This window comes from Nonomuraea sp. NPDC049141, from assembly GCF_040648415.1.
In the GTDB taxonomy this organism is placed as follows: domain Bacteria; phylum Actinomycetota; class Actinomycetes; order Streptosporangiales; family Streptosporangiaceae; genus Nonomuraea.
The window spans coordinates 56775-111558 of sequence record NZ_JBEZDR010000003.1 but is presented as its reverse complement, the minus strand read 5'-3'; the positions used below and the strand labels follow the sequence as shown (position 1 = coordinate 111558).

At 69.5% G+C, this 54784-nt stretch carries 58 protein-coding genes and 1 tRNA gene (2 of these 59 only partly in view); 37 read left to right on the top strand and 22 right to left on the bottom strand.

The features are described from left to right. Positions 1-3 (bottom strand) — tRNA-Asn (locus tag AB0B91_RS09170) (it extends 69 nt beyond the left edge of the window). 126 nt (positions 4-129) lie between these two features. Here AB0B91_RS09170 and AB0B91_RS09165 point away from each other — a divergent pair. Next, the gene (locus tag AB0B91_RS09165; protein ID WP_358317736.1) at positions 130-444 is read left to right on the top strand and encodes a YtxH domain-containing protein; all 315 of its coding nucleotides are present in this window, start codon (positions 130-132) and stop codon (positions 442-444) included. Between the two features lie 49 nt (positions 445-493). On the opposite strand, the gene AB0B91_RS09160 is transcribed toward AB0B91_RS09165, so the two are convergent. Genes AB0B91_RS09160 through AB0B91_RS09150 form a run of 3 tightly spaced genes read right to left on the bottom strand, consistent with a single transcriptional unit; the run spans position 494 to position 2434 of the window. After that, complete coding sequence (locus tag AB0B91_RS09160) at positions 494-967, bottom strand: hypothetical protein (protein ID WP_358317734.1); 474 nt, start codon at positions 965-967, stop codon at positions 494-496. Continuing rightward, on the bottom strand, positions 964-2238 hold the full coding sequence (locus tag AB0B91_RS09155; protein ID WP_358317732.1) for a hypothetical protein: 1275 nt from the start codon (positions 2236-2238) through the stop codon (positions 964-966). The genes AB0B91_RS09160 and AB0B91_RS09155 overlap by 4 nt, the downstream gene beginning before the upstream one ends. A 40-nt stretch (positions 2239-2278) precedes the next feature. Further along, positions 2279-2434, bottom strand: coding sequence for a hypothetical protein (locus tag AB0B91_RS09150; RefSeq protein ID WP_219527422.1), 156 nt, complete (start codon positions 2432-2434; stop codon positions 2279-2281). A 157-nt stretch (positions 2435-2591) separates the two neighbouring features. Between AB0B91_RS09150 and AB0B91_RS09145 the strand changes: the two genes are divergently transcribed. The 7 genes from AB0B91_RS09145 to AB0B91_RS09115 are packed head-to-tail and all read left to right on the top strand — an operon-like array spanning position 2592 to position 11157. Beyond that, entirely contained in the window at positions 2592-3779 is a 1188-nt protein-coding gene (locus tag AB0B91_RS09145; protein ID WP_358317730.1) for a hypothetical protein, read from the top strand. Continuing rightward, positions 3776-5908 (top strand): tetratricopeptide repeat protein, encoded by a 2133-nt coding sequence (locus tag AB0B91_RS09140; RefSeq protein ID WP_358317728.1) that lies wholly within the window; start codon positions 3776-3778, stop codon positions 5906-5908. Before AB0B91_RS09145 ends, AB0B91_RS09140 begins: the two co-directional genes overlap by 4 nt. After that, positions 5908-6969 (top strand): protein phosphatase 2C domain-containing protein, encoded by a 1062-nt coding sequence (locus AB0B91_RS09135; protein WP_358317726.1) that lies wholly within the window; start codon positions 5908-5910, stop codon positions 6967-6969. The genes AB0B91_RS09140 and AB0B91_RS09135 overlap by 1 nt, the downstream gene beginning before the upstream one ends. Next, on the top strand, positions 6962-8254 hold the full coding sequence (locus tag AB0B91_RS09130) for a VWA domain-containing protein (protein WP_358317724.1): 1293 nt from the start codon (positions 6962-6964) through the stop codon (positions 8252-8254). The genes AB0B91_RS09135 and AB0B91_RS09130 overlap by 8 nt, the downstream gene beginning before the upstream one ends. After that, the gene (locus tag AB0B91_RS09125; RefSeq protein ID WP_358317722.1) at positions 8254-8904 is read left to right on the top strand and encodes an FHA domain-containing protein; all 651 of its coding nucleotides are present in this window, start codon (positions 8254-8256) and stop codon (positions 8902-8904) included. Before AB0B91_RS09130 ends, AB0B91_RS09125 begins: the two co-directional genes overlap by 1 nt. 58 nt (positions 8905-8962) lie before the next feature. Next, on the top strand, positions 8963-10351 hold the full coding sequence (locus AB0B91_RS09120) for a hypothetical protein (protein ID WP_358317720.1): 1389 nt from the start codon (positions 8963-8965) through the stop codon (positions 10349-10351). Beyond that, a complete protein-coding gene (locus AB0B91_RS09115) occupies positions 10348-11157 on the top strand; it encodes a glutamate ABC transporter substrate-binding protein (protein ID WP_358317718.1) in 810 nt (269 codons plus the stop codon). Before AB0B91_RS09120 ends, AB0B91_RS09115 begins: the two co-directional genes overlap by 4 nt. Positions 11158-11247: 90 nt before the next feature. Here the strand turns inward: AB0B91_RS09115 and AB0B91_RS09110 are convergent, their stop codons facing one another. The 3 genes from AB0B91_RS09110 to dnaG all read right to left on the bottom strand — a co-directional run bounded on the left by AB0B91_RS09110 (position 11248) and on the right by dnaG (position 14988). Further along, positions 11248-11604, bottom strand: a complete 357-nt coding sequence (locus tag AB0B91_RS09110; protein ID WP_358317716.1) for a DUF1932 domain-containing protein — start codon at positions 11602-11604, stop codon at positions 11248-11250. Positions 11605-11625: 21 nt separating this feature from the next. Beyond that, entirely contained in the window at positions 11626-12729 is a 1104-nt protein-coding gene (gene rpoD / locus AB0B91_RS09105; RefSeq protein WP_214638280.1) for an RNA polymerase sigma factor RpoD, read from the bottom strand. Positions 12730-13146: 417 nt separating this feature from the next. Continuing rightward, positions 13147-14988, bottom strand: a complete 1842-nt coding sequence (gene dnaG / locus AB0B91_RS09100) for a DNA primase (RefSeq protein ID WP_358317714.1) — start codon at positions 14986-14988, stop codon at positions 13147-13149. 194 nt (positions 14989-15182) lie between these two features. Between dnaG and AB0B91_RS09095 the strand changes: the two genes are divergently transcribed. Further along, positions 15183-16052: a M23 family metallopeptidase gene (locus AB0B91_RS09095; protein ID WP_358317712.1), complete on the top strand. Its 870-nt coding sequence runs from the start codon at positions 15183-15185 to the stop codon at positions 16050-16052. On the opposite strand, the gene AB0B91_RS09090 is transcribed toward AB0B91_RS09095, so the two are convergent. Both AB0B91_RS09090 and AB0B91_RS09085 read right to left on the bottom strand, forming a co-directional pair. Next, entirely contained in the window at positions 16036-17196 is a 1161-nt protein-coding gene (locus AB0B91_RS09090) for an FAD-dependent oxidoreductase (RefSeq protein ID WP_358317710.1), read from the bottom strand. The genes AB0B91_RS09095 and AB0B91_RS09090 overlap by 17 nt on opposite strands. Positions 17197-17221: 25 nt before the next feature. Then, complete coding sequence (locus AB0B91_RS09085) at positions 17222-18442, bottom strand: deoxyguanosinetriphosphate triphosphohydrolase (protein ID WP_358317708.1); 1221 nt, start codon at positions 18440-18442, stop codon at positions 17222-17224. Positions 18443-18523: 81 nt separating this feature from the next. Between AB0B91_RS09085 and AB0B91_RS09080 the strand changes: the two genes are divergently transcribed. Next, positions 18524-20023, top strand: a complete 1500-nt coding sequence (locus AB0B91_RS09080; RefSeq protein ID WP_358317706.1) for a M48 family metallopeptidase — start codon at positions 18524-18526, stop codon at positions 20021-20023. 24 nt (positions 20024-20047) lie between these two features. Here the strand turns inward: AB0B91_RS09080 and ppdK are convergent, their stop codons facing one another. Next, positions 20048-22681 (bottom strand): pyruvate, phosphate dikinase, encoded by a 2634-nt coding sequence (ppdK, locus tag AB0B91_RS09075; RefSeq protein ID WP_358317704.1) that lies wholly within the window; start codon positions 22679-22681, stop codon positions 20048-20050. Positions 22682-22905: 224 nt separating this feature from the next. Here ppdK and AB0B91_RS09070 point away from each other — a divergent pair, with 224 nt between their 5' ends. Together AB0B91_RS09070 and AB0B91_RS09065 are read left to right on the top strand one after the other, a co-directional pair. Then, positions 22906-24231: a cytochrome bc complex cytochrome b subunit gene (locus AB0B91_RS09070; RefSeq protein WP_358317702.1), complete on the top strand. Its 1326-nt coding sequence runs from the start codon at positions 22906-22908 to the stop codon at positions 24229-24231. Between the two features lie 93 nt (positions 24232-24324). Then, on the top strand, positions 24325-25287 hold the full coding sequence (locus AB0B91_RS09065; protein ID WP_358317700.1) for a dienelactone hydrolase family protein: 963 nt from the start codon (positions 24325-24327) through the stop codon (positions 25285-25287). A 181-nt stretch (positions 25288-25468) separates the two neighbouring features. Here the strand turns inward: AB0B91_RS09065 and AB0B91_RS09060 are convergent, their stop codons facing one another. After that, complete coding sequence (locus AB0B91_RS09060) at positions 25469-26854, bottom strand: glycine--tRNA ligase (protein WP_358317698.1); 1386 nt, start codon at positions 26852-26854, stop codon at positions 25469-25471. A 94-nt stretch (positions 26855-26948) separates the two neighbouring features. Beyond that, positions 26949-27236 (bottom strand): antibiotic biosynthesis monooxygenase family protein, encoded by a 288-nt coding sequence (locus AB0B91_RS09055; protein WP_214638288.1) that lies wholly within the window; start codon positions 27234-27236, stop codon positions 26949-26951. Between the two features lie 98 nt (positions 27237-27334). Between AB0B91_RS09055 and AB0B91_RS09050 the strand changes: the two genes are divergently transcribed. The 5 genes from AB0B91_RS09050 to AB0B91_RS09030 are packed head-to-tail and all read left to right on the top strand — an operon-like array spanning position 27335 to position 30670. Next, positions 27335-27697, top strand: a complete 363-nt coding sequence (locus AB0B91_RS09050; protein WP_358317696.1) for a DUF6703 family protein — start codon at positions 27335-27337, stop codon at positions 27695-27697. A 48-nt stretch (positions 27698-27745) separates the two neighbouring features. Beyond that, a complete protein-coding gene (locus AB0B91_RS09045) occupies positions 27746-28636 on the top strand; it encodes a metal ABC transporter substrate-binding protein (RefSeq protein WP_358318331.1) in 891 nt (296 codons plus the stop codon). Next, positions 28633-29409 carry a metal ABC transporter ATP-binding protein gene (locus AB0B91_RS09040; protein WP_358317694.1) on the top strand — a complete coding sequence of 259 codons (777 nt, stop codon included), beginning with the start codon at positions 28633-28635 and terminating at the stop codon, positions 29407-29409. The genes AB0B91_RS09045 and AB0B91_RS09040 overlap by 4 nt, the downstream gene beginning before the upstream one ends. Beyond that, positions 29406-30281 (top strand): metal ABC transporter permease, encoded by an 876-nt coding sequence (locus tag AB0B91_RS09035; RefSeq protein ID WP_358317692.1) that lies wholly within the window; start codon positions 29406-29408, stop codon positions 30279-30281. The genes AB0B91_RS09040 and AB0B91_RS09035 overlap by 4 nt, the downstream gene beginning before the upstream one ends. After that, the gene (locus tag AB0B91_RS09030; protein ID WP_358318330.1) at positions 30281-30670 is read left to right on the top strand and encodes a transcriptional repressor; all 390 of its coding nucleotides are present in this window, start codon (positions 30281-30283) and stop codon (positions 30668-30670) included. Before AB0B91_RS09035 ends, AB0B91_RS09030 begins: the two co-directional genes overlap by 1 nt. Here AB0B91_RS09030 and AB0B91_RS09025 read toward each other — a convergent pair. Next, a complete protein-coding gene (locus AB0B91_RS09025) occupies positions 30610-31506 on the bottom strand; it encodes a DMT family transporter (RefSeq protein ID WP_358317690.1) in 897 nt (298 codons plus the stop codon). The two genes, AB0B91_RS09030 and AB0B91_RS09025, sit on opposite strands and share 61 nt — an antisense overlap. A 92-nt stretch (positions 31507-31598) precedes the next feature. Here AB0B91_RS09025 and AB0B91_RS09020 point away from each other — a divergent pair, with 92 nt between their 5' ends. Further along, the gene (locus AB0B91_RS09020; protein ID WP_358317688.1) at positions 31599-32150 is read left to right on the top strand and encodes a CGNR zinc finger domain-containing protein; all 552 of its coding nucleotides are present in this window, start codon (positions 31599-31601) and stop codon (positions 32148-32150) included. A 54-nt stretch (positions 32151-32204) separates the two neighbouring features. On the opposite strand, the gene AB0B91_RS09015 is transcribed toward AB0B91_RS09020, so the two are convergent. The 6 genes from AB0B91_RS09015 to AB0B91_RS08990 form a co-directional block, all read right to left on the bottom strand. Continuing rightward, positions 32205-32672, bottom strand: a complete 468-nt coding sequence (locus AB0B91_RS09015) for a hypothetical protein (RefSeq protein WP_358317686.1) — start codon at positions 32670-32672, stop codon at positions 32205-32207. Positions 32673-32683: 11 nt separating this feature from the next. After that, complete coding sequence (locus tag AB0B91_RS09010; protein ID WP_358317684.1) at positions 32684-34474, bottom strand: ABC transporter ATP-binding protein; 1791 nt, start codon at positions 34472-34474, stop codon at positions 32684-32686. Then, entirely contained in the window at positions 34471-35991 is a 1521-nt protein-coding gene (locus AB0B91_RS09005) for an ABC transporter ATP-binding protein (RefSeq protein ID WP_358317682.1), read from the bottom strand. Before AB0B91_RS09005 ends, AB0B91_RS09010 begins: the two co-directional genes overlap by 4 nt. Positions 35992-36169: 178 nt before the next feature. Then, positions 36170-36400 (bottom strand): hypothetical protein, encoded by a 231-nt coding sequence (locus AB0B91_RS09000; protein WP_358317680.1) that lies wholly within the window; start codon positions 36398-36400, stop codon positions 36170-36172. A gap of 238 nt (positions 36401-36638) precedes the next feature. Beyond that, positions 36639-36998 carry a nuclear transport factor 2 family protein gene (locus AB0B91_RS08995; protein ID WP_358317678.1) on the bottom strand — a complete coding sequence of 120 codons (360 nt, stop codon included), beginning with the start codon at positions 36996-36998 and terminating at the stop codon, positions 36639-36641. A 266-nt stretch (positions 36999-37264) separates the two neighbouring features. Then, positions 37265-38551, bottom strand: a complete 1287-nt coding sequence (locus tag AB0B91_RS08990; protein ID WP_358317676.1) for an MFS transporter — start codon at positions 38549-38551, stop codon at positions 37265-37267. A 57-nt stretch (positions 38552-38608) separates the two neighbouring features. Between AB0B91_RS08990 and AB0B91_RS08985 the strand changes: the two genes are divergently transcribed. Beyond that, the gene (locus AB0B91_RS08985; protein ID WP_358317674.1) at positions 38609-39631 is read left to right on the top strand and encodes a DUF5937 family protein; all 1023 of its coding nucleotides are present in this window, start codon (positions 38609-38611) and stop codon (positions 39629-39631) included. A gap of 259 nt (positions 39632-39890) precedes the next feature. Here the strand turns inward: AB0B91_RS08985 and AB0B91_RS08980 are convergent, their stop codons facing one another. After that, positions 39891-40499, bottom strand: a complete 609-nt coding sequence (locus AB0B91_RS08980) for a TetR/AcrR family transcriptional regulator (RefSeq protein ID WP_358317672.1) — start codon at positions 40497-40499, stop codon at positions 39891-39893. Positions 40500-40591: 92 nt separating this feature from the next. On the opposite strand from AB0B91_RS08980, the gene AB0B91_RS08975 reads away from it, so the two are divergent. From AB0B91_RS08975 to AB0B91_RS08915, 13 genes are all read left to right on the top strand, one after another. After that, complete coding sequence (locus AB0B91_RS08975) at positions 40592-40903, top strand: ester cyclase (RefSeq protein ID WP_358317670.1); 312 nt, start codon at positions 40592-40594, stop codon at positions 40901-40903. A gap of 46 nt (positions 40904-40949) precedes the next feature. Further along, entirely contained in the window at positions 40950-41636 is a 687-nt protein-coding gene (locus AB0B91_RS08970) for an SDR family NAD(P)-dependent oxidoreductase (protein ID WP_358317668.1), read from the top strand. A 303-nt stretch (positions 41637-41939) separates the two neighbouring features. After that, positions 41940-42317 carry a DUF2089 domain-containing protein gene (locus AB0B91_RS08965; protein ID WP_358317666.1) on the top strand — a complete coding sequence of 126 codons (378 nt, stop codon included), beginning with the start codon at positions 41940-41942 and terminating at the stop codon, positions 42315-42317. Then, positions 42314-42574, top strand: coding sequence for a hypothetical protein (locus AB0B91_RS08960; protein WP_358317664.1), 261 nt, complete (start codon positions 42314-42316; stop codon positions 42572-42574). Before AB0B91_RS08965 ends, AB0B91_RS08960 begins: the two co-directional genes overlap by 4 nt. Positions 42575-42585: 11 nt before the next feature. Further along, a complete protein-coding gene (locus AB0B91_RS08955; protein ID WP_358317662.1) occupies positions 42586-43011 on the top strand; it encodes a hypothetical protein in 426 nt (141 codons plus the stop codon). Between the two features lie 477 nt (positions 43012-43488). After that, positions 43489-44316: an alpha/beta hydrolase gene (locus AB0B91_RS08950; protein WP_358317659.1), complete on the top strand. Its 828-nt coding sequence runs from the start codon at positions 43489-43491 to the stop codon at positions 44314-44316. A 112-nt stretch (positions 44317-44428) separates the two neighbouring features. Then, positions 44429-44581: an ATP-binding cassette domain-containing protein gene (locus AB0B91_RS08945; RefSeq protein ID WP_358317657.1), complete on the top strand. Its 153-nt coding sequence runs from the start codon at positions 44429-44431 to the stop codon at positions 44579-44581. Next, complete coding sequence (locus AB0B91_RS08940) at positions 44578-44739, top strand: hypothetical protein (protein WP_358318345.1); 162 nt, start codon at positions 44578-44580, stop codon at positions 44737-44739. The genes AB0B91_RS08945 and AB0B91_RS08940 overlap by 4 nt, the downstream gene beginning before the upstream one ends. Then, the gene (locus AB0B91_RS08935; protein ID WP_358318329.1) at positions 44709-45206 is read left to right on the top strand and encodes an ABC transporter ATP-binding protein; all 498 of its coding nucleotides are present in this window, start codon (positions 44709-44711) and stop codon (positions 45204-45206) included. Before AB0B91_RS08940 ends, AB0B91_RS08935 begins: the two co-directional genes overlap by 31 nt. Further along, the gene (locus tag AB0B91_RS08930) at positions 45203-45964 is read left to right on the top strand and encodes an ABC transporter permease (RefSeq protein ID WP_358317655.1); all 762 of its coding nucleotides are present in this window, start codon (positions 45203-45205) and stop codon (positions 45962-45964) included. Before AB0B91_RS08935 ends, AB0B91_RS08930 begins: the two co-directional genes overlap by 4 nt. Before the next feature lie 24 nt (positions 45965-45988). Beyond that, positions 45989-47197 (top strand): cytochrome P450, encoded by a 1209-nt coding sequence (locus AB0B91_RS08925; protein ID WP_358317653.1) that lies wholly within the window; start codon positions 45989-45991, stop codon positions 47195-47197. Between the two features lie 10 nt (positions 47198-47207). Next, a complete protein-coding gene (locus AB0B91_RS08920) occupies positions 47208-47534 on the top strand; it encodes a hypothetical protein (RefSeq protein ID WP_358317651.1) in 327 nt (108 codons plus the stop codon). 173 nt (positions 47535-47707) lie between these two features. Beyond that, positions 47708-48304 carry a DUF1707 domain-containing protein gene (locus AB0B91_RS08915; protein WP_358317649.1) on the top strand — a complete coding sequence of 199 codons (597 nt, stop codon included), beginning with the start codon at positions 47708-47710 and terminating at the stop codon, positions 48302-48304. A gap of 151 nt (positions 48305-48455) precedes the next feature. Here AB0B91_RS08915 and AB0B91_RS08910 read toward each other — a convergent pair whose 3' ends face one another. Further along, the gene (locus AB0B91_RS08910) at positions 48456-48773 is read right to left on the bottom strand and encodes a hypothetical protein (protein ID WP_358317647.1); all 318 of its coding nucleotides are present in this window, start codon (positions 48771-48773) and stop codon (positions 48456-48458) included. A gap of 266 nt (positions 48774-49039) precedes the next feature. Between AB0B91_RS08910 and AB0B91_RS08905 the strand changes: the two genes are divergently transcribed. From AB0B91_RS08905 to AB0B91_RS08885, 5 genes are all read left to right on the top strand, one after another. Then, a complete protein-coding gene (locus AB0B91_RS08905) occupies positions 49040-49600 on the top strand; it encodes a sigma-70 family RNA polymerase sigma factor (RefSeq protein WP_358317645.1) in 561 nt (186 codons plus the stop codon). Further along, positions 49593-49886: a hypothetical protein gene (locus AB0B91_RS08900; RefSeq protein WP_358317643.1), complete on the top strand. Its 294-nt coding sequence runs from the start codon at positions 49593-49595 to the stop codon at positions 49884-49886. The genes AB0B91_RS08905 and AB0B91_RS08900 overlap by 8 nt, the downstream gene beginning before the upstream one ends. Positions 49887-50061: 175 nt before the next feature. Next, on the top strand, positions 50062-50652 hold the full coding sequence (locus AB0B91_RS08895; RefSeq protein WP_358317641.1) for a hypothetical protein: 591 nt from the start codon (positions 50062-50064) through the stop codon (positions 50650-50652). Between the two features lie 81 nt (positions 50653-50733). Then, entirely contained in the window at positions 50734-52053 is a 1320-nt protein-coding gene (locus tag AB0B91_RS08890) for a Dyp-type peroxidase (protein WP_358317639.1), read from the top strand. Positions 52054-52063: 10 nt separating this feature from the next. Next, the gene (locus AB0B91_RS08885; RefSeq protein WP_358317637.1) at positions 52064-53185 is read left to right on the top strand and encodes a catalase family protein; all 1122 of its coding nucleotides are present in this window, start codon (positions 52064-52066) and stop codon (positions 53183-53185) included. 6 nt (positions 53186-53191) lie between these two features. Here the strand turns inward: AB0B91_RS08885 and AB0B91_RS08880 are convergent, their stop codons facing one another. Beyond that, positions 53192-54784, bottom strand: partial view of a poly(A) polymerase gene (locus tag AB0B91_RS08880; RefSeq protein WP_358317635.1) — the 3' portion only. It continues 1278 nt past the right edge of the window; 1593 of the gene's 2871 nt are visible here — the last part of the coding sequence; its start codon lies off the right edge, out of view; the stop codon is at positions 53192-53194.

Below are 54784 nucleotides of genomic sequence, written 5' to 3'. Positions count from 1 at the left end.
GGATCGAACGTTTCGCGCTGGTCGGCGGTCCTGCGGTCCGCTCCCCTTGGGCGCAGGAATAGATTAGCGCACTCCAGGAGTGCGTGTCGCATCGTCAGCGGGGTAGTCCGGAGACAGCGGAGGTGCAATATGCGTTATCGAATGACGTTCGCCATTGGGCTCGCTGTCGGCTACGTCCTGGGCAGCCGGGCTGGTCGCGAACGCTATGAGCAGATCAAGCGGGCGGCCCAGCGTGTTGCCGACAGTCCCAGGTTCCAGGAGACCGCGGGGGTGGTCGGCGCGCAGGTGTCCAAGGCGGCCGGAGTGGCCAGGTCGAAGGTGGGTGACACGCTCCAGCATCGGATCCCGTTCCTCAACAAGCACGACCACGCCGACACCGGCACCGGCTGGCCCGGAGAACAGGTCAACGAGAAGAAGACCAACGAAACCGGCATCCCTTACTGAGACCGGCCACCCCGGGCATGGGACCCATGCCCGGGGAACGGGGAACAGCTCACACGCCCATGCTGCGCCGTACGCCCTCAAGGGCCTGTTCGGCCTGGGCCCGTACACCCGGGTCGTCCGGATCGAGACCTTCGTCGAAGACGAGGGTCCACCCCAGCACCTCGCCGCCGGGCCGGCGCCTGGCCACCAGCCGTACCCCGCCACGCCCGGGCAGGTCCACGTGCTTGTTCACCACGATGGTGGCGTTGACCCGCTCACGCACCGTCTCGGGCAGCAGCCGCGGCTCCGGCAGCAGCACGCGGTGCCTCTCGCCGGACATGGTGAGGACGTTCAGCCCCTCCTCGTCCCAGGCGGCCCGGTCGATCGTCTCGTACGGTACGCGGACCCCGCCGGGCAGGTGCAGCGCCAGGTTCGTGGCCACCACGTGCCCGTCGCCGGTGGCGGCGAAGGTCAGCACCCGCTCCCCCGGCTCGGTGACCAGGGCCTTGCGGACGTCGGCGGGCAGGCGGCGAAGGAAGCTCATTCCTTCACGCTATCGGCGAGCAGGTCCAGGGTCAGCGCCGCACTCCAGGAGAAGTCCCTGCACCCCCGGCCGCTGCCGTCGAACGGGTCGAAGCACTCGCGGAACCCGGCCTGCCTGACCAGGCGGAGCGTGCCGTTGGTGAGCTGCTGGCCGAGCGAGTCGAGCGCGTGCACGCCGGCGGCGCGGCGCAGCAGCCAGTTGGTGTTCACCCAGGACGGGCCGCGCCAGTAGCGGGTGCGGTCGAACTGGGTCGCGCGGATCTCGCAGCTGGGCACCGGGTAGCCGGTGGCGCCCATGAACCTGGCCGATTCGAGCACGTCGATGGCCGCCTGGACGCGGTCGCTGGGCAGGCCGGGGTCGAGCAGCGGGCCGAAGCCGCCGACCGTACAGACGCGGATGAGCCGGTCGGCCCGCAGGTCTCGGGCGTAGAAGCAGCCGTCCCAGAGGCGGTCGAGGAGCGCCCGCCTGATGCGTTCGGCCTGCTCGGCGTGGGGCACCGGGTCGGCGCGGGCCAGCGGCGCCAGGTCGGCCAAGGCCAGGCAGGAGGCGAGCCAGATCCCGTTGAACATCGGGTCCTCGATGGCGAACGGGTGCTCGTCGCGCAGGTATTCGGACCGGTAGCCGGCGTTGCGGTAACGCAGGGCCAGCCAGACGTAGCGGTCATGGTCGCTGTCGGGGTGGCGCTCGTCGAGTTCGACGTTGCGGTAGCCGTACCTGATCTCGGGCAGCGCGGCGAGCGCCTGGTCCCAGGCCGGGCTGTCGTCCATGCCCGATTCCCAGGGGTGCACGATCGCGGCCAGCCCCGAGCCGCCGAGGTCGCGCTCGGTGGCCAGGTAGGCGTGCTGGGCGGCCAGCGCCGGAAACGCCCGCCTGACGAAGTCGGCGTCGCCTGTGTGCCGGTAGAGCCACGACAGGGCCAGCGCCTGCAGCGGTGGCGAGGTGAGGCCCGAGGTGAGCACGCGCGGCGCGGCGTCGTGGTCCTGCGAGCGCCAGACCGAAGGGCCCGGGAAGTACGCCTCGGGAGTGTGGAAGACGATGTGCGGCACCATCCCGGTCGCCCACTGCCCGGCCAGCAGGCTGAGCAGCTCGGCTCTTGCCCGGTCAGGCCGGTGCCTGGCCAGGCCGATCACCACGAACGCCGAGTCCCAGCTCCACTGGTGCGGGTAGAGACCTGGAGCGGGCACGGTGGAGGTTCCCGTCCAGTTCGCCTCGAGCACGGACATCGCCTCGCGCCCGAGCGCGGCATCGTCAACCGCCGGCCGCGCCTCCATCAACCCACTATGCGCCGCCGAGCCGCAGGAAGCCAGGTTGTTACGTCCGAACCCACTTGGACACGAGCATGATCCCGAAGGCCACGGCACCGATGATGAGGCCCCACTTGAGCAGCGTGAAGGCGAAGCCCACGAGGGGGCCGATGAGGATGAACACGGCGATGATCGCCAGGATTGCGAGAAGTATGCGTCCCATGCCTAAGACGCTACGAGATCCTTTAAGCGAATTGCAGGTGAGACAGGGTTGAATCAGGGACAAGTCAGGGTCTCCCCTACCTTCGGAACCAACCGGTCGGTTTCACCGTTTAGCCGGTAGACAACGGGGCGCGGGGGCCCGTATCACGGGGAGCGTGATGAGTCTCGGACCACCCATGAGCAGGGAGGGCGCGGAGTACGCGCTGCGCGCTCGTTCCGACGAGCGCGACCGCATCTCCGGCGACCTGCTCGATCTTGAAGCGCACACCACCTATCAGTTACTCAAGGGCGCCTCCTTACGCGGCCCGACCCAGACCCGCTGGGCCGCCGCGCAGAGCGCGCTCGCCGCGTTGTGGGCGCTTTACGACACCTACCGGGGCGTATTACGCACAGCCGAGCAGGTCAAGGGCCCCCGCGGCCGCCTCGGCGCGGAGCAGCTCACCACCTTGACCGAGCTGCTGTCCGGCCGCTCGGTGGTCCTGAAGGCGGCCGCCAAGCCGGTCGAGGAACGCTCCCTGCTCCCCCAGGCGGACGAGCGGCTCACCCTGGACGAGACCGTCGCCCGGATGGACGCCGCCTTCCAGCTCGCCACGGACGTGCTGACCGAGATCGACACGATCTGGTCCGCGGCGCTGCCCCGCCTCGACGCCGCCGACGCCGAGCTACGCGTGGTGAATGACCTGCAGCGGCAGCTCGGCGAGACCCTCGATTTGACCCAGGCGGAGACCGAGCTGAAGCGGATGCGCGCCGCCGCACTGGAAGACCCCCTCGGCTCGGCCCCACCCGACCACGAGCTGGCCCGCGTCACCGGCGCCCTGGCGAGCGCCCGCGCGGACCTGGAGCGGGCCCTGCGGGTCAGCCAGGAGTACGGCAGGCGGCGCGAGGAGCTGGTGGCCGCGCTGGACCGAGTGCGGGCGGCCGAGAGCGACGCCAGGGTGGCCCACGGCACGGTCGTCGCCAAGATCGCCCTGCCGCCGCAGGCGCAGCCGCGCAGCAAGGTGGAGGCGCTGGCCGGGGAACTCGACGCGCTCGACGCCTCGACCGGCACCTGGCTCGACAGGTCCGGCCGGCTGACGGCGCTGGAGCAGAGCACCGAGCAGGCCGCCCAGCAGGCACAGGCCACGGCGAAGGCGCTGTTCGGCCTGATCGGCCGGCGGAACGAACTGCGCGGGCTGCTCGGCGCGTGCCAGGCGATGGCGGTGCGCAAGGGCCTGGCGGAGGACCCGGCCGCCACCGAGCTGTACGAGCGGGCGCGGCTGCTGCTGTGGAGCGCTCCCTGCGATCTGACGAAGGCGGCACAAGCCGTCGACCTGTACCAGCGTGCGATCCACGGAGGTGGCCGATGACCGGATGCGCCCAGCCAGGCTGTACGGGCACGATCGAAGATGGCTACTGCGACCTGTGCGGGCACGCGGCGACAGCCGCCGCGCCCGTGTCCGCCCCCTCATCATCGGCCTCCTCACCATCCCCGGACACCCGGCCGGTGAGCCGGCCGATGACCGGCCCGCTGAGCAGTGGCCGGTCGCGGGCCGGCGTGCTGGGCGAGCTGACCGACCTGCCGTCGGTGCCCTACCGGGATCCGGCCAGCGCGATCATGGCCAATCCCGAGGTGCCGGAGGAGAAGCGGTTCTGCGCCAACCCGGCGTGCGGTGAGCCGGTCGGCCGCTCCAGGCAGGGACGCGCCGGGCTGCCCGACGGGTTCTGCCCGCACTGCCGCACCCAGTTCTCCTTCACCCCCAAGCTGGGCCAGGACGACCTGGTGGCGGGCCAGTACCGGGTGCTGGGCTGCCTGGCGCACGGTGGCCTCGGCTGGATCTACCTGGCCGCCGACGAGAACCTCGACGGCCGCTGGGTGGTGCTCAAGGGCCTGCTGAACACCGCCGACGCCGAGGCGCTGGCGGCGGCGGAGGCCGAGCGGAAGTTCCTCACCACCGTCGACCACCCGAACATCGTCAAGATCATCAACTTCCAGCGCTCCGCCGGCCTCGGCTACATCGTCATGGAGTACGTCGGCGGCCAGTCGCTGCACGAACTGCGCCGCCAGGGTCCGTTACCGCTGCGCGAGACGCTGATGTACGGGCGGGAGATCCTGCGCGCGTTCGGCTACCTGCACGAGCAGGGCCTGGTCTACTGCGACCTCAAGCCGGCCAACGTGATCAGGGTCGGCAAGCGGCTCAAGCTCATCGACCTGGGCGCGGTCCAGCGCGTGGGCTCGCCGCCGGGCACGTCCTGGGCCACGGTCGGCTACCACGCGCCCGAGCTCGACACCCGGCCCTCGTCCGTCGCCTCCGACCTGTACACGGTGGCCAGGACGCTGGCGGTGCTGACCATCCCGTCGTTCAGCCCGGCCAAGGGCGGCGCGGAGAACCCGTTGCCGACGGACTGCGGCAACGAGTCGTTCGCGCGGCTGCTGCGGCGGGCGACCGCGCCGGATCCCGCCGCCAGGTTCCAGAGCGCGGAGGAGATGGAGGAACAGCTCGTCGGCGTGCTGCGCGAGATCAGCGCGGTGACGGAGGGCGTGCCGTACCCCGCGCAGTCGTCGATGTTCGGGCCCGAGCGGCTCGCGGCGGGAGCGGCGCTGGCCGCCGACCGCGGGCGGGTGTTCGACGGGCTCGACCCGCTGGAGGCGGCGGCCGCGCTGCCGGTGCCGCTGGCCGACCCCGCCGACCCGGCGGCGGGCGCGCTGGCCGGCCTGGTCGGCCGCGATCCCGACGTGCTGGTCAGCCAGGTCGAGGGGATGGCACGGACGCCCGAGACGCTGCTGACCAAGGCCAGGCTCCTCGCCGAGCAGGGCTCGGACCAGGCGCTCCAGGCGCTGGACGAGGCCGAGCGGGCGCTGCCCGGCGACTGGCGGGTGACCTGGTACCGGGCCGTTCACCTGCTGGCCGCGCGGCAGCCCGGCCGGGCGGCGCAGATCTTCGACGAGTGCTTCTCGCTGCTGCCCGGCGAGTGCGCGCCCAAGCTGGGGCTGGCGTTCGCGCTGGAGTGCGTGAACGACAACCCGGTCCGCTGGTACGAGAGCGTGTGGCGTACCGACCACTCCTACGTGAGCGCCGCGTTCGGGCTGGCCAGGGCGGGCCGGATCGGGGTGCTCGACGAGGTGCCCGTCACCTCCAGCCACCGGGTGGCCGCGCAGCTCGCGGTCGTGGCCTCGGTGGCCAGAGCGCCCGGCGCCGACCCGGGCAAGCCGAACGAGTTGTCGGCCGCGGCCGACCGCCTCGACGACCTCGCCCACCTCGACCCGCGCCGCCGCGAGCTGCTCATCGCCGAACTGCTGGAGAGCGCGCTGTCCTGGCTCGACACCGGTAAGCCGCCCGGCGGGCTGAAACTGGCGGGTGCCGAGTTCACCGAACCCGGCGTCCGCAAACGGCTGGAAGACATCTTCCGCCGCCTGGCCGTGGCCGCGAGCTCCCGCCAGGAGCGCCAGGCCCTCGTCGACCAGGCCAACGCCGTCCGGCCCCGGACGTGGGTGTGATGGACCACATCGCCGCCCCGCGGGCGGACGTGCGGTGCCCGGTCTGCGAGGCTCCCGTGCTCACCGGCGACGCCTTCTGCGAGGCGTGCGGCCATCCGCTCGGCGCGCCTTCCTGTACCTCGTGCGGCGCGCCGGCCGTGGACGCGGACGGCTACTGCGAACGGTGCGGCCTGCGCCAGCCCACCGGGCGGGACCACACCGAGCTCACGCTGGACAACGGCACGGCGGGCGTGACCGACAAGGGCCTGCGCCGCAGCCGGAACGAGGACGCGATGGCGCTGCTGTCCACGGACACGCGGACCGTGGTCGTGGTCAGCGACGGCGTGGGCAGCTCGCCCCGCGCGGACGAGGCGTCGGCGGCCGCCGTGGAGACCGCGTCCGCCGCCCTGGCCAGGGGTGTGTCCGCCGAGGAGGCGTTCGACCTGGCCGGGCGGGCCGTGGGCAAGCTGGCCACCTCGGTGGACGATGCTCCTGCCTGCACCTACGTCTCGGCGGTCGTCGAGGGCGGCCGGATCACGCTCGGCTGGGCGGGCGACTCCCGCGCGTACTGGCTGTCCCCCGGCGTCCGACCGGCCGCGAACGATCCGTCCGTCGGCACCCAGCCGGTCAACGCCGACCCGACGGCCGGCATCCGGCCGGCCGACGCCGATTCGACCACCGCCACACCACCGGGCGACGCCGATTCGACCGCCGCCACTCGTCCGGTCGGGGCATCTCCGCCCGCCGGGACCCGACCCGCCCAGACCGGTCCGCCGCCAGGCGTCCAGCTGACCGGCATCCAGTTGACCGAGGACGACGCCGCGCCCACGGGCGAGATCACCGCCTGGCTCGGCGCCGACTACGGCGACGTCCGCCCGCACGTCCGCGTGCTGGAGCCGGAGCACCCGGGCCTGCTGCTCGTGTGCAGCGACGGCCTGTGGCGCTACCTCGACGGCTACACCTTCCCTTCTACCGGCAGCCCCCTGGACATGGCCCGCGTGATGCTGCGACACGCGCTCGACTCCGGCGGGCAAGACAACGTGACCATCGTCCTGATCCCTCTAGGAGACGCACATGGGTGACCAGCCCACCTTCACCCTCCACATCGACCAGAACAAGTACCTCCCGATCGACGGGCGCGAGGTGCACGCCATCCTCACGATCAACTCCACCGGCTCGGTGACCACCACCACGGCCGCCCCGGCCGAGGCCGCGGAAGTGATCATCATCGACACGTCCGGGTCGATGAGCGGCGGCAAGATCCGGGAGGCCCGGCAGGCGGCCGCGACGGCCGTGCAGACGCTGCGCGACGGCGTCCACTTCGCGGTGATCGCCGGCACCGACCGGGCCAGGGGCGTCTACCCGCGCGGCCCCGAGCTGGTCCGGGCCAACGCGGCCACCCGGGCCGAGGCGCAGCGGGCCATCGGCCAGCTGTCCGCCGGCGGCGGCACCTCGATCGGCCAGTGGCTGCAACTGGCCGCCCAGATGCTGTCGGCCCATCCGAACGCGATCAGGCACGCCATCCTGATGACCGACGGCCAGAACAACGAGCGCGCCGACGTGTTCGCCGCCGCGCTGGCCCGCTGCGAGGGCGCGTTCGTCTGCGACAGCCTCGGCGTCGGCGACGACTGGGTGCCCGCCGAGCTGCGCAAGGTCGCCGAGGCGCTGCTGGGTACGTTCGACTTCGTCAGGAACCAGGGCGACCTGGCCGACTTCTTCCGCAAGCTCACCCAGACCTCGATGAGCAAGACTGTGGCCGAACTGGTGATGCGGGTGTGGGTGCCGCAGACGGCGACGCTCAAGTGGGTCAAGCAGGTCTCGCCCACGCTGCTCGACCTGACCGGCAAGCGCACCGACGTGAACCCGCTGACCGGCGACTACCCGACCGGCTCGTGGGGCACCGAGGACCGCGAGTACCACCTGTGCGTCGAGGTGCCGCCCGGCCAGATCGGCAGCGAGATCCGCGCGGGCTGGGTGAAGCTGCTCCGCCCCGACACCCAGGAGGTCTTCGCCAGCGGCAACGTGCTCGCCCAGTGGACCGACGACCTCGCCCAGTCCACCCGGATCAACGGCAAGGTCGCCCACTACACCGGCCAGGCCGAGCTGCACGAGCTGATCCAGGACGGCCTGAGCGCCCGCGCGGCCGGCGACGTCGACAAGGCGACGGCCCGGCTGGCCAAGGCCAAACAGCTCGCCGTCGATTCGGGACGCGAGGACACGGCCAGGCTGCTCGACAAGGTCGTCGAGGTGGATCCGGCCTCCGGCACGGCCCGGCTGCGCAGGAACGTCGACAAGGCCGACGCCATCGAGCTCGACACGGGCTCGGTACGTACCAGCAGGCTGCGCAAGGACGGGGAGGGCAGCTGATGGCGACCTGCCCACAGGGCCACGCGTCGGGTGACGACGAATACTGCGACGTCTGCGGCCTCCAGATGGCCGGCTCCGCGGCGCCGGCGCCGGTCACCAGCCCGGCCGGCTCCGCCGCACCCACCGGCGCCGGGGGCGCGGTGGAGGACTGTCCCGTCTGCCAGACGCCGCGTGCCGGGCAGTTCTGCGAGGTGTGCGGCCACGACTACTCCGGCACCGCGCCGTCGCTGGCGCCCGTGTCCGGCGCCCGCTGGGAGGCGGTCACCGCCGCCGACCGCGCCTACTACGACCAGGTGATCGCCGAGGGCGGCCCCGACGCCCACGTCGTCGCCTACCCGCCGTACTGTCCCGAGCGGTCCTTCGCTCTGTCGGGCGAGCAGGTACGCATCGGCCGCCGCAGCCGGGGCCGCGACCTGCGGCCGGAGATCGACCTGACCGGGCCGCCGGAAGACCCCGGCGTGTCCCACCTGCACGCCGTGCTGCTGGCCCAGCACGACGGCTCGTGGACGCTCGTGGACCCGGGCTCCGCCAACGGCACCCAGGTGAACGGCAAGCCGGTCATGGTCAACGTGCCGGTCCGGGTGGGCGCGGGCGACCGCATCCACCTCGGCGCGTGGACCGTCATCACGATCCGCGAAGGCACACCATGACCGCCGTCACAGGGACCGCCGTCACAGGGACCGCCGTCACCAGCCACGAGGGGGCGCCATGACCATCGTCCAGGCCGGTCGGCCCGGTCAGGCCGTGCCGGCCCCGCCGGGGACCCCGGCTCCGGAGCGCCGGAGCGTGCCGGGCCGGATCCGGGTCATCTCCGGCATCACCGTGGCCTCCCTGGCGCTGCTCTTCGCCGCGCTGGCGGTCGGCAGCACGAGCGCGCGCGACGGGCTGACGGTGATCGGCCGCGACGCGGGCCCGCAGGTCGTCGCCACCGCCGGCCTGTACCTCGGGCTGAGCGACATGGACGCGCAGGTCGCCGACGCGCTGCTGATGGGCAAGGAGTACGGCACACAGCGCCAGGCCGCGATCGCCCAGTACGAACGGCGGCGCTCCGAGGCCAACCAGGCGCTGCTGAAGGCGTTCGAGCTGTCCGGCGACAACCCCGCCGAGCGGCAGACCGTCCAGTCCGTGCTCGACGGCCTCGGCCGCTACGAACGGCTGGCCGGGCAGGCGCTGCTGCTCGACACCCAGGCCGATCACCCGGCCGGGCCGCCGCCGCAGAAGGTGGTCGAGGTGTACCGGCAGGCCACCGACCTGATGCGGCTGGTCCTGCTCCCCCAGGCCTACAACCTGACGCTGGAGAGCGGCACGATCGTGCGGCGCACCTATGACGAGAAGAGCGTCATGGTGCCTGCCGTACGGTTGGCGGTGATCGTGGCCGGGCTGCTGGCGCTGGGCTGCCTGATCTGGCTGCAGGTCTTCCTGGCGCGGCGCTTCCGCCGGGTGTTCGGGCCGGCGCTGCTGGCCGCGACCGTCGTGACCATCGTCGCGCTGGTCGCCGGGGTGAACGTGCTCGGCCGGGACCTGCGAGAGCTGCGCACCGCCAAGGCCGACGGCTTCGACTCGGTGCTCACGCTGGCCAGGGCCCGCGCGATCAGCAACAGCCTGCACGGCGACCAGAGCCGGTTCCTGCTCGACAAGGGCCGGGCCGACACCTACGAGCACACCTTCCTCGACAAGTCGCAGTCGGTGATCTACCTGGAGGCGGGCAACCTCGACGGCTACCAGGCCAAGGTGGCGCAGGGCGCCAAGCACTTCCTCGGCCTGCTGGGCACCGAGCTCGGCGGCAGCGACGGCGAGCGGGCGCTCGACGCGTACACCCGCTTCCAGGACGCCGACGCCAAGTTCCGCGCCCTGGCCGCCAGCGGTCAGGCCAGTGAGGCCGTGTCGGCCAGGCTGGGGACGGTCCGCGAGTCCTTCGACGCCTACGACAAGGCGCTGCTGAACCTCGCCGAGCAGCATGAGGCCGTGTTCAAGCGGGCCACGGACGCCGGCGAGAGCGCGCTCGACAATCTGTGGCGGCTGCTCCCGTTCGCGATCGGCGGCCTCGGCCTGCTGGTCATCGCCGGGGTGTGGCCACGGCTCAAGGAGTATCGATGAAGCGGCTGCTACCCGCGGTGCTGGTCCTGACGGCGCTGCTCGCCGGGGGGTGCGGCATGGGCGGCTCGGAGTCGATCGAGTCCAAGGACAAGATCGTCATCGGGGTCCGTACCGACCTGCCGTCGGTCGGCGCGCGCAAGGCCGACGGCACCTTCGAGGGCTTCGACGTGGACGTGGCCCGCTACATCGCCCAGAAGCTCGGCAAGGACTTCGAGTTCATCCCGGTGCTGGCGGCCGATCGGGAGAAGGTCCTGGTCGACGGCAAGGCCGACCTCGTGCTGGCGACGTACACGATCAGCCAGGACCGCAAGTCGAAGGTCCTGTTCGCCGGGCCGTACCACATCTCCTACCAGGACATCCTGGTACGACCGGACGAGCCGTCGATCGGGAACGTCCGCGACCTCAAGGGCCGCAAGATCTGCCAGGTGGCGGGCTCGAACGCGGCGCAGCGGGTCGTGGAGGAGCGCAAGGTGGCCGCGCAGGTGGTCCCGGTGAGCGACTACGCGGCCTGCCTGGCGGCGCTCAAGGATCGCCGGGTGGACGCGATCACCACCAACGACGTCATCCTGGCCGGGCTGGCCATCAAGGACGGCAGCGGGCTGCGCCTGGTCAACGCCCAGTTCAACGAGCAGCGGACCGGGGTCGGCATGCACAAGGGCGACGTCGCGGGCTGTGAGGCGGTCAACCGGGCGATCACCACCATGTACCAGGACGGGACGGCCTCGAAGCTGCTCCACAAGTGGTTCGGCAAGGCCGGTCTGAACCTCAGCACCATCGCGGTCCCGCAGTTCGAGGGCTGTTCGTAAGAGTTCATGAGAACGGCGGGCCGGGGAGGATCCCGGCCCGCCGGCCGACTCGCCCCACCCCCGTGATGTGCCTCCCCGGCGAGAGAACGTTCAGCCCCCCTGCGTGGCGAACCGGCGCAGGGCCTGCTCGGTGGCGCGGGTCATCTCGGCCGGCACGCCGAGGTCAGCGAGGTAGGCGCCTGTGTCGTGCATCTCGTGCGCTCGCCGTACGGCATGCTTCCGGGTGCCGGTCAGGAACCGCTCGATGACCGCCTCGCCGTCACCGGCGAGTTGCCTGGCGACCTCGGCCCGGGTGACGCCCTCGGGCGTCGGGGTGTTCCCGGGGTCGTATCCGACAACCTCGTGCCCGGACGCGGCGAGCGCGGCGGCGGCGCGGCGCAGCCGGCTCGCGCCCCACCACGAATGAGCCAGAACCAGAGCTGGTGACCTACCGGATCGGCAGGTCACCAGCTCGAACGGTTGAACATCTCAATCCAGATAGTCCCGCAGCATCTGCGCCCTGGTCGGGTGGCGGAGCTTGGCCAGCGTCTTCGACTCGATCTGCCGGATGCGCTCCCTGGTGACGCCGAACTCCCTGCCCACCTCCTCCAGCGTGCGCGGATGCCCGTCGGCCAGGCCGAAGCGGAGCTGGATGATGCGCTGCTCGCGGTCCGACAGCGTCGCCAGGATGTCGTCGAGCTGGTCCTGCAGCATGATGAAGGCCGCCGCCTCCATGGGCACGACCGCGTCGGCGTCCTCGATGAAGTCGCCGAGGTCGGAGTCTTCCTCACCGATCGGCGACTGCAGTGACACCGGCTCCTGGGCGATGCGCTGGATCTCCACCACACGATCGACCGGGAGATCCATCTCCTTGGCGATCTCCTCGGGCGCGGGCTCACGGCCCAGGTCCTGGTGGAGCTGCCGCTGCACTCTGACGAGCTTGTTGATCGTCTCCACCATGTGCACCGGAATGCGAATGGTGCGCGCCTGGTCGGCTATCGCCCGCGTGATCGCCTGCCGGATCCACCACGTGGCATAAGTGGAGAACTTGTATCCCTTGGTGTAGTCGAACTTCTCGACCGCGCGGATGAGCCCGAGGTTGCCTTCCTGGATGAGGTCCAGGAAGAGCATTCCACGACCCACATAACGTTTGGCGATCGAGACGACGAGCCTGAGATTCGCCTCGATGAGGCGTTGTTTCGCCCGGGTTCCCTGCCAGACGAGCTCCCTGAACTCAGGGAAGGCCAGCCGCGATACGCCACTGGCCAGCTTGTCCTCGGCGAACAGACCGGCTTCGATCGACTTGGCGAGCTCCACCTCCTCTTCGGCTGTGAGCAGAGGCACCCGGCCGATCTCCCGCAGGTAGATACGGACAAGATCGCTGGTCGGGGCCCGCTTGCCTACGTCTTCCTCGTCGGCGCGGGTGGTCTCTTCCTCTCCCTGGGGTTCGAGAACCTCCACGCCGTTCTCCGCGAGCATCCGCACGACGCGTTCCAACGCGTCGGACGGGAGCTCTGAGCGGTCAAGCGCGGCTGCGACGTCATCGACGGTTACGCTTCCGCGCTCCCTTCCCTTCGCGACGAGGTCCGCCACTTGATCTACGGATGGCGGTCCACTTGGCAGTACCGATGCACCCACGGGACACAGTCTGCAGTATTGGTTCCGTAAAATGGCAGACCCATTTTTGTAACCGAAGGTAAGGCCGTGACCCTTACCAAAACGAGATCACTTAAAGGTTTGGCGGGACTTTGATCAGGAAAGTAAAGTCAATTACGCGGTCGAGTAAGACGCGTCCGGCCCGGGGTTGTCGCCGGTCGCATGGCGCAGCCTGCCCGGATGCCGCTTAACTCCGAGGTCCGGCGGGGCTCGTGAAGGATTCCGCCACCGTCATCTGGATTCAACAAGTTCCCGACATCTTCTGCTCGGCAGCTCTTGAACAAGCCGTTACGGAGCCCCATTCGCGGCCGGCACCGTGGGCAAGGCGGATGCTCACATCCCCGCCGAAAACCCTCAGCTGCCCGCGGCCCGGTCCCGGAGGACCCTGCGCTGCTGCTCCAGCGCCACCAATTCGCCGAACAGCCGGTTGTAGTCCTGCTGCTCCTCCACCGGGTTGAGCCGCTGGATGCGCGACTTGACCTGAGCGATCGCCCGGTCGACCGCGATGGCCTCGATCGCCGCCAGCATGGCCGCCCCGTAGCGCTCCTCGGTGTGCGAGTCGGCCCGGATCGCCTCGACCGCGAACCGGGTCACCAGCGCCCGCGTCACGTCGTCATGACACTGCTCCAGGAGCCGGTCGACCCACTCCCGGCCGCCGTGGCCGGCCGACGCGGCGCCACCCGCCGCGGTGATCACCTGGTGCACGAGGACGTGGTCGGGCGCGGTGAACGCCCGCGGGTCGAGCGCGTCGAAGCGGGGGCCGAGCAGCGCGGGCCGTTGGATGGCCAGCTTGAGCAACTCGCCCTCGACCCGCACGTTGGGATCGACGGGCGCGGACTTCGGCGCCCGCTGCGGGCGGCCCTGCTGGGCCCCGCCGACCTCGGCGATGCGCTGCATGACGAACCGCTCGTCCATGAAGCCGAGCCACCGGTCGAGGTCGATCGCGTAGCGCTTGCGCAGGCCGACGTCCTTGATCCCGGCCACGATCGGCGCCGCCGCGTCGAGCGCGGCGATCTTGCCCTCGTTGCTGCGCAGGTCGTAACGGCTGATCGTGCTGCGGATGGCGAACTGGAACAGCGGCTCACGGCTGGCGATCAGGTCGCGCACGGCCGCATCGCCCTGCTTGACGCGCAGGTCGCACGGGTCGAGCCCGTCGGGCTGCACGGCCACGTAGGTCTGGGTGACGAACTTCTGCTCGTCGGCGAACGCCCGCAGCGCCGCCTTCTGCCCGGCCGCGTCGCCGTCGAAGGTGAAGATCACCTCGCCGCGGAACTCCGCCTGGTCGAGCAGGAAGCGCCGCAGGATCTTGATGTGCTCCTCACCGAACGACGTGCCGCAGGTGGCGACCGCCGTCGGCACCCCCGCCAGGTGGCAGGCCATGACGTCGGTGTAGCCCTCGACGATCACCGCCTGGGACCGCTTGGAGATCTCCCGCTTGGCCAGGTCGATGCCGTAGAGCACCTGGCTCTTCTTGTAGAGCGGGGAATCAGGGGTGTTGAGATATTTCGGCCCGTCATCGGAGTCGAGCAGCTTGCGCGCCCCGAACCCGATCACGTCGCCCGTAGCATCACGGATCGGCCAGATCAGCCGCCCGCGGAACCGGTCGATCGGCCCGCGCCGCCCCTCCTTGGCCAGCCCGCCCTTGACGATCTCCTCGGCGGTGAAGCCCCGCCCCATGAGATGCCGGGCCAGCGCCTCCCACTCGTTGGGCGCGTAACCCACGCCGAACATCTCGGCGTCGGCCCGCTCGAACCCCCGCTCCGACAGGAACCGCCGCCCGGGCGCGGCGTCCGGGCCGAGCAGCTTGTCGACGTAGAACTCGGCGGCGGCCTTGTGCGCCTCGATCAGCCGGGCCCGCTCGCCGAGGTCGCGCCGCGGCATGTAGCCGCCCTGCTCGTACTGCAGCTGGATGCCGGCCCGCTGCGCCAGCCGCTCGACCGCCTCGCCGAACGTCAGGTGCTCGATCTTCTCGACGAACGTGATGACGTCGCCGCCCTCGCTGCAGCCGAAGCAGAAGTACATGCCGCGCTCGGGCGTCACGTTGAAGGACGGGCTCTTCTCATCGTGGAACGGGCACAACCCCTTGAGGTTGCCGCCCCCCGCGTTGCGCAACTGGATGTGCTCGCCGATCACATCGGCGATGGGTGATCGCTCACGAACGAGCGCGATGTCGACGTCACGGATCCGGCCAGCCACGCCGGTGAGTCTATTCCCGCGCTACGACAACCGGCCCCACCCGGGCTCATGACTGCCCTCCGTAAGGTAACGGTGACCTGGTGATAAGGGGATGTCACCGTCGAGTCGCGAAAGGGGGAAATATGTCGGTAGCACGTCCCCGGTCGGCTACAAAGGTAAATGTTTGCGGTGGAACATCGACACGGGTGGAGATCATGCGAGCGGGGCATCTCGGACGATGGGCGGCTTTAGCGGGCGCCGCGCTTCTGGCGAGCGCGTGCTCGCCGGCCACCGGTGTGGCGGGCGTCAGCGCGCAGTCATCGGCCGCGGCCACGGCGAGCGCCAGCCCGTCCGTCACCGGCACCATCCCGTCGGGCGACGCCCAGTCGGCCGACACGCCGCCCCAGGGCGAGGATCCGACCAAGATCCCGCCGCCGAAGGTGTCGAAGTACACCTACTCCTTCCCCGTCCAGGGCTGCAAGACGACCTACGAGCGCAAGCTCCTCGTACTCCCGAAGACGACGATCTGGGCGGCCAAGGGATGCGCCTTCGTGTCGCCCGTCGACGGCGTGGTCGACGAGGTCAACACCCTGAACAGGTGGTCGTCCGCCACCGACGTGGGCGCCGCCCGTGAGGGCCGCTACGTCACGATCATCGGCGAGGACGGCGTCCGCTACCTCGGCGGCCATCTCGACACCGTGGCCGACGGCCTCAAGCCGGGCGTGAAGGTGAAGGTCGGGCAGACGCTCGGCCGGGTCGGCAACTCCGGTAACGCCGGCATCACCGCCCCGAACCTGTACTTCGCGATCTCCTGGAAGACCGGCCCCGCCTACTGGTGGGTGCGCCGGGGCATGGTGAACCCCTGGACCTACCTCGAAGCCTGGGAGTCCGGCAACAAGACGCTGTCGCCGAAGGAGGAGACGCTGAAGCTGCGCGGCCGGGTGGGCGAGACGCCGCCCTGCTCGGTCCAGTGCGCGTCGAAGCAGCAGGCGCCGGAACCCACCACCACCACCAAGAAGAAAAAGAAGAAGAAGACCGGCGCCAAGCCGTCTCAGACCCCGATCATCATCACCGATCCGGCGTGAGCTCCTTCGGGTCCACGGTCACACCGGAGCGGATGAGCTGCTTGATCTCGTCGATGACGTCCCAGACGTTGACGTTCATGCCGGCGACGACCTTGCCCTCGCGCAGCCAGAAGGCGACGAACTCCTGGTCGGGGACCGAGCCCCGGTAGACGACCTCGTCGTAGCCCTGGATGTCGCCGGTGAACTCCATGCCCAGGTCGTACTGGTCGGTGTAGAAGTACGGCAGGCGGTCGTAGGTGACGTCCTGGCCCAGCATGGACCGGGCCGCCACGGGGCCGCCGTTGAGCGCGTTGGCCCAGTGTTCGACCCGGATGCGCCGGCCGTACAGCGGATGGAACGCCTCGGCGACATCGCCCGCGGCGAACACGTCGGGATGCGAGGTACGCAGGGCGGCGTCCGTCAGGATGCCGCTGCCGACGTCCAGTCCGGCGTCGCGGGCCAGGCCGACCTCGGGCGCCGCGCCGATGCCGACGACCACCAGGTCGGCGGCCAGGCGCTCGCCGGAGCTGAGCCGCACGCCGGTCTCGGTGATCTCCGCGGCGCCGGTACCGGTGCGCAGGTCGACGCCGTTGCGCCGGTGCAGCCGGGCGAAGACCTCGCCGAGTTCGGGTCCGAGCGGCCGATACAGCGGCGTGGGGTCGGGTTCGACGATCGTGACCTCGCACCCGGCCTTGCGGGCGGCCGCGGCGGTCTCCAGGCCGATCCAGCCCGCGCCGACGACGATCACCCGCTCGGCGTCGGCGAAGCGGGCCTTGAGCGCCTCGCTGTCCCCGACCGTGCGCAGGTAGAGGGCGGGGCCGGGCAGCCGCCTCGGCGTCGCCCCCGTCGCGATCAGCAGCTTGTCATACGGCTGGCGCGAGCCGTCGGCGAACCTGACCGCGTGCTCGTCGAGGTCGACACGCGTGACCCGCAGGCCGGTCCGGAGATCCACGTCATTGTCGGCGTACCAGTCGGCGCCGTGGACGAAGATCTTCTCCCGCTCGCTCTTGCCCAGCAGGTATTCCTTCGACAGGGGCGGTCGTTCGTAAGGGCGTTCGGACTCCGCGCCGATCAGGACGATCTGGTCGCCTGAGCCTTCTTCGCGCAACGTCTGCGCCGCCTTGGCCCCCGCCAGGCCCGCGCCGACGATCACATATGTAGCCATGGGCGCAGTATCCGCCCGCCGGGGGTCATCCGGAAAGACGCTTGTGCCAGGCGACGGCCGACGTGTCGGTGAGGGAGGCGATCTGGTCGATGACCACCCGGACGCGAGCGGCGTCGTTGGGCGCGCCGAGGTAGGAGGGTCTGAAGGCGGGCTCCAGGGTGGCGGGCGCGCCGAGTGTGATCAGGGAGGCCAGCTCGGAGATGAGTTCGCGCTGCCTGGCCTGGTTGGCGTGGTGGTCCTCGGTGGTCATCACGTAGTGGGCGGTGATGCCCTTGAGCAGCGCGCACTCCAGCCGCGTGGCCGACGGCACGACGAGCTCCGCGCGGTGCCGCGAGGCGTAGGCGTCCTTGGTGGCGGTCTCGGCGGAGCGGCAGAAGCGGCCGATGAGGCCGCTCGTCAGCGCCTTGAGCCCGGCCAGGTCGGCGAAGGTGGCCTCGAAGCGGCGCGGCCAGAGCGGGGTGGCGAGCAACCCGGCGAAGACGGCTTCGAGCTCGGCCAGGTCGGCGCCGGGCGCGTACCAGGTGCGGGCGGTCTCGCAGACCTGGCGGCGCTCGCCGGCCGACAGCAGCGCCTCGGGCGTGACGTGGCCGGAGTGCAGCGCGTCCTCCAGGTCGTGGACGGAGTAGGCGACGTCGTCGGCCCAGTCCATGATCTGCGCCTCGAAGCTGACCCGGCCTTCGGGCGCGCCGTCCCTGATCCACTCGAAGACCGGCAGGTCGTCGTCGTAGACCCCGAACTTCGGTGACCTGTCGCAGGTCCACGGGTATTTGATGGACGCGTCGAGCGCGGCCCTGGTCAGGTTGAGCCCGGCGCTGCCGCCGTCCTCGGTGAGGACCTTGGCCTCCAGCCGGGTGAGCAGGCGCAGGCTCTGCGCGTTGCCCTCGAAGCCGCCGCACGAGGTGGACAGCTGGTTGAGCGCCACCTCGCCGTTGTGGCCGAACGGCGGATGGCCCAGGTCGTGCGCCAGGCAGGCCGTCTCCACCAGGTCGGGGTCGACGCCGAGCGTCGCGCCCATCTCCCTGCCGACCTGGGCGCATTCGAGCGAGTGGGTGAGCCGGGTGCGCGGGATGTGCTGGCCGCCGCCGAGGGTCTCGCCGGGCCCCACCACCTGCGTCTTGGCGGCCAGTCTGCGGAGCGCGGAGCTGTGGAGGACTCGGGCGCGGTCGCGCTCGAACGCGCTCCGCTCCGGGTTGCCGGGAGGTTCCGGCACCCAGCGTGCCTGGTCGTGCTCGTCGTAGCGGGCCATAAGAGCTGTGATTTTATCCAGTTTCCGGTCTCCGCTAGTGTCAACCCTCGCGAGAACCCCCTTCCCCGGGAGCCCTCCTCCATGACCACTGCGTTCCGGGCGGTGCTGGCCTTCGGCCTGCTCGCCGGTTTTTACGTGCTCGTCGGCCTCATCCTGGCGGCGGCCGTCTTCTTCGACGTGCTGCTGCTGGTGGACTTCCATGTCAACGCGCTCAAGCTCGCGGTCCCCCTGACCCTGGCGGCGGGCGCGCTCGTCCGCGCCCTGATCATGGTCAGCCGCCGCAAGGACGGCGAGCAGCCGGGCGTGCTGGTCACCCGCGAGCACGAGCCCGCCCTCTGGCAGGTGGTCGAAGACCTGTCCCAGCGCGTCCGTACGGCGCCACCCGACGAGATCCGCCTGGTGCCCGAGGTCAACGCGGCCGTGTCGGAGGACACCCGCTTCCTCGGCATGAAGGCCACCAGGCGGCGCATGTACATCGGGCTGCCGCTGCTGCAGACCCTCACGGTCGACGAGATGCGCGCGGTGCTCGGCCACGAGCTGGGCCACTACAGCGGCGCCCACACCCGCCTGGGCGCGCCGGTCTACCGGGGCCGGGTGTCGCTGATCGCGACTGTTCAGGGGCTCGGCAACCACCCGTTCATCCAGCGCCTGTTCGCGTACTACGCCAAGCTCTACCTGCTCGTCTCCCAGGGCGTGTCGCGCAGGCAGGAGCTGGAGGCCGACCGGTTCGCGGTGGGCATCGGCGGGCGCCAGGCGATGTCGGAGGCGCTGCGCAAGATCCACGGCACGGCGGCCGCCTGGGACATCTACGCCGCCGGCTACCTGTCGATGACCGGCGTGGGCGGCAACCGGCCCGCGGCCGTGTTCGGCGGGTTCCACGCGCTGATGAGCGACCCGGCCAGGCAGGCCGAGGTGGCCAAGCTCGGCGAGCAGCCGGAGGAGACCTCCCTCTACGACTCGCACCCGAGCCTGAGCGAGCGGCTGGCCGCCATCGAGCTGCTGCCCGAGCCGGAGCACGTGCCCGACCCCCGCTCGGCCCTCACCATGCTGCGTGACGCGAACGTGGCGGTGCAGGCGGTAGAGCAGTCGATGTGGACACCGGAGGCGCTCACGGGACTGCGGCCGGTGTCGTGGGAGGAGCTGATCTCCCAGGGCATGTACGCCGCCCGCAACGCCGAAGCGCTGAACGACCTGGCGCTGGCCGGTCAGCGGGTGCTGGGCGCCGCCCGGCCGTACCTCGACGCGGCCTTCGAGGCGATCGCCAGGGACCGGCGCCCCGAGCTGGAGGAGAAGCTGCGCGAGCTGGGCTGGAAACCGTCCGAAACGCTGCTGGCCGGGGTGCTCGGGCAGGCACTGGAGGCGGTGCTGATCCAGCACGGCCAGGCCCGGTGGACGCTGTCGTGGGCGGGCCCGGCGCGGCTGCTGTTCGACGACGGCGAGGAGGTGGCGCTGTCGGAGTACGCGGCCCAGGTCGCGGCCAACCCGTCCGCCGTTCCCGGACTCCGGAAGTGGCTGGGCGACCTGGGCATGCGTCACGACTACGTGCCTGCCACGCTGGAACAGGCCGAGGCGGCCGTCTAGCGGGCGTTCCTCAGCGGGTGTTCCTCACCGGGTGTCCGAGTCGCACTCCGCCAGGGCCGCGCGGCCGGCCTCCAGGCGGGCGACCGGGATGCGGAACGGCGAGCAGGAGACGTAGTCGAGCCCGGCCTCGTGGCAGAAGTGCACCGAGTCGGGGTCGCCGCCGTGCTCGCCGCAGATGCCGAGCTTGAGGTCCGGGCGCGCCTTGCGGCCCTCCTCGACCGCGATCCTGACCAGCCGGCCGACGCCGTCACGGTCGAGGGTCTCGAACGGGGAGACGCCGAAGATGCCCAGCTCCAGGTAGCGCGAGAAGAACGCCGCCTCGACGTCGTCGCGGGAGAAGCCCCAGGTCATCTGGGTCAGGTCGTTGGTGCCGAAGGAGAAGAACTGCGCGGCCTCGGCGACCTGCCCTGCGGTGAGCGCCGCCCTGGGCGTCTCGATCATGGTGCCGACCAGGGCGTCGACACCGAGGTCCGCGAGGATCCCGGCGGCCTCCTCACGGACGGCCTCCAGCTCCTGTACGGCGGCGACGAGCGGGATCATGATCTCCGGCTTGGCTCCCGGCACGTCCTTGGCCGCCTGGGCGATGGCGCGTACCTGCATGGCGAACAGGCCGGGAATGACCAGCCCGAGCCGTACACCGCGCAGGCCGAGCATGGGATTCTCCTCGTGCAGCCGCTTGACGGCGGCCAGCAGGTCGCGCTGCTTGTCCGAGGTCTCGCCGGTCGCCGCCTTGACCGACAGGTCCACGATGTCGGGCAGGAACTCGTGCAGGGGCGGATCGATGAGCCGCACGGTCACCGGCTGACCGCCCATAGCCCGAAATATCTCGACGAAGTCCGCCTTCTGGAGCGGCTCCAGCGCGTCCAGAGCCGCCTGGCGCTCCGCGTCGCCGGACGCCAGCACCAGGTCCTCGACGAGCTGCCGGCGCTCGCCCAGGAACATGTGCTCGGTACGGCACAGCCCGATCCCCTCGCCGCCGAAGCGGCGCGCCCTGGCCGCGTCCTCGGCGGTGTCGGCGTTGGCCCGCACGCCCAGCCGGCGCACCTCGTCGGCCCGCCGCATGATCCGGTCCACGGCCCGGACCAGGTCGTCGTCGGGTTCCCGGCCCTCGAAGTACTCGACCACGGCCGAGTCCACCACGGGCACCTCGCCGAGGAAGACCTCGCCGGTGGTGCCGTCGATGGAGATGACGTCGCCCTCGTTGACCACGACGTCGCCCGGCGCGGTGAACCTGCGCTCGGCGACCGACACCTCCAGCTCCTCGGCGCCGCAGACGCAGGTCTTGCCCATGCCGCGGGCGACCACGGCGGCGTGTGAGGTCTTGCCGCCGCGGCTGGTCAGGATGCCGCGCGCGGCGATCATCCCGGACAGGTCGTCCGGGTTGGTCTCGCGGCGCACCAGGATGACGTCCTCACCCTTGTCGGCCAGCTCGACGGCGCGCTCGGAGGAGAACACGACCTTGCCGACGGCGGCTCCCGGCGAGGCGTTCATGCCCTTGGCGATCTTCTTCTTCTCGGTGCCCGAGTCGAAGCGCGGGAACATCAGCTGGACCAACTGGTCGCCCGTCACCCGCGTGACGGCCTCGTCGAGCGTGATGAGGCCCTGGTCGACGAGCTGGGTGGCGATGCAGAACGCGGCGCCGGCGGTGCGCTTGCCGACTCTGGTCTGCAGCATCCAGAGCTTGCCGCGCTCGATCGTGAACTCGATGTCGCACAGGTCGCGGTAGTGGTTCTCCAGCGTCTCCATGATCCGCAGGAGCTCGTCGTAGGAGCTCTTGTCGAGGCGTTCCAGCTCCTGGAGCGGGATCGTGTTGCGGATGCCGGCGACGACGTCCTCGCCCTGGGCGTTCTGCAGGTAGTCGCCGTAGATGCCCTGCTGGCCGGAGCCGGGGTCGCGGGTGAAGGCGACGCCGGTGCCCGAGTCGTTGCCGACGTTGCCGAAGACCATGGCCACGATGTTGACCGCGGTGCCGAGGTCGGCGGGGATGCGTTCCTGGCGGCGGTAGAGGATGGCGCGCGGGGCGTTCCACGAGTCGAACACGGCCATGACGGCCAGCCGCATCTGCTCGCGCGGGTCGGCGGGGAAGTCCTTGCCGGTCTGGTCGCGCACGATGCCCTTGAACGTCTCGACCAGGCCCTGCAGCTCGGCCGCGTCGAGGTCGGTGTCCTGCCGGTCGCCCTTCAGCGTCTCGAGCGCGTGCTCGAACAGCTCGCCGTCGATGCCGAGCACGGTCTTGCCGAACATCTGGATGAGCCTGCGGTAGGAGTCCCAGGCGAAGCGGTCGTTGCCGCCGGCCTGCTTGGCCAGGCCGTGGACGGACTCGTCGTTCAGCCCGATGTTGAGGACCGTCTCCATCATCCCGGGCATCGAGAACTTGGCGCCGGAGCGGACGCTGACGAGCAGCGGGTCGTCGGCCTGGCCGAGCGCCTTGCCCATCCGCTTCTCCATCGCGCCCAAGTGCTCGGACACCTCCCGCTCCAGGCCGTCGGGGACCGCGCCCTCGGCCAGGTAGTGGCGGCACGCCTCGGAGGTGATCGTGAACCCGGGAGGAACGGGCAGTCCGAGATTGGTCATTTCGGCAAGGTTTGCTCCCTTGCCTCCGAGAAGATCCTTGAGATCCTTGTTGCCCTCGGTGAAGTCGTAAACGTACTTGGCCACCACAGCTCCAATCAACGCCTCTGCTCCGGACTCTACCGGCGATAATCATGATGAAACTGCACTCACCCGTTAAGTCAACGTTTCACCTGGTGAAGGGCACATAACCGGTCTAATCCAATTAATATTCTGTTTAGCCAGGAATTGGTTTATACCAATTGGTTTATACCAATTCCTGGAAAGATCCGGATGATACAATCGGATCACCGTCTAGCAGGAGGCGCCCGATGGCCACTCCTACCAAGCCACAGCGTCGCGCCCGCGCGGTCGCCGGATCGGCCAAGGCCGCGCAGGGCTTCGCGAACTTCCTGGACGAGCGCCTCGGCCTGGCCCACTGGCTCCGCCCGAATCTCCGCAAGCTCTTCCCGAGCCACTGGTCGTTCCTGCTCGGCGAGTTCGCCCTGTACTCGTTCGTCCTGCTCGTCCTGACGGGCACCTTCCTGACCCTGTTCTACAAACCCAACCCCGATGTGGCCTTCACCTCGGTGCGCGAGATCAGCCTGGACGTCAGGGGCGGCCTGCTGGTGCGCCAGATGCACCACTGGGCGGCGACGATCTTCGTGCTGTCGATCGTGGCCCACCTGTTCCGCGTCTTCTTCACCGCCGCCTTCCGCAAGCCGCGCGAGCTGAGCTGGATGACCGGGGTGGTGCTGTTCGGGCTGGCGCTGTTCGAGTCGTTCCTGGGCGTCTCGCTGCCCGCCGACCAACTCGCCATGACCGGCCTGCGGGAGGCGCAGGGCCTGCTGCTGTCGATCCCGCTCGTCGGCGGCTACCTGTCGGCGTTCGTCTTCGACGGCGGCTTCCCCGGCCAGGTCATCCCGCGCATCTTCGTGACGCACGTACTGCTGGTGCCGGGCATCCTGCTGGCGCTCATACCGCTGCACGGGATCGTCCTGACCTGGCGGCAGAAGCACACCGATCACCGCACCCCGACGTCGGACGAGACGCGGGTCACGGGCGGCCCGTTCTTCCCGTACTTCATCGTCAAGAACGGCGCCACCACCATGTTCACGATGGCCGTCGTGGCACTGCTGGCCACCTTCGTCCAGGTCAACCCGGTGTGGGAGCACGGGCCGTACCAGCCCGGCGGCTGGCCACCGTCGGCCCAGCCGTTCTGGTATTACGGCGTTCTGGAAGGCGCGCTACGCCTGACGCCGCCCTGGGAGATCACGATCGGCGGCTTCGTCCTGCAGGTCGGACTCTGGATCCCGATGCTGGTCCTGACGGCCTTCTTCACGGTCCTGTTCCTCTACCCGTTCCTGGAACGCCGCTTCACCAAGGATCGCCGCGTGCACAACCTGCTGGACCGCCCCTCGCACGCCCCCGTCCGCACCGCCCTCGGCGCGGCGGTGATCACCTTCTTCACGGTGCTGTGGGCCGGGACATGGGTCTCGGAGACCCCGCCGGACCCGAACGCGCCGACGCCCCTCCTCACCGCACCGCACGAGACCTACACCTGGATCGTGTACGGCCTGCGCATCGCGATCTTCGTCCTGCCCCCGATCGTGTACGCCATCACGCTGGCCGCGTGCAGGAGCCGCACCCGCCGCTGAATCCACACGCCATCACCTGGCTGTGTGCAGGGGTCGCGCCCGCCGCTCAATCTTTTGCCCGGCCTTTCGCTGGAGAGGGGTACATCTCCCGACATGACGCCCATCCAGCGCTACCTCGCGGAAGAGGTGGCCATCGACCACGCGGACGGCCTCATCCCACGTCGCGAAGCGCTGCGCCGACTGGGCCTCCTCGGCATCGCCCTGCCCGCCGCCAGCGCCCTGCTCACCGCCTGCGGCGCGCCACCGGAGCCGGCTCGCGGCACGTCAGCGACCTCATCCGGAGCCGCTCCGGCGGCCTCATCCGGCGCCCCGGCGGCATCGTCCGATCCTGCCGGCACACCAGCCACATCCGCCTCCCCGGCCGGCCCATCGCCCCTGCCCACGCGGCCCATCACCTTTCCCGGCCCCGAGGGGACGACGCTGCAGGGCGCCTGGGCCGCCGCCGCGGACCCGAAGGGCGCCGTCCTGGTCATCCACGAGAACCGCGGCCTCACCGACCACATCCGCTCGGTGGCCGGCCGGCTCGCCGCCAGCGGCTACTCGGCCCTGGCGATCGACCTGCTGTCACGTGAGGGCGGCACCGCCTCGTTCGCCGACTCCGCGCAGGCCACCGCCAAGCTGGGCGAGATCCCGCCCGAACGCTTCGTCGCCGACATGAAGGCGGGCCTGGGAGAGCTGACCAATCGCGCAAACGGCGCGAAGCTGGGCGTGATCGGCTTCTGCTTCGGCGGCGGCATGACCTGGCTCCTGCTGTCGTCGGCCGAACCCCGCCTGGCCGCCGCCGCACCCTTCTACGGCCCGCTCCCCGACCACGCCGACTTCACGGGCACCAAGGCCGCCGTCCTGGCCATCTACGCGGAGCAGGACAACCGCGTCAACGCCAGCAGGGACGCCGCCAAGGCCGCCCTGGAAAAGGCCGGCCTCCCCCACGAGATCGTGACCTTCCCGGGCGTGAACCATGCCTTCTTCAACGACACGGGCCCGCGCTACAACGCCAAGGCCGCCGCGCAGGCGTACCAACGGGTCCTGGACTGGTTCGGAAACCACCTGTCCTGACCTGGTAGACGCCCTCCGGCATAACGACATCGACCCCGCCCACGGTCCCGAAAGACCACGAACGGGGTCAAGAATGCGCACGTCACGGCGCCCAGCCAGGTAAACCGCAGGAGCGTGCCCCTGGAGGGAGGCCAGCCCCGCACGGAGGGTGGGGCTGGCCCATGCTGGCCGTAAAAGAAAATCAGTCGTTAAGGTGCTGGCGGAGGTAAGAGTCGACCGCGTCGAGGGAGATGCGCTCCTGGGCCATCGAGTCGCGCTCGCGGATCGTGACCGCCTGGTCATCGAGGGTGTCGAAGTCGACCGTGATGCAGAACGGCGTGCCGATCTCGTCCTGGCGCCGGTAGCGCCGGCCGATCGCGCCCGCGTCGTCGAACTCGACGTTCCACCGCCGGCGCAGCTGCGCGGCCAGGTCGCGGGCCTTCGGCGACAGGTCGGCGTTGCGGGACAGCGGCAGCACCGCGGCCTTGACCGGGGCGAGCCGGTGGTCGAGCCGCATGACCGTGCGCTTCTCCATGACGCCCTTGGCGTTGGGCGCCTCGTCCTCGGTGTAGGCGTCGAGCAGGAACGTCAGCGTGGCCCGGTCGACACCCGCCGCCGGCTCGATGACGTAGGGCACGTAGCGCTCGCCCGTGTCCTGCTCGAAGAAGCTCAGGTCGACGCCCGACGCCTTGGAGTGGGCGGTCAGGTCGAAGTCGGTGCGGTTGGCGATGCCTTCGAGCTCACCCCACTCGCCGCCCGCGAAGTTGAAGCGGTATTCGACGTCGACCGTGCGCTTGGAGTAGTGGGACAGCTTCTCCTTGGGGTGCTCGTAGAGCCGGAGATTGTCCTTGTTGATGCCCAGATCGGAGTACCAGCGGAAGCGCTCGTCGATCCAGTACTGGTGCCATTCCTCGTCGCTGCCCGGCTTGACGAAGAACTCCATCTCCATCTGCTCGAACTCGCGGGTGCGGAAGATGAAGTTGCCCGGCGTGATCTCGTTGCGGAAGGACTTGCCGACCTGGCCGATGCCGAACGGGATCTTCTTGCGCGCCGACTGCTGCACGTTGAGGTAGTTGATGAAGATGCCCTGCGCGGTCTCCGGGCGCAGGTAGGCCAGGCCGGACTCGTCCTCGACCGGGCCGAGGTAGGTCTTGAGCAGGCCGCTGAACTGCTTCGGGTCGGTGAAGGCGCCCTTGTTGCCGCAGTTGGGGCAGGTGATGTCGGCCAGGCCGTTCTCGGGCGCCTTGCCGTTCTTCTCCTCGTACGCCTCAAGGAGATGGTCGGCGCGGTAGCGCTTGTGGCACGACTGGCACTCGGTCAGCGGGTCGGTGAAGGTCTCCACGTGGCCGCTGGCCTGCCAGACCTCGCGGGCCAGGATGACGCAGGAGTCGAGGCCCACCACGTCGTCGCGCGACTGGACCATCGAAAGCCACCACTGCCGCTTGACGTTGTTCTTCAGCTCGACGCCCAGGGGACCGTAGTCCCACGATGCGCGCAGTCCGCCGTAGATCTCGCTCGACGGGTAAACGAGCCCGCGGCGTTTGGCGAGGCTGACGATCGTGTCCATGACGTCTGTGCGTCGTGCCATTTTGGTTGCGTCTCTTTCCGGCTGGAGGTCGGCGAGGGAATTGGATGAGCTCCCAGCTTAGGGGACGCCCGGGAGCCCTCGCGCGCGAGTATTTCTACTCGCCGTCTTGTAGGTAAACGTCCTCGAACGCACTCGGTTCGTTGACCATGAGGATCATCAGGGGATACATCGCCATCCGCGCCGCGGACAGGGCTCTGCGGTAGAAACCGGCGCCCTCCCACTCACTGACCAGCGCCCACAGATTGGGCTCGTCGACCGAGCGGGCCAACCGGCCGCGCAGGAATCCGGGCTGGTCGGCCAGTGTCTGGAGGATGACATGGCCTTGCTTGACGAAGTCTTGGGACTGGGACTCTGGGACGGTGTAACGGATTACGGCGAGCACGCACACCAGGATGTCAGACGATTACGCACCGCTGGGCAATTCCAGCCCCTGGCCTGCTCACACCCACCGGCCGATTCCGGCGGCGCTAGGCTCGGCGCGTGGCCTCCAAAGACAACCGCCGCAAGAATCCCCGGCGACCGCTCCCCGCCGGCGAGCAGTTCTTCACGCCCGGCGCGACCGGCCTGCGCAAGTCCGTCGAGGAGCGCAGCGCGACCCCGCTGGCGTTCCTGTATACGCAGGTGCCCAAGTGGGCGGCGCCCGCCGCGCTGGTGGTGCTCCTGCTGGCCGGGTTCGCCGTGAACAACTGGCTGGGCGGCGTGGCGGTGCTGCCGGTGCTGGCGTTCGTGGGCTGGCTGGCGTACCTGTCCTGGCCGTCGCTGAGCGTCGGCGGGCGGTTGCTGCGGGTCGTGATGCTGGCCTTCCTCCTGGTCCTTGCGGCCGACCGGTTCGGAGTGTTTTAGCCATAGATTTTGACAATCATTTTCATTTTCCCCATAATCGGTGGCGTGATGTCCCGAACGCCCCGAATCAGTGCTGCAATCCTCGCGACCACCCTGATGACCGCCGCCTGCTCCGGCTCCGGCGCCGCGGACACGGCCAAGGACGGCAAGCCCGCCGTGATCGCCGCCTTCTACCCGCTCCAGTGGCTCACCGAGCAGGTCGGCGGCTCCGACGTGAACGTGTCCGTGCTGACCGCCCCCGGTGTCGAACCGCACGACCTGGAGCTCGGCGCGCACCAGGTGGCCCAGCTTGAGGACGCGGCGCTGACCGTCTACATCAAGGGCGTCCAGCCGGCCGTGGACGACGCGGTCGCCCAGGACACGAGCTTCGACGTCGCCACCGCCGTCAAGACCCTCCCCGCGAGCGAGCACGAGGAAGGCCACGACATCGCGTACGACCCGCACCTCTGGCTGGACCCGTCCCGCCTGGCCACCGTCGCCGCCAAGCTCGGCGAGCGGCTGGCCGCCATCGACCCCGCGCACGCCCAGGGCTACCGGGACCGCGCGGTCAAGACGGCGGGCGCGCTGGGGACACTCGACCAGGAGTACGCCAAGGGCCTGACCACCTGCGCGACCAAGACGCTGGTCACCAGCCACCAGGCGTTCGGTTACCTGGCCGACCGCTATCACCTCAAGCAGATCGGCATCACCCTCGACCCGGAGACCGAGCCCTCCCCCGCCCGCATCGCCGAGGTCGCCAAGCTGGCCAAGGACGAGAAGGCGACCACGATCTTCACCGAATCCCTGGTCAGCCCCAAGGTCGCCGAGGTGCTCGCCAAGGAGATCGGCGCGAAGACGGCGGTGCTCGACCCGCTGGAGAGCAAGCCGCAGGGCGACTACCTGTCGGCCATGCGCGCCAACCTGAAGACCCTGCAGAGCGCATTGGGGTGCCCGGCATGAGCGACAGCGCCTTCTCCATGACCGGCGGCCGGGTGAGCCTGGACCGGCGGGACATCCTGCGCGGCATCGACCTCACGGTCTGCCCCGGCGAGGTCGTCGCCGTCATGGGCGCCAACGGCTCCGGCAAGTCCACGCTGGTCCGCACCCTGCTGGGCCTCACCCCGCTCTCGGGCGGCCAGACCCTGGTGTACGGCACGCCGCCCGCGAAGTTCCGCGAGTGGTGGCGCATCGGCTACGTGCCGCAGCGCCTGGCCGTCGGCGGCGGGGTGCCCGCCACGGTCCGCGAGGTCGTGACCTCCGGCCGCATCGCCAGGCAGAGCCGGCTGCGCCGTACCAGCCCCGAGGACAAGGCGGCGGCGGCGAGCGCGCTGGAGGCCGTCGGGCTGTCCGACCGGGCGGGCGACCCGGTGCAGTCGCTGTCCGGCGGCCAGCAGCAGCGGGTGCTGATCGCCCGCGCGCTGGCGGGCGAGCCCGACACGTACGTGATGGACGAACCCACCGCCGGCGTCGACGCGGACACCCAGCAGTTGCTCGCCGACACGCTGGCCACGCTGGTGCTGAACGGCAAGACCATCGTGCTCGTCGCCCACGAGCTCGGCCCGCTCGAGCCGCTCATCACCCGCGGCGTGGTGATCCGCGAGGGCCGGATCGCGCACGACGGAAGGCCGCCGCGGCCCGAGGGCGACTGCGCGCGGCCGGGACACGAACACGTACACCCGCACGCCGCCGAGGCGGCCGCGGGACCCCTTTCCGGATGGCAGGGAGAGTCATGATCGAGCTGTTGGACAAGCAGTTCTTCCAGCTCGCGCTGATCGCGGCCCTGCTGGTGGGGCTCTGCGCACCCGCTGTCGGCACGTTCATCGTCCAGCGCAGGCTCGCCCTGCTCGGCGACGGCATCGGGCACGTGGCGCTGACCGGCGTCGCGCTGGGCTTCCTGACCGGCACCGCGCCCGTGCTCACGGCCGTGGCCGTGTCGGTCATCGGCGCCGTGGCCATCGAGCTGGTCCGGGCGCGCGGGCGTACCAGCGGCGACGTGGCTCTGGCGCTGCTGTTCTACGGCGGCATCGCGGGCGGCGTCATGCTCATGGGCATCGCGCCGGGTGGCAGCAACGCCAAGCTGAACTCGTACCTGTTCGGCGCCATCGCCAGCGTCACCACCCAGGACATCTGGATCATCGGCGCGCTGGCCGTCGCGGTGATCGCGGTGGTCGTGATCTTCGGCAGGGAGCTGTTCGTGCTCTGCCAGGACGAGGAGATGGCCCGCGCCAGTGGCCTGCCGGTGCGCTTCCTCAGCCTGCTGATCGCCGTCACGGCCGCGCTGACCGTGGTCATCGCCATGCGCGTGGTCGGGTTGCTGCTGGTCAGCGCGCTGATGGTGATCCCGGTGGCGACCAGTCAGCAGCTCACCAGAGGGTTCCGCTCGACGATGGGGCTGGCCATGCTGTTCGGCGTCGTCGCGGCGGTGGGCGGGCTGCTCAGCTCGACGCTGTCCGCCAGGGTGCCGCCGGGCGCCGCGATCGTTCTTCTTGCCCTCTGCGGCTTCGTCCTGGCGCTCGGTGTCGGTAAGTTCGTACGGCGAGGCCGACCCCGGGAGTCCACAGTGAGCGAGCCATCCAGCATGCGCGTCGAGGAGGTCACACGATGATGTCCACAAGACGTGACGCCGTGCACGACACGCTCCGCCAGAGCGATGGTTTCCGCAGCGCGCAGGACGTCTACGCCGAGATGCGCGCCCACGGCGCCAAGATCGGCCTGACCACGGTCTACCGGGCGCTCCAGGCGCTGGCCGACGGCGGCCTCGTCGACGTGCTGCGCACCGACGACGGCGAGTCCGTCTACCGCGCGTGCGCCAGCGGCGACCACCATCACCACCTGGTGTGCCGCCGCTGCGGCCGGACGGTCGAGGTGGCCGGTCCCGCCGTCGAACGCTGGGCGGAGACGGTCGGCTCCGAGCACGGCTTCACCGAGATCACTCACACGGTCGAGGTGTTCGGCACCTGCTCGGCCTGTTCGGCCTCGGTACGGGCGGGCTGAGCACGACGCGAGCCGTACAGCACTCCCAGCACGATCACCGCGCACCCGGCGAGCTGGAACGGCGACGGGTGCTCACCGAGCAGCACGGCCGACAGCGCGACCGTCGTCATGGGCTGGATGAGCAGGAGCAGCGCGGTGAGCGCGGCGGGCTGCCTGGGCAGCGAGAACGAGATCAGCGTCCAGCCGATCACCTGCGGCCCGAGCGCGAGCAGCAGCAGCCAGCCGTGCGCCGGCCAGCTCGGCACGAAGTCGGCGCCCCCGAACACCGGGCTCAGCGCGGCCATCGCGAGCGTGGCCACGACGGTGGCGTGCGCCAACGGCCCGACCGTACGCCCCGAGCCACCCTTCAACACCAGCAGGAACGCCGCGTACGAGATCGAGGTGGCCACCCCCGTCACCACTCCGAGCACCGGGTTCGCCCCATATGCGGCGCTGTCGAAGACCCCCGAGATCAGCACCACTCCGGCGAACACCACCGGGGTGGCCCGCATCAGCCGGTTCGACGGCCGCTCGCGGAAGAGCGCCCACGCCGCGAAGGCCACGATGAAGACCTGTAGGTTCCCCAGCACGGTCGCCAGCCCAGCGCCCACGTACTTGATAGCTTGGTGCCAGAACAGCAGGTCGAACGCGAACAGCACGCCCGCCAGCCACGCCAGGTTGCGGCTGCGGGCAGGCAGGGGGCCCAGCTTCCGCCGTTCGAACCAGGCCAGCACCAGCATCGGCGGCAGCGCGTACGCGCAGCGGAAGAACGCCGAGGTGGCCGGCGAGACCCCCGACAACCGCACCAGGGGCGCGGAGGTGGAGATGATCAGCGCACCCGCTATCGCGATCAGCACGATACGGCGATGTGCACCCACAGAAACCCCTGACACCCTTGGAGAGAGATACGCTGCGACCACGCTAGAACCGGTACTCGACAGGAGTCAACATGCCGTTTGGCCATGACATGGTGTATTCGCTGGCCACGGTCGTAGAGCTGGTCAACACCTCCCCGTCGACCGGCGGCGACACCGACGGCCTGGCCGAGCTGGCCGACCTGCACGAATTCGTCGAGTCGCGCCAGGTCAGCGGCATCGGCGCCCTCACGGCCCGCGACCTCGGGCAGGTGCGGCTGCTGCGGGAGGCGTTCCACCGCGTCTTCACCGCCCCGGACCAGCCGACCGCCGTACGCCTCCTCAACGGGCTCCTGTCGAAGACGCGCATCACGCCCCGGCTGACGGAGCACGATGGGCATCCGCTGCACATGCACTACTTCGCACCGGACGCGACCCTTTCCGAGCATCTGGCGGCGGACTGCGGGGTGGCACTGGCGCATCTGGTGGTGGACGGGGAGTGGGAGCGGCTACGGACCTGTTCGGCGCCTGACTGCGACCGGGTGTTCGTGGACGAGTCACGCAATCGGTCTCGGGTCTATTGCGACAGCCGTACTTGCGGGAATCGCATGCATGTGGCCGCCTATCGGGCTCGGCGGCGGGCCTGACAAGTTCGAGCCAACATGTGGGTGGTTCGGCTGAAACTCCACACGTTGGAGCAGTTATTCGGTCTGGGATGAGCGTGCGGTGTGGTTGCGCCATGCGGTCCTAAGGGCTTCAAGTTCGAGCCGAGGGAACGGCTCTCCCCACTTTCCGTGGTATCCGCTTTCGTCATAGCGTCGCACGACGTCGTCGAAACAGCGGATGACGGCTCGGGCCAGGGTGTCGACCGTTTGCCAGCTCGACCAGATCTCGGTGCCGGCGTTGTCATGACGGCGGCCATCGGGCAATTGAAGCAGCCGCACCCAGACGTCGTCGCCGCCTCGATAGAAGATCCAGCGGAAGGCTGTCGGTTCGGCTTCGAACTGAGCCCGCGTCTGCTCTTCCCCGAGCACCAGCCGGGCTGTCGCGGTCAGAAGTTCCTCAGGAGCCGCGGTGATATAGGACGCGGTGACCTCCGCCTCGGCCTGGTCGTCGGCAACGGTGCAATCGGCCCACCCCGACCCCGCCAGCGTCCAGCGCAATGACATCTGTGTCATGGTCATCCCTGTTCTGGTTGCGCGCCGACGCTCCGCGAGCCGTGCCACGATCTCCACAGCGCCTCGTACACCCCGCCCGCCGCGACCAGCTCGTCGTGGGCTCCGACCTCCACCACCCGGCCGTTGTCCATGACCACCACCCGGTCGGCGTCGCGGGCCGTGTGCAGGCGGTGGGCGATCGCGATGACGGTCCGCCCCTCCAGGACGGCGGCGAGCGAGCGTTCGGCGCGCCTGGCCGTACGGGGGTCGAGCATGGCGGTGGCCTCGTCGAGGATGACGGTGTGCGGGTCGGCCAGGATGACCCTGGCCAGGGCGAGCTGCTGGACCCGGTCCGGGCCGAGGGTGGCGCCGGACGACTGGGATCCCAGCTCGTCGTCGAGCGAGGCGATCCAGTCGGCGCCGACCGCCGCCAGCGCCTTGCCCAGGCGGTCGTCGCCGGCCGTCGGATCTGCCAGCAGCAGGTTGTCGCGGACGGTGCCGAGGAACAGGTGCTGTTCCTGGGTGACCAGGACGACGTGCTCGCGGAGTTGGGCTGGGGAGAGGTCGGCGACGGGCACCGAGCCGACGGTGACCGTGCCCAGGCGGGGGTGGTCGATGCCGGCCAGCAGCTTGCCCAGGGTGGACTTGCCGGCTCCCGAGGGGCCGACGACGGCCAGACGCTCGCCGGGCCGTACGGTCAGATCGACGCCGGTCACCACGTCGTCGCCGCCTTCGTAGGCGAAGTGCACGCCGCGCGCCTCGATGCGGTCGCCCTGCGGCGCCGCGGCGGGCGGCGCACGTCTGGCCGCCAAGGTCGAGGAGGCCGCAGCGGCCACCTCCTCCCGCGCCGGTGTCGCGAGGCCCTCGACCCTGGCGAAGGAGGCACCGCTGCTCTGCAACTGCTCCAGCCAGATCAGGATCGTCTCGATCGGCTGGCCGAGCTGGCGCAGGTAGAGCACGCAGGTGACGACCGCGCCCAGCGTGACCTGGCCTCGGTCCAGGAGCACCCCGCCGAGCAGCAGTACCAGCACGGGCGGCAGGAGCGAGGAGACCTCCACCGAGGGCCAGAGCACGCTGCGCAGGAAGAGGGTCCGCAGCTGGGCGGCCCGGCTGCGCTCGATCACCCGTTCCGCCGCCCGCGTGCGCTTGGCCTGCAGGCCCAGGACCTCGATGGTGCGGGCACCCGCGGCGTTGGCGGCCAGGTGCTCGGCCAGCTCCGAGCGGGCGGCGCCTTCCTCCAGGTAGGCGGGGCGGGCGCGGCGAAGGTACCAGCGGGAGGCGGCCACGATGCCGGCCAGCGCGAGCAGGCCGCAGGCGCCCAGGACCGGGTCGACCAGGAAGACGGCGACGATCAGGAAGAGCGCCTGCAGGCTCGAGACGAGGATCGCGGGGGCGGCGTCGCGCAGGGTGCGGCCGACGACGGCCACGTCGGTGGTTCCGCGGGCGGTCAGGTCGCCGGTGCGGATGTGCTCGACCGTGGCGGCGGGCAGGGCCAGCACGCGGTCCAGGAGTTCGGCGCGGATGTGTTCCTGGACACGCTCGCTGAAGCGAGTGCCGATCTTCTCGGCGTACCTGGACAGAACCAGCTGGGCCAGCGCCGCGCCCACGGCGATCGCGGCGAGCAGGTCGACCGTGCCTCCGGCGCTGATGGAGTCGATGATGCGGCCCAGCAACCACGGGCTGACCAGCGCGGCCGCCGCCGCCAGGCTGTTGAGCAGCAGCGTCGCGGTGAAGCCCGGCACGTCGCTCCTGACCAGGCGCAGGGCGGCTCGCCGTACCTGCCGGCGGTCGGCGATGGGCAGGTCGCGGTTCATGCGAGCACCGACCGGTAAGCGGGGGTGGACTCCATCAGCTCGCGGTGGGTGCCGGAGGCGGCCACCCGCCCGTCCTCGATGAACAGCACCTGGTCGGCCTGGGTGAGCAGCAGCGGCGAGGTGGTGGCCACGACCGTCGTACGGCCGGCGCGTGCCGTACGGAGCCGCCCCGCGAGCAGGGATTCGGTGTGCGCGTCCAGCGCGGAGGTGGGCTCCACGGCCAGCAGCACCTCGGGCTCGGCCAGCAGCGCCCGGGCCAGGCGTACACGCTGACGCTGGCCGCCCGACAGGTTGCGGCCGCCGGGTTCGATCATGGAGTCGAGCCCGTGGCGCAGCCCTGCGAGCACGTCCTGCGCCGCGGCGACGTGCACGGCCCGGTGAATGGCCTCGTCGTCCGCCTCGCCCCGGCCCTGGAGGACCTCGCGCAGCGTGCCCGCGAACAGAGCGGCGTCGTGGTCGGCGATCAAGGAGGTGCCGTCGAACCCGCCCAGCCCTTCGAGCAGCGCCAAGCTCTCCTCGGGCCGGGCGCTGACCAGCCCCACCAGGCTCCCCGGCGCGACCTCCGGCCCGGCGGGCCGGGGCCGCTCCTCGGCGCGCAGCGCGAGGAAGCGGGTGACCTGGCGGGCGGCGACCAGGCCGTGGCTGATCTGGAAGCTACCTTCGATGAAGAAGGAGACCGGCACCACCAGCACGGCGATGTACCCGTACACCCCGACCAGCTCGCCCACCGTGATCGCCCCCTCGGCGGCCAGCCGGGCGCCCAGCCAGATGACGGCGGCCAGGAACAGGGCGGGCAATCCGGCGCCCAGCGCGCCGATCCAGCTCGTCAGCGACGCCACCCGGTAGCCCTGCTCGCGCAGGCTCGCCGAGTCGGCGCGGTACCGCTCGGCGTAGGTGCCCTTGCCGCCGAAGGCGTTGAGCACCCGCAGCCCCTCGATCAGGTCGACCAGGCGGGTGGTCAGCCTGCCCTGGTTCTCGCGGTAGCCGTTCTGCACCTTCATCAGCCGCCCGAGCAGCGGGCCGAGCAGGATCGCCAGCAGCGGCACGCCCAGCAGCACCACCACGGCCAGCACCACGGAGACCTGCAGCAGCAGCGCCGCCACCACGCCGTAGCTGATCACCGCGCCCACGCCGGGGCCGGTCACCGTCAGCGAGGCGGCGATGGTGATGATGTCGCCGATGCCGATCGTCACCACGTCGCCTGTCGAAGCGCGCTTGGGCAGGTGGGCGCCCAGCTTGTTGATCTGCCCGACCAGGGCGCGCACGGTGCGGAAGTAGGCGTCCATCCGGATCTTGGTCATCGTGCGGTGCCGCAACATCGCCAGCCAGGCGTTGACCAGGCCCGCGCCGAGCAGCGCCAGCACCCAGCCGGGCGCCAGGTTGTCGTCGATCGCCCTGGACAGCAGGTACGGCGGGAGCGTCAGGCCCACCATCCAGAGGGTTCCCAGTGTCGCGCCCAGCGCGACCCGGCCCTTCTGCGCCCAGGCCAGCCAGCACAGATACCGAGCCGCCTTCATGGGTGATCACGCTAGAGCATGGCTTTGGCGGCTCTTTACCCGCCTTGGAGCGGCCGTTCGCAGCACTCGGAATGGCTCACTGTTGGTGAAGTAGATCGAAGCAGTAACCCCATGATCACACCCGTGATCATGGGACCACTATCGTTGTTCTACCGAGCGGAGACTTCTGAGCGGACGCTCAGCAGGGGGTCTCGTGGAACTCCGGGTAGGACCCACGCGTGCCCACCCACGTCTCATCTCCGACGCAGTTCTCGTACTTGATCCCCTTCAGCGTGGTGCGGCTCGAGTCGGTGTAGTAGTACGTCTCGCAGTGGTAGTCGATCTGGCAGGCGCGGGCGTGCGCGGGTGAGCTGATAACGGTGAGGGTGCCGAGAGCGAGCAGGACGGCCAGCGATGCGCGGCGAATCATGAAGATCCTTCCTGGGGCGAGGAGCGCTACTGCTCTCGATGATCGACTGCCGAAGCGAATAGATCAATAAGGTCAATACCGGTATTCAACAGGTTAAAACGACTGTCAGACCGAACGATGTACTGCCGAGCTCGTGGGCAACGTCGACGACCGCGCGGTGACCATCCACTGGGAAGGCAAGTGCTGTCGGTGGGGCCGAGCAGTGGGTGCGGCCGGCGCGAACGTCATCACGGCAGGCCTACATGGGCGTCTGGTGGAGGAGGACGACGCGCCAGCCCTCGGAGGTCCGGCGGTAGACCGTCGACGCAAGCCATGAGGACGTCTCATCGCCGGTAGTGCTTGTCAGTTTGTAGGTGACGACGGCTCCTGCGTCGCCGAGCGGCTTGACCACAACATCGTGTGCTCGGTTGCGCCGGTCCGGGTTCCCGGCTCCCTTGACGTACATGTCGAGAACCTGCTGCCTGGACACGATTCCGTAATGTCCCATGGCTACGAAGTCGTCGGCGCAGTGCTCTTCGAAAAAGCGCTCGTCATAGGCAGCGTCAGCGTCCAGCATCCGCTGCTCGAGTTCTGCCAGGGTCTTTTCGATGCCGCTCATCCAGCCAGCTCCTTTTTGTGAGGTGTGCGGCCCACGCTGCCAGCTGTACCTGACGTCTCCTGGCAGGTACAGCTGGAGATCCTGCAATGACAAAAGCACTGTCGGCGTGGCGAGCATCCTTCGTGTCGAAAGTGCGAATCGTGGCTGACGGATCTGCGGGTGTCGCGTCGCCCCGGCCACCGTGGAGGACTTGGAAGCGCTGGAGGCCGACGTACTGGCCGGGTTCGTGCTGGCGCGAGCAGCGGCGGGGCTGTCGTACGGGACCATCAGCTCCGACGTGATGCACCTGGAGCAGGCACGGGCGTGGTTCGGTCCGATCGCTGTGGGAGATGGAACCCGCCGACGCCGCCCGCCGCGTGCCGGGCCACCGCGGCGGCGCCCGTGCCGGCCAGGACGAAGAGGGCGGCCAGGCCGACCCAGCCCGCGGTGCCGTGTTCGACGGCGGCGGTGGCGAGGATCGGGGAGAACATGGCCGCGATCGCGTAGCCGGTCTGGCTGAGGCCTTGGTAGGCGCCGGCGCTGCGCTGGTCGGCCAGTTCGAAGGCCATGCCCCAGCCACCCGCCTCGCCCAGGATCTCCCCCATGGTGTGGGCGAACGCGGCCAGGACGAACAGGACGCAGGCGACGATCATGTTTCCGAAGCCGGCCAGGGCGTACAGACCGCATGCCATCGCGAGCAACCACGACGCGCGCCTGACCGCGCGCCCGGCCTTGCGCACGTCGTCGGTGCCGCGCGAGGCGCGCACCTGGAGTACGGCCACGACCACGGTGTTGAGGACGAGTAGCACGGAGACGATGGCGGTGGGCGCGTCGGTGGTGGCCACCCAGAGCGGCATGCCGACGGTCAGCAGGCCGAACTGCGTGGCCACCACGGCGTTGCACGCCACGCTCGCGATGTACGTACGGTCGCTGAGTGGCGAAGGCCCGGTGGACGCGGTGCGCTCCCTGACAGCTGCCATCCTGGCGGCGAGCTCCGGCACCTGACGCCCGAGCCCGGCCAGCGGCACGGTGGCCGCCAGCAGCAGGACTCCGGCGACGACCACCGCGACACGGTACGCCGACGCGGTGCCGATCAGGAGCGCCGCCGCAGCGGCCACCGTGCCCAGGCCGATGAAGACGTTCGTGACCACGCGCATCCGTGCCCGGACCTCGACCCGCTCCGGGCCGGTATACCACCGCGCCAGCATCGCCTGCTTCGACGAGGAGCCCACCGCACGCGTGATCACGGCCAGGCAGGCGATCAGGGTGAACACGACGGCGTCAGAGACGAACGTGTAGGCGAGCAGCGCAACCCCGTTGAGCGCTGTCGCCACCGTCTGGACGTGGTGCGCGCCGACCCGGTCAGCCAGCCACCCTCCCGCGTACGAGGCCAGCACCCCGGTGCCGCCCGCGATGCCCAGCCCGAGACCCACCGTCGCCGCGCTGAGCCCGATGACGAGCGTGAAGTACAGCGTGCTGACGGTGTAGAAGACGCCGCTGGAGAGCGCGAACGCCATCGTGCTGACGGTCAGTGAGCGGGCGACGCGGTCCTGAGGGAAGAAGGTCTGAATCACGGGGGCCTTTATCCCGTAATAGGGCCTTTGTCGCCAATTGATGTAGCGTATGGCTTCATGGCGGGGCTGATCGAGTACGAACTCGCGGGGATGGACGTGGCCGACGTCCGCTTCGCCATCTCGCCGCTCAACGAGCTCACGTTGTCGTTGCGCACGTTCCGCGACCCTGGGCGCTATCCCGTGCACCTGCCCTGGCTGCGCCGCACGGAGCAGGCCCGATCCATGCTGGACCTGCCCCTGCTGCAAGCGCTCACCAACGACGACATGTGGACACCGGACTACCTGTCACCCCGCCCCCACGCCCCGCTCACCCGCATCGACGACGAACTCGCCACGGTCGCCCGCGTGCCCGTGGACCGGGTGCTCGACGACCTACGCGCCATCCACCCCCGGCTCCCCGAGCCGCTGCGCGGCGACCCGTCGGCCCGCATCCTGGACGCGCTGCGGGACTACTGGCGCACCTGCTTCGCGCCCTGGTGGCCCAGGATGCGCGCGGTCCTGCAGGCCGACGTGGTCCACCGCGGCCAGGTCATCTCGGCCCGCGGCCTGGCCGCCATGTTCGCCGACCTCAACGAGCGCGTTCAGCTGAAGGACGGCGTCGTACGCATGCGGCTGATCAGCGACGCCCGCTATCGGCGCTCCACCAGCGGCGAGGGCCTCACCCTGGTCCCGACCCTCTTCGGCCGGGCCGCCACCGTCCCCATTTCCCCGGCCGAGCCCCCTTTGATCATGTACGGCACTCGGGGCGTCGGCACCCTCTGGCAACCGGAGCCCCGTCACTCCCCAGGAGTGCTCACCGACCTTCTGGGCGCCACCCGGGCAGGGCTGCTCACCATGCTCGAGGCCCCCGCCTCATCGACCGAACTCTCCGGCCGCCTGGGCGTCACCCCCTCGGCCGTCAATCAGCACCTCCGTACCCTCCGCGCCGCAGGCCTCCTCGCCAGCGCCCGCCACGGCCGCTCGGTCCTCTATCTGCGCTCGGAACTCGGCGACGCCCTCGTCGCCGGATCAGGACTTCGGGCCGTCGGTGTCGACCGCGGAGCGGAGGACGCTGCCCACCCCGTTCCCGGCGAGACATGACCACGACCCCGGAACAGTCTCTACGTGGGCGCCGCCGTCGACCGGCTGGAGACGAGCGGTCTGACCGTCGGACCGCAAATCCGCGCGCGCCTGTCACCGCTGCTGTTCGAGCACATCAGCTTCCACGGCTCCTCCCCCTTCCATCGCCCGGACCTGCACGGACGCCTGCGCGAGCTGCGTGAGGTCGCCCCCATCGGCGCCGCACTGCTTACCAGGCCACCGAGGCCACCACTATCTGCCGATCAGCCCGGGGCGGTTCTCAGGAGAGCGGCCAGTTGCGCAGGGCGGCGTCGGCCATCTCCTGGAGTTCGTCGCGGCCGACACCGCTCGCGGCTTGCACGGCGATGCCGAACGCCAGAGTGGTGACGTAGCGGGCCAGGAGCCCCGGATCGGTTTCCGGAGGAAGGTCGCCGTCGTCGACGGCTCGCTGGAACCGCTCTCGGACGCAGGAGTAGGAATCGTTGCGCCAGGCGACGAGAAGGTCGCGGACTTCACGCCCGGAGTCGCTGGCGGCCAGTGCGCCCTGGACGCCCAGGCACCCGTGGGGTTGGGCCGGGCGGGTAGTGGTTCGAACGATGCCGGCCAGGATGGCGGTGGCGACGCCGAGGGCGGTCGGCTCCTCCAGGGCCTCTGCCAGGTATGCGCTCGGTCCTTCGGTGTAGCGCTCCAGGGCCTTGCGGAACAACTCCTCCTTGTTGCCGAAGGCCGCGTACATGCTGGTGGTGGAGATGCCCATCGCGTCCGCCAGGTGGGCCGTGCTGGCCCCCTCGTAGCCGTGCTCCCAGAAGGTCAGCACGGCGCGCTCGAGAGCTTCGTCGGCGTCGAATTTTCGCGGCCGGCCGATGGGGCCGCTCTGTTTCCTCCCCACTCCTTCAGTCTACCGCTTTTTGCAGCGATCGCTACAGAAGTGCTACCGTCGGACTTCTGTAGCGATCGCTGCAGAAATGGAAGGGCGCGTCGATGTGGGACTACTTAACCGACCCGGCGCAGTTCCAGCAGCACCTGGCTACGCGTGTGCCGCGGGGCCGGCTCGGGCGCCCGGAGGAGATCGCCGCCGCGGTTCAGAAAGCTGACGTGGACGCGGTTCCGGACCTGCACTGGGAGCTCAAGGAACTGCTCTTCGACGGTGACCGTATGGCTGCGCGTCTGGTCAACACGGGCACTCCGGCGAAGGCGTGGCCCACCGGCGCCTCGTTCGAAATCGTCGAGTACGCCATTTATCAGGTCCACGTGCATGACGCCGGCGAACTACTCCGGCAGCTGACCGGCTGACCTCCGCGATCAGCGTCAGCAACCCACATATCTCGAAGGGAAAAGCATGACCATCACACTGATCACTGGGGCCAACAAAGGCATCGGCTTCGAAACAGCCAAACAGCTTCTGGTCCTGGGCCACGTCGTCTACATCGGCGCGCGTGACGTCGAGCGAGGCGAGAAGGCCGCGGCAGCACTTGGCGCACGATTCGTGCAACTCGATGTGACCGACGACGCATCGGTGAGCAGCGCTCTGGCGACGATCGACGCGGCCGAGGGCCGGCTCGACGTTCTGGTGCACAACGCGGGCATCCTGGGAGACGGAGTCATCGACGGTCCCACGGCTCTCCGCGTGTTCGACACCAACGCGGTGGGAATCGTGCGCGTCACGGAGGCGGCACTTCCCTTGCTGCGCAGATCATCGAACCCTAACGTGGTCACCGTTTCGAGCAGCGCCGGATCCTTTTGGGCAGTGAACAACCCCGACCGGCCGGAGTTCAACTTGCCCCTCACGCTTTACTCCGCGTCCAAGTCAGCAGCCACCATGCTCACGGTTCAGTACGCCAAGTCCCAGCCGGGCATCAAGTTCAATGCGATCGAGCCCGGCACCACCGCCACCGACATGACCGCGGCCTTCGGGATCGGAAGGTCACCGGAAGAGAGCGCCAGAACTGTCGTGCGCCTGGCCACCCTCGACGCGGACGGTCCGACAGGAACGTTCCAGGACGACACCGGGAAGTTGCGCTGGTAGGCGCGGGGGAACGATCGAGGGGCAACGCGACTGCGTTGCCCCTCGATCGTTTTGCGGCGGGCCAGGCCGGTGGAAGTTCCGCCATCGGGTGGACTGATCGCCGTCAAGATCGGCAGCGACTGCGACCGCACTGGTGGCGCTCGCCGACCTTCTGCCTCCAGGTCCGGCAGCGGAAGCGGCGGGGCCAGGACGGGCGGCAGGGCGGGCGGTGGGCCAGCCAAGGAGTCCGATGAAAGCAGAAGCTTAAGAAAATTAAGATCGACTTCTTGAAAGTTGAAGTCCTATCCGGGTATAACTTTAGATATGAGAGATCAGGCGATGGACTGGCAGGAGCTCACGAACCTGACCCGGGGCCAGCCGTTCGTCGTCGAGCGGGTGCGCCTGGCGGGCAGCGGCGTCGCGATCGAGGGTGAGTTCGAGCTGCCGCAACTGGCTCAGCTCAACGTCGAGGATCAGGTCTTCGTCACGGCGTTCGTGCGGTGCCACGGTTCCATCAAGCAGATGGAACGGATCTTCGGGGTGAGCTACCCGACGATCAAAGCACGACTGAACCGGATCGCGCCGATGCTCGACTTCGTCGAGACCGATCCGGCGCCGTCGCGGGCCGACGTCATCGATCGGCTGCGCCGCGGCGAGATCACCGCACAGCAGGCATTGTCCGAGTTGGAGGGGCAGACATGATGCCGCAGCTGGTGACCGTACGAGTCAACCGCCCGGACCGTCGTCGCATCCGGATCTGGGTTCCAGTGGTCCCGGTCGTGCTCGTGCTTTCACCGGTTGTGGTCCTGGCCGTCGTAGGGGCCGCCGTGGCCTGCCACATCTACCGCATCGATCTGGTGCGGGCACTCTGCATCGGCTGGCGCGTCGTCTGCGCGTTGCCCGGCACCCGATTCGACGCGGAGTTCAGCCGTACGGCTGTGCTCGTGGCCATCCGATAGGAGAGGTTTCGATGAGCGAACAACGTAAGGACGTCCTCGACCTGCTGGCCGAGGGCAAGATCACCGCAGAGGAGGCGGAACGGCTCATCACCGCACTCGAACGAGCCGAGCCGCCGGCGGTGGCCAGTCCCGCCGCCCGGCCGAAAGGTAAGGCGAAGTACCTGCGGGTGATGATGGAGTTCGACGAGGGTGACGGCGAGTCGGGGCGGCTCAACATACGGGCACCGCTGCAACTGCTGCGGGCCGGCGTACAGCTGGCGGCCCTGATCCCGCCGCAGGCACTGGATCGGGCCAACGCCGAGCTGAGCAAGTCGGGCGTGCCGTTCGACCTGACGCAGCTCAAGCCCGAACAGCTTGAGGCGCTCGTGGATCACCTCGACGAGACGATCGTGGAGCTCGAGATGACCGATGGCTACTTGCGGGTCTTCTGCGAGTAGGAGCCGTCCTATTGGACGGGCCCCCCGGGAGGGTGCTGGAACACCCCCCGAGGCCGCGCCCGCTACAGCAGAGCACGGTTGAACTACCAATCTGAACTTTAGCCGCCCATTGGCGCGCCGCCGCCACACACGCCATCGGCGTGGGGTCTGGCTGCTCTCGATCGTGCCGACCGGCTGAATACGCCGGGTCAGCCACCGGAGCCTCTTCGAGATCGCCCTGCGCCGACTGTCTTGTTGGCCAACGGGGTGGTCATAGAGCTGCCCCGAAGTGACTTTCACCCAGGCTCGCACCGACCCATGGCGGCCGGTCCGTGACCGATCCTTTCCGGCCTGCCCGCGTACGGCTACGAGATCACGGCGTGGCTGCGGGATCAGGGCTCTCCGACAGCGCCGAGAGCACCTGCTGGTCAGGATCAAGCAGATCCGGCAGTACCTGGAGAAGAAGTCGTACACGACGCCTAACGCGAGGTGGGACACATGACGAAGCACAGCACTTTCCCGATGAATTCGACGTGGACCGGCATGATGCCGGTTGACGATACGGCCCTGGCCGTGACCGACACCGGCGGTCCCGGTATCCCTGTGGTCTACCTCAATGGCCAGTTCGCCACTCAGGGGTACTGGCGGCGGGTCATCGCCGATCTGGGGACGGAATGGCGGCACATCACCTACGACGAGCGGGCTCGCGGCAAGTCGAAGCGTTCGGCGGACTATTCCTTCGAGGTCGCCGTCCGCGATGTCGATGCCGTTCTCGCGGCCAGGGGTGTGGACCAGGCGGTGGTGGTCGGCTGGTCCTACGGAGCGTTCGTCGCGGCGCACTGGGCCGACAGCAATCCGGACCGTGCCCTGGGCGCGGTCCTGGTGGACGGCGCCCAGCCCTACGACTGGCTGACCGAGGCCATGGAGCAGCGGATCCGGAAGATGTTTCGGCGGATGAACTGGTTCATGCCGCTGCTGCGCCCGACGGGCCTGACCCCACGAATGACCGCCGAGCAGATGGCGAACATCAACATCGAGCTCGGCACGATGGCCCGCGCGCGTGAGCTGGGCCCCGTGCTGGACAACATCACTGTCCCGACGCGGTACGTGGTCGCGTCGGGGGCGTCCTTCGGAAGCCGCCGGGATGGCGATGGGCAAGAACGGATCCGTGCCAGCCTTGGGGCGGTTACCGAGCGCAACCCGAACATCAAGATCAGTGCGAAGGTCCCCAGTAACCACGGCGCGATCCTGAAAAAGGACTACCGGGCCATCGCCAAGGCCGTACGTGAGGTCGCCACCCTCAGCCACGGGGGCGCTGAAGCCTGATCAGCGGACTGAGGATCGGTCAGGCGGCGCTGCGACTGGTCCAACTCCGGGCCCTGACCAGCGCTATCGATCGTGTCACAGGCAACGAACCATAACGAGAACGGATATCCAGATGACAACCCATCAAGAGCCTGTGATCCACGTGCAGGGCCTGCAGAAGTCCTACAAGGAGCTGCAGGTGCTGCGCGGTGTGGACTTCGACGTGGCGAAGGGCAGCATCTTCGCCCTGCTCGGCTCGAACGGGGCGGGCAAGACACGGTCGTGAGAATCCTGTCCACGCTGCTCAAGGCCGACGCGGGCACAGCCGGCGTCAACGGCTTCGACGTCGCCACACAGGCCACGGACGTGCGCGAGTCCATCAGCCTCACCGGGCAGTTCGCCGCCGCGACGAGATCCTCAGCGGGCGGGAGAACCTCGCTCTGATCGCCCGGTTACGCCATCTCAAGGATCCCGGCAAGATCGCCGATGACCTGCTCGCGCGGTTCGCGCTGACGGAGGCGGGCGCGCGGAAGGTGGCCACCTATTCCGGTGGCATGCGCCGCCGCCTCGACATCGCGATGAGCCTCATCGGCGACCCGCCGGTCATCTTCCTCGACGAACCGACCACCGGACTCGACCCCCAGGCACGCCTCGAGGTATGGCAGGCCGTCAAAGAACTCGCCAGCCGCGGCACGACCGTCCTGCTCACCACCCAGTACCTGGACGAGGCCGAACACCTCGCCGACCGGATCGCGATCCTCCACCACGGCCGGATCATCGTCAACGGCACCCTGACCGAACTCAAACAACTACTGCCGCCCGCCACGGTCGAATACGTCGAAAAACAGCCGACCCTCGAAGACGTCTTCCTCACCCTCGTCGGCACGAACGCGCAAGGGGAACCCCGATGACCAAGCACTTCCTCGGCGACACCGCCGCCCTGCTGGGACGATCCCTGCGCCACATCACCCGCAGCGCCGACACCATCATCACCACCACCATCATGCCGATCGCCATGATGCTGATGTTCGTCTACGTCTTCGGCGGCGCGATCAACACCGGATCCACGTCATACGTGAGCTACCTGCTGCCCGGCATCCTGCTCATCACCGTCGCCTCCGGCATCGCCTACACCGCCTTCCGCCTGTTCACGGACATGAAGAGCGGCATCTTCGAACGCTTCCAGTCCATGCCCATCGCCCGCTCATCCGTCCTGTGGGCCCACGTACTGACCTCCCTGGTCGCCAACCTGATCTCCCTCATCGTCGTCGTACTCGTCGCCCTGCTCATGGGCTTCCGCACGACGGCCGGACCACCGGCCTGGCTCGCCGTCGCCGGCATCCTCATCCTGTTCACCCTCGCCCTGACCTGGCTCGCCGTCATCCCCGGCCTCACCGCGAAATCCGTCGAAGGCGCCAGCGCCTTCTCCTACCCCCTCATCTTCCTGCCCTTCCTCAGCTCCGCCTTCGTCCCCACCGCCACCATGCCCGGCCCCGTACGCGCCTTCGCCGAACACCAGCCCGTGACCTCCATCGTCAACGCCATCCGCGACCTGTTCACCCAGCAACCGATCGGCACCGACATCTGGACCGCCCTCGCCTGGTGCATCGGCCTCCTCATCGTCACCTACACCCTCGCCATGACCACCTACCGCCGCAAGATCTCCTAGGGCCCTACAAGACAAGGAAAGGTCATGAACGAACCCCTCCACAGCGTCACGACGATGCCGACGGCGCGTCAGCCCGGCTGCCCCTTCGACCCGCCGAAGGAGCTGATCCAGGCCCGCGAGCAGAGCCCGATCAGCCGTCTCCCCTTCCCCGACGGACATCAGGGCTGGCTGGTCACCGGCTACGACCTGGTCCGGTCGGTCCTGGCCGACTCACGGTTCAGCTCGCGCAAGGAGCTCATGAGCCACCACCCGACCATCGACTACGGCGGCTTCGAGGTCCCGCCGGCGCCGCCCGGTGAGTTCCTGCTCATGGACGAGCCGCAGCACAGCCGCTACCGCAAACCCCTGGTGGGCAAGTTCACCGTACGGCGGATGCGGCTGCTCACCGAGCGCGTCGAGCAGGTCACCGCCGAGCACCTGGACGCGATGGAGAAGGCCGGGCCGTCGGCGGACCTGGTGACCGCGTTCGCCAAGCCCATCCCCGCCATCATCATCTGTGAGCTGCTCGGGGTGCCGTACGAGGACCGGGGCCGCTTCCAGGACAACATCGACAAGTTCCTCAACGGGGAGGTCAGCGACGAGGACCAGTTCGCGGCCTACACCGCGACCCAGCAGTACCTCGCCGAACTGGTGGCCGCCAAACGCGCCAACCCCACCGACGACGTGCTCAGCGACCTGCTCGACAGCGACCTCACCGACGAGGAACTGAAAGGGATGAGCCTGCTCCTGCTGTCGGCCGGGTTCGACACCACCACCAACATGCTCGCGCTGGGCACCTTCGCCCTGCTGCGGAACCCGGCCCAGTTGGCCGCGCTGCGCGCCGACCCTATGCTCGCCGACAAGGCCGTGGAGGAACTGATGCGGTACCTGAGCGTCGCCAAGCAGTTCCAGAGGGTCGCGCTGGAGGACGTCGAACTGGGCGGTCAGACCATCAAGGCCGGTACGACGGTCATCCTGTCCTACGCCACCGCCAACCGCGACCCCGAGCGCTTCACCGACCCTCACGTGCTCGACCTGCGCAGGCAGGACGGCGGGCACCTGGCCTTCGGCCACGGCATCCACCAGTGCCTGGGCCAGCAGCTGGCCCGCGTCGAGATGCGCGTCGCCTTCCCCGCCCTGCTCAACCGCTTCCCCACCCTGCGCCTGGCCGTCCCTGCCGATGAGGTCGCCCTGCGCCCGGAGACCGCCGACATCTACGGCGTCAAGAGCCTCCCGGTCACCTGGGACACGTGACCGCCAGCCGGTGACGGGCCAGGACCCGTACGGCCCCCGCCACCGACGGCTCCATCGCCCTGGGCTCCGCGACCGGCCTGGTCGGGCACGTACTCGCGAAAAGACCTGGGACATCAACCTGAACGGCAAGTCCATAGCCGAACTCGCCGACCACGTGCTGCCGGCCCTGACGGCGGCCATGAGCCTGCTCAAGCAGCAGGATCCGGCAGAGGCCGACAACTTCCGCAGCACCGTCATCGTCGCCGTCGAAGCAGCCGCCCGGACCCACCAGGGCCGGCCCAGCCCCACCCTGGTCGACATGATCCGCAAGATCACCGCAGCCCTCGACGCCGCCTGACGGAAAGCCGCCCCGCCCGCGCAGCGTGTCACCGGGCCCCCTGAAACGGCGGCCTGGCGGGGCGAGCAGACGTCGAGCCGCCGGATCGCCTAGGTAGCTGTCCCCTTAGACCGATCAGTCAGTCAGTAAGTTCGGTGGCATGGTGCCACCACCTCACCACCGAGGAGGGCCAGATGCCGGCAGAACCGCTCAACTCACCCGCGCTGCGAGCGTCCGACGCGGAACGCGACCGTGCCATCGAAACGCTGCACGCAGCCGTCGCCGACGGCCGGCTCGACCCGGTCGAGTTCGACGAGCGGCTGGACGCGGCACTGACCGCCCGCACCATCGACGCGCTGACCCCGCTCATCACCGACCTGCCGGGCAGCGACGGCGCACTCGTGCTGCCGCTCGCTCGGACGCCGGCCGAGCCGGCCGCCGAACTGCTCACCATCAAGGAGCGGCACGGCTCGGTGCGCCGTGACGGCCGGTGGACGCTGCCACACCGGCTCGCGCTGCGCACCGCGTGGTGCGAGGTGCTGCTGGACCTGACCAGTGCGGTGCGCAGCGCGCCCGAGCTGGTCATCGAGCTGCGGGTGAACGGCGGCAACGTGGAGCTGGTCCTCGCGCCGGGCATGGTGGTGAACGCCAACGACCTGTCGGTACGCCACAGCAGCGTGGCGATCAGCAGGGACGCGGGCGACAACACGCCGGAGACGCTGCACGTCCGCCTGGTAGGCCGAATGCGGCACGGTCGGCTCGACACCCGGTGGCAGGCGCCGCGCCGGTGACCCGGCATCGGCCGACAGCACCGTGACGGGATGACCGCGCGAGCGGAAGGCCGGCGCGTCTCAGACCGGGTTCAGAGTGTGGACGAGCGCCCAGTCCGACCACGAAAATGCCCCCTGCGCGACCGCACGGGGGGCTTGTTGCATAACGACGTCAGCAGAGGTCAACTCTCTGGTACGAAGCGCCGGGGGAGGAGATGTTCTTCATGGTCTCGCCCGGCGACAGCTCCTTGCAGGGACTGTCGGGCCCGTTGTTCCAGATGATCTTGACGTCGTAGGTCCAGGCGCAGTCGTTCCTGACTTTGACCCAGGGGTAGATGATGTCGTATCTGCCGCTGTCGATCTTCTTCACGCAGGAGATCGCCGTCTCCGCCTCCACGGGGTCCGCGCTCGCGGCACCTGATCCGACGATCAGCAGAATCGCGGCGCCGGAGGCCACGGTCAACGCCCTGAATCCAGCTCTGATATTCATTGCACCTCTTGGAGGGAGATCGTTTACGTCACTGGCGAACGTACCAAAACATCAGCCACAAGATCGCCAGATCGGGCATTCAGCCCTGACCCCGGACATAAAGAGAGGCGAGGTGAATCCTTTGGTGGGGTGCGCGTCTCTTATACCTGTACCGACAACAGCGTCGGGACAGGTCCAGGAGGTTGTCATGCTCGTTGGTATCGCCGTTGCGGCTGTTCTCTTGTGCGTGTGTACCGTCGTGGTGCTGCGTCGGCGGGGTCGTTCGCGTGGCTGAGGTGGGTTGGCCGGTTGAGCAGCTGGTCGTCGCCGCGCGGGATGGCGACGTCGAGTCGATCGCCGCACTGGTGTCCGGCGCGCACCCGCATGTGCGGCGATTCGCCCACTCGATGTGTGCCTCGCCAGAAGACGCGGAAGACGCCGCACAGGAGGCGTTGATCATCCTGTTCCGCAAGATCGGCACCTTGCGGGCGTCCGGTGCGCTGGCGTCGTGGATGTTCCGTATCGTCCGCAACGAGTGCCTGCGGCGGGCGCGGCGGCTGGTGCAACACCACGAACCGGTCGTGGACGCCACCGTGTGGTCGGCCGAGGAGGAGGTCTTGCAGCGGTTGGAGGCCGGCCGGGTGGCGGCGGCGATCGCTTCTCTGCCCGCTGATCAGCGGCGCGTTCTGATCATGCGAGATGTTCTGGGCTATCGCGGACGGGCGGTCGCCGACGCGCTCGGCCTCAGTACCACCGCGATGAAGTCGCGGCTGCATCGCGCCCGCGCCACGGTGCACCGCACGCTGCAGGGCATACCCGGCACACCCATGGGAGACAACGATGACTGACGATCGCAGCTTTGCCAGCGCCTCGCTGCCGCGACACCTGGTGCGCGGCGTGGTGGGGTTCGGCGCGCTGGTCGGTTCGGTCGCCCTGATTCCGGTGGTCGGATGGGGCGGCTTACTGCTCGCACCGGCTGGTCTGCTGGCCCTGCGGGGGTGTCCGACCTGCTGGGCCATCGGTTTGATCCAGACCATGTCGATGGGCCGGGTACGGCGGTCCTGCATAGACGGCCGGTGTGAACTGACCGTGGCCCACTCCGCAGAATCGCACCACACCGACAACAGCTCGTAACCGGCAAGTGCCGTTCCAGGACCGACTGTTCATGGGCAGTCCTTGGTTTTCGGCGAACCAAATGCCTACCGGTCGGCCAACAGTGGTGGGGTCAGAATGAGAGATGAGGGCGATGGCGCCTCGCCCTGGAGCGCCTGGCTCCCCTCGGACGGATCCGCAGCAGGAGAGGTTCACCATGACTGCGGCACCAGACGCGACCTCATCAGCTCAGCCCGAGCGCCCGGGCATGAAGGACGGGGTGTGCAGCGAGTTCACCGTCTTCACCAAGATCAAGCCAGGCCACGCGGATGCGCTGCGTGAGGATCTCGCCACACTCGCCGGCGGATCGTCCGACACGGATGCCCGTGCGGCACTGCGCCAGATCGGCACCCTGCACGACGCACGCCACGTGATTTTCGACAACGACACCCGGCACATGTTCGCCAGCGTCTTCGACGGCTCCTGGGACACCTACATCGACGACTTCGGCAAGACGGCGATCGGGGGCCGCTTCGACAAGGTCTTCTCGCATGCCGAAGGGTTCCCTGGCATCACCGATCCGAAGATAAAGGACTGGTTCATCGCCCGGCAGGCGCCCGCGGGGGTCTTCGTCAGCTCTTATCCAGATCTGACCGTTCAGCAGATCTGGAAAGACCAGCGCGTGAACGAGGCGTTCCAGGCGGTGCTGGACACCCCCGAGTTCCGGGCGGCGCTGGACAACCCGGCGAACGCCGAGTTGCTGGCCACGCCGGCCTTCCAGAGGCTGATGGAGGAAGCCGCAGGCTAGCAGCCCGGGGTTGTCCAGCTGAAGACCGATGCGGAGGCACAAGCGATCATGAACGCGGCGGCAAGCGCGAGCGGAGCCAGCGTGCGCATCGAGATCGACGACATCCAGAGCGGGGCACTGCATCCACGGCCCGCACCGTACGTGGGGAGGTTCGTCTTCCTACGTGTCGATGACCGCCACGCCGGGCGTTCGCTGCTGCGGCGGCTGCTCCCGGCGATCGAGGGTGGATTCCCCAGCGCGGACCCGAATGAGGATGCCTGGGTGGCGGTGGCGTTCACCTACCAGGGACTGCGGGCCCTGGGGGTGCCGCAGGATTCGCTGGACAGCTTTCCGCGGGCGTTTCGCCAGGGCATGGCCGCGCGTGCGGACCTGATCGGTGACCTGGGCGAGAGCGCCCCGGCCCACTGGGAGCCACCGTTCGGAACAGGCGAGGTGCATATCGCGTTGAGTGCCCTCTCCCCCGATGCGGCGCGGCTGGAGAAGGCTCTGGAGCGGGCCCGCGTCGCCTACCGGGACACGCCCGGTGTCCAGGTGATCTGGCAGCAGGAGGTCCGCCAGCTCCCGACCGGGCGTACCACCTTCGGCTTCCGTGACGGCATCAGCCATCCGAACATCGAGGGCCTCGGGCTGCCCGGCTCCAACCCCCAGGAAATCCCCATCAAAGCCGGCGAGTTCATCCTCGGCTACCCCGACGAAACCGGCAATCTGCCGTCCATGCCCAGCCCCGACGTGCTGGGGCGCAATGGGACCTATGTTGCCGTGCGCAAGATTCACACCAAGGTGGCGGCCTGGCGCCAGTACTTGCGTGCGAACACCTCCAGCGCCCAGGAAGAGGCGCTCCTGGCGGCGAAGATGGTCGGGCGCTGGCCCAGCGGAGCACCGTTGGCGCTGACCCCGGAGCACGACGACCCGGCGCTGGGCGCCGATCCGCACCGCAACAACGACTTCATGTACCGGGCGAACGACGATCGCGGCTTCCGGTGCCCCGCTGGTGCGCACATCCGGCGTACCAACCCCCGCGATGCCACCATCATCGGCGACGCACGGATGCACCGCCTCATCCGCCGCGGCACCAGCTACGGCCCGCCACTGCCAGAGGGCGTACTGGAAGACGACGGCGCCGACCGGGGCCTGGTCGGCGTCTTCATCGGGGCCAATCTCGAACGGCAGTTTGAATTCATCAAGGCCGAGTGGGTCAACGACGGCAACTTCATCGGCTTCCCCGGCGAGAAGGACCCGGTGGCCGGGCATCACGGCGGAACCGGCAGCGCCACCATCCCGGAGAAGCCGATCCGGCGCCGCCTGCGGAACCTGCCCAGCTTCGTGGCCACCCGAGGCGGCGAGTACTGCTTCCTGCCGGGTCTGCGCGCCCTGCGCTGGCTGACCGAGCTGGAGGATTGAGGAGGAGCTCATGCCCTCGCAATTCATCCCTTACACACCAGACGTCGAAGCCACCGTCCCCGATTTCGACGAGACCCTGCAGACGGTGATCGCCAAGACCGAGCGGTACATCGCCGAATCGGTGACCGCCGAGGGCACCGGCCTGGCCGTCCGTGACGCGCACGCCAAGGGATACGGGCTCGTCAGAGGAGAAGTCGAGATCCTCGACCAGCTGCCCGCCGCGTACGCGCAAGGCATCTACGCCACACCGGGACGGCACGACGCGCTCGTCCGCTTCTCCAACGGCTCACCGCACGCGGGCGCCGACGCGCGCCTCGGCCGCGCGACCGGGCTGGCGCTGAAGATGTTCGGCATCCAGGGTCCGACCCTGCTGGCGGACGAGCCCGACACCGGCACCTTCGACTACACCCTCATCAACGCGCCGGTCTTCTTCTGCAACACGGTGAAGCACTACCTGTTCATCCAGGAACTGTTCCTCGACGCGCCGAAGTATTTCGCCCAGGGCGCGCCCGGGCGGCATCGTTTCTACCGGGAGTTCGTGACCGGCAAGGGAAGCTTGGCCGAGGACGAATGGGCGTGGGACGAGTTCCTGGCCTTCCTCGCGGTGTCACAGCGGCCCTTGGTGAACGTGTTGCTGTCGACCTACTTCACGATGGGCGCGGTACGGCACGGCGACCACATCGCCAAGGTGCGCCTCGCCCCCGACCCCGCCTCCGCCGCCGCGGTCGTCCATCGCGCCATCGACCTGGCAGCCGCGGAAGAGGTCTTCCGGCCGGCCTTGGTGGCCGAGATGAGGGACCGGCCCTACGCGTTCGACATCCAGGTCCAGCTCTGCGCCGACCTGGACCGCATGCCGGTAGAGGACCTCACCGTCGAGTGGCCCGAGCGGCTGTCCCCGTTCGTCACGGTCGCCAGGCTGCGCCTGCCGCAGCAGGACATCTCGGACGAGGAAACCCTCAAGAAGATGGACGCGCTCTCCTTCACCCCGTGGCGGGTGACGGCCGAACACGCGCCGCTCGGCGAGATCATGCGGGCACGCGAGGAGGTCTACCGCCGTTCCTCCCTCCAGCGTCACCGGCTCAACCAGCAAGAGCGCCGGGAGCCGCGCAGCGCTGATGAGGTCTCGTCGTGATGGTGATCAGATCAAGGTTGGTACGACGCCTCGATCAACCCGTTCGACCGTGACGCCGGACATGTTCCTGGCCCATCGGCCGGTGATCTCGCTGAGCTGTGCGGCCTGCGGAGGCGTGCGGCCCAGGCCGATCGCGTAGCGGGCCTGCCGGGGGCCGTTCTCGAACAGGCGTGGCCAGGCGTGGACGTCCGGCGCCCCGGCTTCTTCCAGGGCGGTGAGCAGCTCCAGCATGCGGCCTCTGACCCGCCCCAGCACCGCGTCGAGCTCCTCGGGGCGGTCGGAGCGTACGGTCAGCACCGCCCAGGCCGCGTGACGGCGGTGGAGGGGCGGCGGGGCGAGCGACTCCGCGGACCAGCCGTTCTCCGTGAGCTCCCATGCCTGATAGAGCTCCTGGGTGAGCCGGTCCAGACCGCCACGGGTGACTTGGCGAGCGCAGTTACGCACGGGAGCGCTGGGCGTCATCACGGTCATCACGGCCGGAGCGGCTGGGGCGGCTGGGGCGGCTGGGGCGCCTGGGGCGGCTGGGGCGGCTGGGGTGAGAGTGACCGGCTCGTGCCAGTCCCAGGCAGCCCAGGTGCTGAAGAATCGGTGGAGGAGGTCGAGGTCGGATTCGCCGGCGGCGTCGAGGATGGTGCGGGCGGCCAGCACCGCCCACGCCACGCCGGGCAAGCCGCCGAACGGGGCCGCGTCCAGGCCCTTGGCCCGGGCCCACGCCTTCACCTCACGGGCGAGGCGGGCGAAACGCTGGTGTGCGGGGCCCACCGCGGCGCGGATCGCGTCCGCGTCACTGACCGCGCTCAGGGCGATGGCCGCCGCCTCGCCCAGTTCGGCGCGGCGGGGCAGGAACTGCGCCGGGGGGATCTGGCCGGTTGCCACCACGGTCAGGTCGACGTCCAGGTCGGACACGCGCAGGCGCAGGCCCGGCACCCGGGCGCCGATCACCTGCCGCAGCCGCACGGCCTCGGGCAGCGCCGCCCGCACCCGAGCCTCAACGTCCGTACCGGTGTCTGGGAGCGCCGCCACCAGGTCCAAGTCGGCGGTGGGGAGTGCGCAACCCATCCGCCGGGAGCCTGCGACGTGCACGATCCCGGGACTCAGCGCCTCCGCCAGGCGGCAAGTGACACGATCGGCCAGGTCGGTCAGGTCCGGAATCGGCTCGGGTGGTACGAGCGCGGGCGGAGCGCCGGTGGGCTCGGGCGTAATGGGTTCCGGCGTGGCGGGCTCGGGCAGCCATCGGAGTTCGCCCGTTCCCAGAGTGATCACCGCGCGCGGGCGCATGGGTTCGTCCGCTCGCCGCGACAGCAGTACGACCGCCCCGACGCGGGCGATCATCGGGTCGAGCCGGATGCCCGCATGATGCGGGGCGTTCACGCGGCCCAGGGTCAGGTGCGGGATGAAGCCTTCTGGGCGGCCCGCACAGCGGGGGAAGCGCTGGTGGAGGACGTGACGCAGGCGGGCCCATGGTGCGGGATCGGCGGCGGCCGGATCGAGCCAGATGGTCGTGTCCTGGCGGTGCTGGAAGGAGCGGATGCCCTCCAGCCGTACGGCGAACGGCTGCACTTCGGCGGCCGCCGCGGCCAGCAACGGCGCCGCCGCCTC

Excerpts from the sequence above, each read along its gene's own strand:
- AB0B91_RS09165 (WP_358317736.1), top strand. The coding sequence starts at position 130 with ATGCGTTATCGAATGACGTTCGCCATTGGGCTCGCTGTCGGCTACGTC.
- AB0B91_RS09160 (WP_358317734.1), bottom strand. The coding sequence starts at position 967 with ATGAGCTTCCTTCGCCGCCTGCCCGCCGACGTCCGCAAGGCCCTGGTC.
- AB0B91_RS09155 (WP_358317732.1), bottom strand. The coding sequence starts at position 2,238 with ATGGAGGCGCGGCCGGCGGTTGACGATGCCGCGCTCGGGCGCGAGGCG.
- AB0B91_RS09150 (WP_219527422.1), bottom strand. The coding sequence starts at position 2,434 with ATGGGACGCATACTTCTCGCAATCCTGGCGATCATCGCCGTGTTCATC.
- AB0B91_RS09145 (WP_358317730.1), top strand. The coding sequence starts at position 2,592 with ATGAGTCTCGGACCACCCATGAGCAGGGAGGGCGCGGAGTACGCGCTG.
- AB0B91_RS09140 (WP_358317728.1), top strand. The coding sequence starts at position 3,776 with ATGACCGGATGCGCCCAGCCAGGCTGTACGGGCACGATCGAAGATGGC.
- AB0B91_RS09135 (WP_358317726.1), top strand. The coding sequence starts at position 5,908 with ATGGACCACATCGCCGCCCCGCGGGCGGACGTGCGGTGCCCGGTCTGC.
- AB0B91_RS09130 (WP_358317724.1), top strand. The coding sequence starts at position 6,962 with ATGGGTGACCAGCCCACCTTCACCCTCCACATCGACCAGAACAAGTAC.
- AB0B91_RS09125 (WP_358317722.1), top strand. The coding sequence starts at position 8,254 with ATGGCGACCTGCCCACAGGGCCACGCGTCGGGTGACGACGAATACTGC.
- AB0B91_RS09120 (WP_358317720.1), top strand. The coding sequence starts at position 8,963 with ATGACCATCGTCCAGGCCGGTCGGCCCGGTCAGGCCGTGCCGGCCCCG.
- AB0B91_RS09115 (WP_358317718.1), top strand. The coding sequence starts at position 10,348 with ATGAAGCGGCTGCTACCCGCGGTGCTGGTCCTGACGGCGCTGCTCGCC.
- AB0B91_RS09095 (WP_358317712.1), top strand. The coding sequence starts at position 15,183 with ATGCGAGCGGGGCATCTCGGACGATGGGCGGCTTTAGCGGGCGCCGCG.
- AB0B91_RS09090 (WP_358317710.1), bottom strand. The coding sequence starts at position 17,196 with ATGGCTACATATGTGATCGTCGGCGCGGGCCTGGCGGGGGCCAAGGCG.
- AB0B91_RS09085 (WP_358317708.1), bottom strand. The coding sequence starts at position 18,442 with ATGGCCCGCTACGACGAGCACGACCAGGCACGCTGGGTGCCGGAACCT.
- AB0B91_RS09080 (WP_358317706.1), top strand. The coding sequence starts at position 18,524 with ATGACCACTGCGTTCCGGGCGGTGCTGGCCTTCGGCCTGCTCGCCGGT.
- AB0B91_RS09070 (WP_358317702.1), top strand. The coding sequence starts at position 22,906 with ATGGCCACTCCTACCAAGCCACAGCGTCGCGCCCGCGCGGTCGCCGGA.
- AB0B91_RS09065 (WP_358317700.1), top strand. The coding sequence starts at position 24,325 with ATGACGCCCATCCAGCGCTACCTCGCGGAAGAGGTGGCCATCGACCAC.
- AB0B91_RS09060 (WP_358317698.1), bottom strand. The coding sequence starts at position 26,854 with ATGGCACGACGCACAGACGTCATGGACACGATCGTCAGCCTCGCCAAA.
- AB0B91_RS09045 (WP_358318331.1), top strand. The coding sequence starts at position 27,746 with ATGTCCCGAACGCCCCGAATCAGTGCTGCAATCCTCGCGACCACCCTG.
- AB0B91_RS09040 (WP_358317694.1), top strand. The coding sequence starts at position 28,633 with ATGAGCGACAGCGCCTTCTCCATGACCGGCGGCCGGGTGAGCCTGGAC.
- AB0B91_RS09035 (WP_358317692.1), top strand. The coding sequence starts at position 29,406 with ATGATCGAGCTGTTGGACAAGCAGTTCTTCCAGCTCGCGCTGATCGCG.
- AB0B91_RS09030 (WP_358318330.1), top strand. The coding sequence starts at position 30,281 with ATGTCCACAAGACGTGACGCCGTGCACGACACGCTCCGCCAGAGCGAT.
- AB0B91_RS09020 (WP_358317688.1), top strand. The coding sequence starts at position 31,599 with ATGCCGTTTGGCCATGACATGGTGTATTCGCTGGCCACGGTCGTAGAG.
- AB0B91_RS09015 (WP_358317686.1), bottom strand. The coding sequence starts at position 32,672 with ATGTCATTGCGCTGGACGCTGGCGGGGTCGGGGTGGGCCGATTGCACC.
- AB0B91_RS09010 (WP_358317684.1), bottom strand. The coding sequence starts at position 34,474 with ATGAACCGCGACCTGCCCATCGCCGACCGCCGGCAGGTACGGCGAGCC.
- AB0B91_RS09005 (WP_358317682.1), bottom strand. The coding sequence starts at position 35,991 with ATGAAGGCGGCTCGGTATCTGTGCTGGCTGGCCTGGGCGCAGAAGGGC.
- AB0B91_RS09000 (WP_358317680.1), bottom strand. The coding sequence starts at position 36,400 with ATGATTCGCCGCGCATCGCTGGCCGTCCTGCTCGCTCTCGGCACCCTC.
- AB0B91_RS08995 (WP_358317678.1), bottom strand. The coding sequence starts at position 36,998 with ATGAGCGGCATCGAAAAGACCCTGGCAGAACTCGAGCAGCGGATGCTG.
- AB0B91_RS08985 (WP_358317674.1), top strand. The coding sequence starts at position 38,609 with ATGGCGGGGCTGATCGAGTACGAACTCGCGGGGATGGACGTGGCCGAC.
- AB0B91_RS08975 (WP_358317670.1), top strand. The coding sequence starts at position 40,592 with ATGTGGGACTACTTAACCGACCCGGCGCAGTTCCAGCAGCACCTGGCT.
- AB0B91_RS08970 (WP_358317668.1), top strand. The coding sequence starts at position 40,950 with ATGACCATCACACTGATCACTGGGGCCAACAAAGGCATCGGCTTCGAA.
- AB0B91_RS08965 (WP_358317666.1), top strand. The coding sequence starts at position 41,940 with ATGAGAGATCAGGCGATGGACTGGCAGGAGCTCACGAACCTGACCCGG.
- AB0B91_RS08960 (WP_358317664.1), top strand. The coding sequence starts at position 42,314 with ATGATGCCGCAGCTGGTGACCGTACGAGTCAACCGCCCGGACCGTCGT.
- AB0B91_RS08955 (WP_358317662.1), top strand. The coding sequence starts at position 42,586 with ATGAGCGAACAACGTAAGGACGTCCTCGACCTGCTGGCCGAGGGCAAG.
- AB0B91_RS08950 (WP_358317659.1), top strand. The coding sequence starts at position 43,489 with ATGACGAAGCACAGCACTTTCCCGATGAATTCGACGTGGACCGGCATG.
- AB0B91_RS08945 (WP_358317657.1), top strand. The coding sequence starts at position 44,429 with ATGACAACCCATCAAGAGCCTGTGATCCACGTGCAGGGCCTGCAGAAG.
- AB0B91_RS08930 (WP_358317655.1), top strand. The coding sequence starts at position 45,203 with ATGACCAAGCACTTCCTCGGCGACACCGCCGCCCTGCTGGGACGATCC.
- AB0B91_RS08925 (WP_358317653.1), top strand. The coding sequence starts at position 45,989 with ATGAACGAACCCCTCCACAGCGTCACGACGATGCCGACGGCGCGTCAG.
- AB0B91_RS08915 (WP_358317649.1), top strand. The coding sequence starts at position 47,708 with ATGCCGGCAGAACCGCTCAACTCACCCGCGCTGCGAGCGTCCGACGCG.
- AB0B91_RS08910 (WP_358317647.1), bottom strand. The coding sequence starts at position 48,773 with ATGAATATCAGAGCTGGATTCAGGGCGTTGACCGTGGCCTCCGGCGCC.
- AB0B91_RS08900 (WP_358317643.1), top strand. The coding sequence starts at position 49,593 with ATGACTGACGATCGCAGCTTTGCCAGCGCCTCGCTGCCGCGACACCTG.
- AB0B91_RS08895 (WP_358317641.1), top strand. The coding sequence starts at position 50,062 with ATGACTGCGGCACCAGACGCGACCTCATCAGCTCAGCCCGAGCGCCCG.
- AB0B91_RS08885 (WP_358317637.1), top strand. The coding sequence starts at position 52,064 with ATGCCCTCGCAATTCATCCCTTACACACCAGACGTCGAAGCCACCGTC.